The sequence below is a fragment of the Paenibacillus sp. FSL R5-0636 genome, from assembly GCF_037974255.1.
GTDB classification, from domain to species: domain Bacteria; phylum Bacillota; class Bacilli; order Paenibacillales; family Paenibacillaceae; genus Paenibacillus_AQ; species Paenibacillus_AQ odorifer.
Genome location: NZ_CP150232.1, coordinates 807,400 through 865,070, shown reverse-complemented (window position 1 = coordinate 865,070; position 57,671 = coordinate 807,400). Strand labels below are relative to the sequence as shown.

The following is a 57,671-nucleotide window of genomic DNA, read 5'->3' as shown; positions in this document are numbered from 1 at the left end:
ATAACTTGGCCACTTGATGATCGGAGCGAACATCGTCGCATCCAGCTCGGCCGTCTTCAGGACGAAGCTATGCAGCACTATGCCGAGACCCGATCCAGCCACAATACCGAGTAGGCTAAGCAGCATATTCTCGCGGTAAATATACATGGTTACTTCCTTATCGTAGAAGCCCAGTACCTTAATGGTTGACAGCTCCCGGATCCGCTCGGACACATTGATATTGGTCAAATTGTAGAGGACGACAAAAGCCAACGCCGCCGCTGAAACAATGAGCACTAAGGTTACAACGTCCATACTCTTCATAGTCTCATCGAAGGCGGAGCCTACACTGCTGGAAAAGCTGATGGCAGCGACGCCCTCATTAGCCGTCAGCTTTTCACCAAATTTATCTTCCCATGTCTTATCATGTGCGGTGTAGTTCAGCAGTTCTGTGTTGAATAGCGGTTTTTCTCCGAACACAGAAGCATAATACGCCGGTGTCATATAAACATAGTGCATTACATAATTCTCTGTAATCGCTGCGACCTCAATTTCGAACGTCTCATTATCTTTGTCCACCACGGTCAATTTATCGCCAGACTCCAGCCCATACAGCTTAGCCAGTTTTTCTGAGATAATAGCCCCATCATCCGTAAGCATCCGCCCTTCTCCACTCTTTCGATCACGCAACTCCACGAAATCGGATAGAGAGTCAACGGAGGTAGGAACGAACAGATGAACCTCTTGATCATTTACACCACTAGCATGTGCGGTCATCCGTTCTTGCGCCACACTCAGCGTCCCAGTTACTGCAGATTCACCAGTGATTAGTTGGTCGTAGGCTTTTAGCACATCGGCAGACACATCTTCATGCAGTGCCACAAGTGCATCATATTTCATAATCGTGCCGAACTGCGACCCGGCGATGCTGCCAATTGAATCCTTGAGACCAAATCCCGTCAGGATCAGCGCTGTACAGCCAGCCACACCGAATACAGTCATGAACATCCGCTGCTTATAGCGGAATAGATTCCGTGCGGTAACCTTTTGGACAAAGCTCAATCGCTTCCATATAAAAGTGACCCGCTCCAGTAAAATACGCTGGCCACTCTTTGGTGCCTTCGGACGCATCAATACGGAAGCATTGCTGCGTAATTCTACCCGTGAAGCAATCCACGCCGTCAACGTAGTACATATTAACGCTACGATAACGGATATGATCGAATACGAAAGATAGAAATTCTTCGTGATATCCGGCAAGTTATAGATTGCACTATACGCATCGTAGATAATACCCGGAAACAGGGTAAAACCAACCGCAAGACCCGCAATTGAAGCCGCCAGACTGGCAAGCGTACCATAGACCAGGAATTTGGCCATGATGTCGCGGTTAGCATAACCAAGTGCTTTCAGGGTCCCGATCTGCAGGCGATGCTCCTCAACCATCCGTGTCATGGTCGTCAAGCTGACCAGCGCAGCAATCAGGAAAAAGAACACAGGAAACGCACTCGCAATCGCCGACAACCGATCAGCGTTATCTTTATATTCGGCATATCCCGGATTAGCGCTTCGGTCAGTAACGTAGACCTTAAGTTGCTCCAGCTCTGCAAGCTTTTGCTCCCCTGCCGCCAATTCCTCCTTGGCAGAAGCAAGTCCGGCAGCAATTGCCTTCATGCTTGCAGCCTGTTCCTGCTGCACTTCCTCCGGCTGGCGCTGCAAATCCGCAAGCTGCTGCTCGGCGGCGGCCACCTTTGCGCGGCCACCAGAAAGCTCTTTCTCGCCTTCCGCCCGCAGCTCAGCAAGCCGTGCTTCCGGCACGCCGGACATCGCCTGCTCTACAGCATGGGTATGCTGTTCGATCAGATCTTCATACTCCGGCGAATAAGCCTTCACCCCGGCTGTATCCTTAAAGGACAGATAGGCTTCCGTATACACCGGAAGCTTGAAATCCGACTCCGGGATCGCGGCGAACGCATCCGCCGTACCTTTGCCGATCCCACTGGTGCCCCGGGTACTTTGCTCAATAAACTGTGGACTTCTAACAAAGCCAACTACGGTATACTCCAGTGTCTCGAAGCTGTTCGACAGCTCCGTATCCGTACCGTTTCCACTGAAAGATACCTTGTCACCCAACGCATATTCTTCCGCTAGCTTATCGTCCAGCACGATTTCACCGGAATGCTCCGGTAGATGGCCTTCAATTATACGGTATTGATTAAGTGGTTTATCCGTGTTGTAAGAATTGACTTTAAGTATTAAGGCATTATCACCCATGAATACATCTGCGCTATAGCTCGGCTGAATCTCATCGATCCCCTGTACATTTATGAGTAACTCGATGTTGTCTTCAGTCAGGCCGTAGTTAGTCTGCACCTTCAGATCCATCAAGCGCTGCTCTTTGTAAAAGATTCCAGCTGTATTCAGCATATCTGGCCCTGTAGCCTTGATTCCGGCAAAAAAGCTGACGCCTAACATAATAATTGCAAAAATCGAAATAAACCGGGCTTTGGTATGCCCAATTTCACGAAAAATATCTTTCCACAATGCACGCTTTTTCATAGATGCCTTCTCCTTACCATTCAATATCGTCAACGGATACCGGCGAAGGATTGATCACCATCTTCCGTACCTTAGCGTTGTTAATCTCTATAACCCTGTCAGCCATCGGAGCGATCGCCAGATTATGTGTAATTACGATGACCGTTGTCCCGGTGTTACGACAAGTATCCTGCAGCAGCTTCAGCACCTGCTTGCCGGTGTTATAATCAAGCGCTCCTGTCGGCTCGTCGCAGAGCAGCAGCTTCGGCTGTTTAGCCAACGCTCTGGCGATAGCGACACGTTGTTGCTCACCACCGGACAACTGAGCCGGGAAATTATCTAACCGCGCGCCCAGACCCACATCCTCCAGCACCTTACGTGCATCTAGTGCACGCGGGGAAATCTGCGAAGCAAGCTCAACATTTTCCAGTGTGGTCAGATTAGGCACTAGATTATAGAACTGAAATACAAAACCTACGTCATTTCGGCGGTAGCCTGTCAGCTCCTTGGCACTAAACTTAGCGATATCAATGCCATCCACAATGACCTGACCTTCATCGGCGGAATCCATTCCACCCAGAATATTAAGCACTGTAGATTTACCCGCACCACTTGGGCCGACGATCACGGCAAATTCACCTTTTTTTATCTCAAAATCAATCCCGTCATTCGCGACAATTACATTCTCGCCCATCTTGTAACGCTTGTACTCCCCTTTTACAGCAACAAAACTCATTCCTCTTCCTCCTGTCCCTATCCGAACTAAGTCTAATTACTCTACATTGTCTCAGTTTATCATAATTAGAACGCTCAAGCCCGAATGGCAAACCCTCATTACACAAGGTGAAATTCACATCATTAATAAGTTCATTTTTTTGTAACAATAATGTAACAAGGAAATTTTACCGTAAACGATACTTAGTCATTTGATAATGTTATAATCACTTTGTTTTATTTACTCTTTTCAGGCAAGAGTGAAAGAACAAGAACAATCAGAAACAGGTGATCAGATGTTCGAACTGAAATGGCTATGGCAGAACCTAGAGGGAAACCGGACGCGATACATTCTGGCACTCTGCCTTTCGGTGGTGGGCTCAAGTCTTACAATCGTGAATCCGTACATCAGTCAGCGCATTGTCGATACGTTTATAGCCGGTGACAACGCCCTGCAGAATCTTACACAAGAACGGCAATTATTAATTATGCTCTGTCTGGGCATGATTGGATTTTCTCTACTGCGCACAGGTCTCGCATATTTCACGACCATGCAGTACGAGATATCCTCGCAAAATATGATGTACAATGTCCGCATTTATTTGTACAACAAAATTCAGGGACAGGACAGAAAATACTACGATCATAATCGTACCGGCGATCTCATGACCAAGATGACAGGCGATCTGGACATGGTCCGTCACTCTATGGCCTGGATTTTTAAGACGATCATTGAATCGCTAACGATCTTCCTTGCCGCCGTTATCTATTTTTTCACTATAGATGCGGAACTGACGCTGTGGATGCTTATCCTGTCACCGCCCATTTTTATCGTGGCTTACATATTCGCTAAACGCGTCCGTCCTATGTATATTGACCTGCGTGAACGGCTGTCCCAGCTTAACACGACTACACAGGAGAATATCTCAGGCAACCGTGTGGTCAAGGCTTTTGCCCGCGAGGAATTCGAGGTCGAAAAATTCACAGAGAAGAATGTCAACTATTCTACGGCGAACAAAAAGGCCGCCCTTGTATGGCTTGATTATTTTCCTTATCTGGAATCCTTCGCTCAGGGCTTCAACGTAATTCTTATGTTGGTTGGTGGTTTGTTCCTTATGAACGGCCGGATCACCTTCGGTGAGTTTATGGCCTTCTCTTCGCTTATTTGGGCTATATCGAACCCTATGCGCAACATCGGTATCATTATCAACGACATTCAGCGCTTTTTTGCGAGCTTGTCCAAAATCGTAGATATCTATTATGCCCGGCCAAATATTGTTAACGAGCATACTGTCACTGACAAACGCCGTTATGAAGGCCGTATTGAATTCGATCATGTCCGCTTTAAATATGATAGCGCTATCGTACTGGACGATATTAGCTTTACCGTTGAACCCGGTGAAACTGTAGCAATCATGGGCGCGACAGGATCAGGCAAAACAACAATCATCAACCTCATCCCTCGCTTCTACGATGTAGCTGAAGGGCGCGTACTAGTAGACGGTGTTGATGTTCGGCAGCTGGAGCTTGATGAACTTCGTGGAAATATCGGCATGGCGACCCAAGATGTACTTTTGTTCTCTGATACCATTGATGGAAACATCGCCTATGGCGATCCTGATCTTCCGGAAGAAGATGCAATGGGTTATGCAGAGCTCGCAGCCGCACACGACTTCATTACCAAAATGCCTGAAGGTTATGATACCGTTGTCGGGGAACGCGGAGTCGGACTGTCGGGAGGGCAAAAGCAGCGTATTGCCTTAGCGCGTGCTTTGGCGGTACACCGTCCTATCCTGATTCTCGATGATACGACCTCTGCGGTCGACCTTGAGACGGAGGAGCATATCCAAAAAAGTCTACGTGAACTGGACTATCCTTGTACGAAAATTATTATTGCGCAGCGTGTATCTACTACCTCGCAAGCGGACCGTATTCTCATTCTGGATGGCGGGAAGCTAGTTGAGGAAGGGACTCACACTGAACTGCTGGCGAAACGTGGTTACTATTACGAAGTGTTTAAACTGCAGAACGAGGGTATTGGAAGGCAGGTGACCGCAAGTGGCAAGGAATAAATTTGACGTCGATGAAAATCTTGAATCGCCGTTTAATATAAAACACTTCCGGCGTGCGATGGTATATATCAAACGAAAGAAAACGCCAATGATTGTTGCGTTCGTGCTCAGTGCACTTTCAGCAGCCATTTCACTGTCGGCTCCGCTGATCATGCAACATGTCATCGACGTGACCATTCCGGCAAAAGAGAAGCTTGCACTGCTGGGTTGGGCTGCACTGATGCTTGTGACCATCGTGGTCAGTGTTTATCTGGCTACGATACGCTCGCGCATCATGACGAGTGTTGGGCAGGATATTATTTTTGACATCCGAACGGATTTGTTTAAGCATCTGCAAGAATTGCCTTTCAAATATTATGACGACCGCCCACAGGGCAAGATCCTTATCCGGGTCGTAAACTACGTCAACGCCGTTTCAGATGTGCTGTCCAACGGGATTATCAACTTTATTCTAGAAATCGTGAATTTACTCTTTATCGCAGCCTTCATGTTCGCTGTCGACGTACGACTCTCATTTGTCATCCTTGCCGGACTGCCAGTCTTCCTTGGCATCATGCTGCTGATCAAAACCCGGCAACGCCGGGCATGGCAAGCAGTGTCCAACAAAAGCTCTAACCTGAACGCCTATCTGCAAGAGAGCATCAGCGGTATTGGTGTGACACAAATGTTCTCCCGGGAACAACGTAACGAAGGAATCTTCACACGTCTCGCAGGTAATTTCCGTAAAGAATGGATGAAGGCTCAACGTTACAACTTACTTATTCCGTTCTCTGTAGACAACTTGTCTACGATTGTTACATCATTGATTTTCCTTGTAGGCCTACTAACTCTGAGTCCTCAAGATATGACCCTCGGTGTCATTCTGGCGATGAGCAGCTACGCTGCCCGCTTCTGGCAGCCGATTCTGAGTCTTTCGAACCTGTACAATAACTTCATCAACGCCGTTGCCTATCTTGAGCGTATCTTCGAAACGCTGGATGAACCGGTTACCGTCAGTGATATTCCGGATGCAAAAATACTGCCATCTGTACAGGGCCATGTCACCTTCGACGATGTAACTTTCGCCTATGACCCGGGGCTTAATATTCTGGAAAATATCTCCTTCAAGGTCAAAGCGGGAGAAAGCATCGCGCTGGTAGGACCCACAGGTGCGGGCAAAACAACCGTCGTCAATCTGATCTCACGGTTTTATAACATTTCCAGTGGTCAGATTCTGATCGACGGCCAGGATATCTCGCAGGTGACGTTAAAATCTCTTCGCAGCCAGATGGGGATTATGTTACAGGATAGCTTCATCTTCTCCGGTACCATTCTGGACAATATTCGGTACGGCCGACTGGATGCGACCGAAGAAGAAGTAATCGCCGCTGCAAAGGCCGTTTGCGCCGACGAATTCATCCGTGAATTCGATCAAGGCTACATGACAGAGGTCAATGAACGTGGCTCCAAGCTGTCTCAAGGACAGCGGCAGCTCATTTCGTTCGCAAGAACACTTTTAGCAGATCCGCGCATTCTCATCTTGGATGAAGCCACTTCTTCCATTGATGCGAAGACTGAGCGCTTATTGCAAAAAGGGCTGAATGAACTGCTTAAGGGACGCACCTCGTTCATTATCGCGCATCGCCTCTCCACCGTAAAAAACTGCGATCGTATTATGTACGTATCTAACAAAGGCATCGCGGAAAGCGGCTCACATGATGAGCTTATCGCACAGCGGGGCCTTTATTACCGCCTCTACACAGCACAGAAGATGGAAGCTTAATTGAAGAAATACCAAAAGAGCTCAGGCCGATTTGCAGCCTGAGCTCTTTTGGTGTTTTATATTTTCAAAAAAATATCAAAAACTAATCTATCGCCGTCCAAATATTTAGCGCAAGTGAGCGAACCGCAAGGTTCGTGTGATTTCTGTACAACCGCAGACGCTCTGCAGGCTCTGGACTCCACAATAGAGCACTTCCGGCAACTTCAAGCAACGAAAGTCCAATATACTGAGATTCATAACGGCTCTCAGACCCTAGAACATCTACAATTTCCAATAAAGTTTCCGGACTCCAGTATCCCGTGCTCTCTTCTAAATTATACGCGACCTGCTTATAAACATCGCTTAATAGCTGGGGCTGATTTGAAATAGTGGTAACGATCCGATTCAGATAATTGGCGGATTCCTCCACGTTATTCCAGTCTATTGCTGCTATATACAATTTCATCACAGCTTGCTGTAAGGTCTCATCAGATGCCAGACAGTCAATCAGATCCGTATACAAAGGGATAAGGTGCATCCGGGTGATTTTTGGCAAAGCTATCAGCTGGTTGACTAATTTCAGTAGACGTTGCCGATGAGGCAAATCTCTTTTGGCAGTAGCGTTCCATTCATCACTTATCGCTGCACTAACCAGTCTCTGACATACACCAACTACTACCTCATTGATCTTACCATCGCGACAGGTTTCTACCAGCGTATTCATAGCAGTTTCCCATCTAGTGCTGTCTTCCAAATCCGTAATAGACTGAGCGGTGGCAGCTGCAACAATCCCTTCATTTCCATTTGTCCACCGCATCATAGAAATGAAAGCATATCTGCCAATATACGCATCCTGGTGCCTTGCAATTTCAAGGATTAATCCTAGATAACGTGGTCTAAAGTCTAGCGGAAGAGCATTAGGCTGTTGAGATAATAAACTTCCTGCGATGTCACTTTCTGATGAAGAAGCCATTGTACTTAACATGTCCCAAGCGCGTTCATCATCTAAAAGCTGTTTCGCAGCATGCCCTATGGCTATGATTACATCCTTGTGTGCATTGGGTTTCTCGAACTCGTTCATCAATAGCGGAAGACTGTCATCGCTTCTATAAGCGCCCAGTAAGCGGATGGCTTCTTTTCTGACAGTGATCTTCAGCTTATCCCGATTCAGCAGCTCTTTCAGCATGGTAACCAGTAACACCGGATTCACCCTGCGGATGCATCTGGGTATCGAGTACATGGCTACACGGGCCCGGTCCCCATCCAGATTCTCCAGCAGAACGGGAAGTGCCTTCTCCGGTTCTTCCATAAGTGAAAAGGCATGAAGTGCAGCTTCTACTACAGTTACTTCCTTATCCTGCATAAGCCCCAGTAACCTATCCGAACCGAGATCAGGCATGCTTGCCATGATCTTAATAACGCTTGCACGCTCCCAAAGATTACGTTTGGCATCGTATGCAACTTTTTCTAATAAGGCACTTAAAGCTTGTTGCTGACGTGGCAGCCATCTGTGGAATCCATCCGCGGCCGGCACAAGATAGATAGTTTTGCCTGATAGGAACTTGCCCTTAATGACAGCCCCTGAAATAAAAGGATCGAGCCATTCCTGTCGCTTCAGATGCATATGCTGGAACACTTCATGGATCGTAATATACGATTTATCTAAAGCTAATAATTCCTTAACTCTGGCATCACGCGTTGTATGAGGCGCAAGCCAGTATCTGGCCGCTTGTATGGCTGTAGAATCTGCCTTTGCCCTCGTTGCTTCCTTTAACAGATTCTGAAGTTTTATGATGCCGTAACCTCTTTTACCGAATGAGCTAGCTAGGCTTAACACCAGATTGTAATCTTCTCTTTTGTTGGCCTGTACAGCTAATGTATAAATTTCGTCGAAGATAATCTCTTCTACTCCCCGGGGTAAATTCTTCTCCAATGATGGAAGAGAAAGCTGCCCATTCTGCTTGGCCAATTTCTGAATCGTCTTTAAGGAAAACTTAAACAGCTCACCGTGAGGAAGTAATGCGTTATGCCGGAGAATAGCAAATGCCAGTTGTTGAACGGAAAATTTTGTACCATATGAAGTATCTCTGGCCTCTATAACACTATCAACAAGCAAAGTAAGCTCTTGTACATGGGTATCCGTGAACACAGACGCAGGACTTTCCGATAGCTCTTTAAACACAGCGCCCCGGACAGGATCCTGATCATTTTTAATCCGGCCCAGGTACACCAAAGTTTCATTCATGCCCTGTCTCGACAGAACGGTACTTCTGATCAGCTGCATAAGCGCCGTGGCACGTTCGTCTGCACTGGATACCTTTGCTGCTTGTTCAAGTCCTGCTCTTGAATGAAGAATAGAACGGCAAGCTGTAAATCTGACTGTTCTATCCCGGTCATCATTGATTTCACGAAGGGCAAGCATCCGGGTGGCTTCCTTGTCACGCAAGGCATGCGGTAATACATACAGTAATCTTTCCGGAAAAATACGTTCATTACGTTTATCTTCTTCATACACAGCATCGAAAATGACTTTGCGGTTAGAAGGTGCAATATTATGAAGCAGCTTTGCTATGTGCATAGGGTGATCTGCGAGTAGTTTCGCTATCTCAATCCATTGATCAATGGATAAATATTTTTTCCTTTTAAGAACAGCTTCAGGAACGCCATAAGAAATCAGATCGCTCCGCGACTCCGTTCGTGTTAACAGCTGATACACCTTATTAGGATTTTGGCGTACAAGCGTGCCAAGCTGCTCTTTTAACGCAGGATGTATGATGCCCATCGGTCCATGATTCAGCGCACACTCCAGCACCAAGTCTGCCTTCAGATTGCATAGGATCTCCAGAGCTGATGAGAATCTCCACCAGACATAGCCTTTTTCCCTGAGTGGTGTGCTTTCCAGTGTTGTTGCAAAGTATTCTGCTACTACGTTAAGATGCCGGCTGGATAATTTCTTCCAGTCTTTTATGGCATACCCGATATCAGCAAGCCATTTACTTACCGTTGCCGAATAACAGGCCTGCAATATAATCGCGGCTTCCTCCGCTCCCCATCGGGCATACACTAAAGGCAATAAGCGTTCCGCTAATTCCTGACGGTTAATCTGTGAAATACTATGCAGCAGCTTGCGGCGGCAATCATGGGATAAATGGGGGAGCTCACGTTCAATATCAGCATCCGAAGCCACCTTTGCCAAAAGACCCGCAGCCGTATTTCTGATACTTGCCTTGGGATGCCGCAGTGCTGATAGAATAATAGCAGCATCTTGTGTTGCAATGGCGCCGATTAAGGCAAGTCGCGCTTCATAAACGCCATCCTCCAGCAAAGAGGCTAGTAATTGGGAGTACTGGACAGATCCGAGATGATCACGGCCTAAGATTGCTACTTTTTTGATTCTGTCGGAATAGCCTAGCGAATCCAATTCTTTAAGTAAGCTCTGTTTATCCAATGGATCTCTTTTGAAAATCATAAGTCCTCCTCGTTAACCTGTTCTTATTCCACCCGAACTTTATTCTCTATACCCTAATCTATCCCCTTTAAAAAAACTGGAATTCAGCATCTGGTTTCGTTGACCAAAAAATAAAGGTAACCCTGAAGCCGGTTATTCAACCTCCTTCAGAATTACCTTCATGTACTGCTTGCTCTAGTCATTCTTTTTCTGAATAAACACATACGTACTCTCATCCGACAGCTCATCAGCAAAGCTGAAATCAAATCCGTCGAAGCCTTTGATATCCTCCACACAGCTGATTTGCCGCTCAGCCATGAAGCGTACCATTTCACCTCTGGCCATCTTGACCAGGGTCGCTCTCTCCACTACCTTACCACCGATCTCCTGCCCGAATATACAACTAACCATGCGAACGTTCCCGCCAATATAAGGGGAGATGCACTTGCTGTATTCCTTAGAGGCCAGATTCAGAATGATGTCAGTCTCCGAAAATAGCTGATCTGCCAGCTTCCTGTTCCAGAACTCGTAGATAGACTTGAAACCAGGTCCGCTAAGCTTAGCCTGCATCTCCAGCCTGTAGGGAACAACGCCGTCAAATGGCCGGACGATTCCATAGAATCCGGACAATATCCGTAAATGCTGCTGAAGATATTCCAGCTCCTCCATTTGAAGTACCCCGGGTGCCATGTACTGGTACTGGATTCCCTCATAAGAAAAGATAGCCGGTGTAAGATTCCGTGTTACATCCATATCCCGAATCCGTTCCACATTCAGCGTGGCGATGGCATCATTGCATTTCCATAACGATTTGGCTTCTTCATAATTCAACTTTTGTAATAAGGCCAGAAGAGTCTGCGACTCGCTTATGAATTGCGGCATCTGGCGGCAATCCAAGAAATCTGTATCCATCTTCATCTTCTTGGCAGGCGATATAATGATTCTCATGGTGCTCCCTTTTCTTACCCCCGCGGGGAATTTAAATGTAACCTTATCCTATCACACTTAATCTTCGTAGGCTTGGGGCAAGTTCATGAAATTTGTTCACTGCCGCCCACCTTGTGCGCCACCGCCATCTGTACCTGGGTTGCCGTTTCTCCTTGTCCCACCATTCATGCCGGGAGATCCGCCCCCATCTTTCCCCCGCCCGCCGGTGAAGCCCTGTCCCCCGTTCGCTCTTGACCCGGAGTCAGTACTCGTTATCTTCTGTGCAGTAATAGCATCGCAGGAGACGAGCACCATGGAACAACTTAGCACTGCTATGAGCAAAGCGAAATATCGCTTGATCCGCATCTTTGAATCCCCTCTTTCCGAGCGAACATAGTTAACGTGGAAAATATCTTTTTAACATATAATCGTATACATCCTTAAAACCCATGTAGGATAATACAATCAACAGCGGATACACCGGGTAAATATACCGGGACTTGATCTCCCATAATAGATAGAATCCGATAAAGCCCAGCACCACAAGAATCAAAGAGGTCTCTTCAAATCTTTTGGCTCTTATTCCACCGATTAAGCGAACGAGTATAAACACATACATCAGAAAATTCAGAACATACAGCAGCCACAACATTCCACTTCTATAATTGGAGTCTGCCTTAAACAAATCCGTAGCAGCATTAGTGTAGCTATAACGGTCCATGACAAAGCCCATTCTTCCCCCGTTACTGGATGACCCGTCATTTCCGAGCCCATATCGTTCCATCTGGTAGGTTCCTTCCGTCCAGGTCCAAACGATTTTTTTATAATACATCTTCACTAAGTCACTTAGGCCCGCCTCGGAGAGTTTATTACGGATTTCTTCTTTAAATAACTCCGTACTTTCTGCCTTATTATAATTTGCATCCTGCTGATAGATAGCGTAGCTCTCCCGGTTGTCCCAGAACCCAAACGTCTCCAGATTGATCCCCATATTCAGCCACATGTAGACAGGTGCGGAATTTTCGTTCATCGGTTCATCTACAACATTCGTCGCCTGCAGCACAGCATTTTGCGTCCAGCCGGGAACATTAAACAATATGGCCGTGATAAACAAAGCGCTAAAAACCTTTTTCACCCCGATAGAACGTATGTTAAATAAAAGACCCACCACCACGGTAATCAGAAAAATAACACCGATACTGCGGAAATAGTTGCCTATTGCCAGTAAGAGAGCTGCGAAGAGAATATCCTTAATGGACCTTCTTTTGATAAATCTTATGGCAAAATATAAAGCACTTGTCAGGAAAGCGGTAGCGATCACATCGTTATAGATAAAATTACTCATAAACAATGAAGGGATATAGGTTGCGGCAAACACGAGGATGCCATAATCCTTATCCTTGGACTTATAATTGAGCTCTTTATACAGCATGTAAATCATTAACGAGGTTAAGAGTGTAAACAGAATATTAAATATTTTGATTACCAGATAATTATCCGGAAAGATCAACAACAACGTCTTTAAATATAAAACGATCGAAAAATTAAACGGAAACATATGCAGATAGCCGTTCGTGTCAAACGACGAATAATCATTCCTGTACAGCATGTCGAGTGCCAATGAAAGCACTGTCTGCGAATCATCCGTCGGCAAGCGTGGAAACAGAAAGATAATCACCATCTGGATTGCAAAAGAAAACAGCAGTGTGGCTGGAATGACTATTTTCCAACTGTACTTATTAAGCTTCAGGCACATTTTATACAAAATAACGCTTAATGCCAGCACCCCTGCGATCACTAGAATAAAAAGACCCAGCTGTTGTCTCTCCAAAATTGGCGTGTCCCCATATACGAAATAATTATATTTCGCCCTAATAAAAAAGGAGGACGCGATAAAAAGACCGATAAAGAATGCAAGTATGAGATACAATGTTTTTTGAATTCCTCTTATCATGGAAAACCTCCTTTACGCAATCGAAAGCCCTTTACAATCCGCTGCCCCGATTCATAAAAAGCATTATAAACACCCAAACTGAAAATCCAATGAAAATTGGATGTTTGGGAATTCGCAAGGAAGAGATTTAGAAAGAGGGGTACGTCCTACAATTGGGAATCAAAAAATCGCAAATGTGATACGGAAGTTTCAAAATGGAGAGAGTTGCGGAGACAAAGAGAGAAAATGGAAAACTACTCCAATCCTAGGGAGTATTATGACAAGAGTCTTAATTCTCTTTCAAACGATTATGCTATACTGGTGGAGCAAATAGAATAGGCTTAAAGGGTCGGTCGGCTACCTCTCACCGAAGGGAGGGATGCCTTGTGACAGTGTTTGAAGCAATGATGCTTATGCTAACCTTTGGTTCGCTTATCGTAGCGCTGATGTCCAATAAACGCAAATAGACCGCCCACTCACAAAGGCATGCGGTCTATCTGTCGTGTCCTATTTGCTGAAGCCTACCGCCCTTAAAAGCGGCTATTGCCTTGGGAGTCGTGTTACAGCACGGCTCTCTTTGCATTTTACGTCTTTTCTGCCTTTAATATACCACAAATAATTTAATAACGTAATAATGTACGGTGTTACATTACATTTCCAATCTCCCAGAAAATCCATCCATCCTTGCGTACATCAGAAGAATTTACTATCCATCTTTTTTAAAAACCGATTATCAGCGATTAAACTTTTCACTCTCTTCGTTGTATTAGGCCCTTTCGGTGTGCTACCTCTTCTATTCAGCAAAACCCACCGTAGACATGCCCAAGCTTCAAAGATCTCAAGTTCTTCCTGATCCATATCATTTTCCAATAGATAAGCAGTTCGGAACACATCAGCATAACGCACGGAGATATATATTTTCAGCAGAATAAGTGACCAGGCAAAATCATATCTAGAGTCTCCCAACTGGCCGTTCGTCCAATCGATTATGGTATATCGCTCTTTATCCTCCACTATATTTCCGATATGAAAATCCCCATGAATGATACAATCTTGCTTCATTGGAGTTTGCTCAACAAGAGTAGTCAATACATTAAAAATATCAGATTGTTCTTTGGCTTCAGGGAAAAAGTAGCCGATGAAATTGTATTTTGGCAGTTGTATATTTCCAATCTCTTCAACGCGAATTTTATGTATTTTTGCTAATAGGCTTGCGAGTTCCTTCATTTTCCTGGTATTCATTTTATGAATAGGGGTTCCGTCAAAACCTGTTAACAACACCTTATATCCCTCCGGATTGATTCCCCAGCCCACTGGTTTAGAGACGGCTACTCCTCGTTCGGATAGAACATCCAATAAACGATATTGAAACTGGACATCCGGTCTGGATTCCTTATTCCATGTTTTGAGTACATAGCTCTCTTGATCAGAATTAATCCTTAAGACCTCAGCTTCAAATCCTTGATCCATTGTATGCGCAGTTAAGCTGTCTTCCTGATTTAATAAGTCGTTTATGATTTCGTTGTGCTCTAGCCAATTTATGATAGATATAGGAGTTTTCAAAAATGGGTCTTCCTTTCGGAGTCAGCTACAACAGATTTACGCAACCCAAAATTACAAATAACATAAAATAGATTGTTCTATCCAGTACATAAATACAGTATCCGGGCTTTCCTTTTCAAACTTTTTCATTTTTAAATACATATCCATTCCATCAGAAACATCATGCCATAAATCCGTAAATACAAAATCATATTTTTCCTTAGACATATGTTGTTCTGCATATTCGAAAGCATCTGCTTGGATAAGCCTGATCTTGTGAGCATTACTGAATTGTGGCAGTACATATTTATTAAATAGATCAATGACATCTTGATTTTTTTCAACAACTGTAATGCTTTCAACATTATCTTTTTCAGAAACCATATAAGCATAATAGCCAAGCCCAAGTCCAAACGTAAGAACATTCCCACACGCTTTATCAACAGCATCTTTCATTGTTTCTATTTCATTTGGCGTGATCGTCATCCAGATTCTATCATTCTCCAATACGGCCGGGAACATGAATTCAGTTTGAAAAAAGCCAACCTGAGGAATTTGTCTTCCCTCTTCTGTCCGGATGATATCATTGCAAACAAAACCTTCAAAAGGTTTATATTTTTCATATTTTAATTCACTATTATTAATCTTTATAGTTGGTATCTTGATATTTTTATAATATGGATTGTCATAATATTCATTTGCATCAAGCTTATGAAGCATATTGCTAAAATATTGGTTGAACAATTCCTTATCATCAACATTATCAACCGTATCCATCCCAAAAGCAGCAGCCAGCATTAAACCAAAAGCGTATTCATAAGATACACCACAGTTTACGATTTCTTCAATTTCTTCTTTGTTAATAAAGTCGGGGGTATTATTCAAATAGCGGCTTAGTAAAGCAAATACTTTATAGTTATCTTCTTTTACTTTTTCTTTTATTACATTATTAAATTCCATATTCTCACCTATTAATTAGAATTTGTTTCTATGTCTCATGTTAGTCTTTCCGGATTGACTAGTAGGCAATACTCTCATTTTACCATTTAAAAATCCAGAAGAACAAAAACCGCTTTACTAATCCGTGACAGTTACCACTTCTACAGTGAGAAAATCTTACGTCAGAATCTTCTAATTGCAAGGTTTATGATCCATTTTTCGCCTAATCTGCTCAATATTTCGTTACCCTATGTTAGAATAGACGACTTGTATAATTTGTGAAAACTTTCACTAATAGTCATGATTGATGGTATACTTAATAAGAAGATGAACTAAAGAGAATAACGATGGAAACTGTGGACGTAACCGTAGAAGATTTGAAGTTAGGAGAATAACAGCGACGCGCGCGCTTCTCCACTTCCAACTCCCTCTGATACTTCCTTTCTTTTTTGTCGGGTTCTTTTGGTACATCTTAATAGAGAAATATAAAAGTGGAGGGTTAACAATGAAAAAGAAAGCAGCTGGTGCTCTGAGTCTCGTCCTCTCTGTCATGCTCGTTACCGCAGGTTGCGGTAATGGAAACGACAAGGTGAACGAGAGCAAGAGTAATAACAACGAGAAAAAAGAAGTTGAAGCCGTCTCCGGGGCATCTGAAGCAAGCTACACACCATTCGATCAATTAAAAGATAAATATGATATCATCATTGTCGGTGCGGGTGGTGCGGGAATGTCCGCAGCGCTTGAGGCCAAAGAGAAAGGCATGAACCCTGTTATTTTGGAAAAAATGCCGGTTGCCGGCGGGAACACAACCAAATCCTCTTCAGGAATGAACGCTTCTGAAACGAAATTCCAAAAAGAACAAAACATTGAAGACAGCAATGATTTATTTTATGAAGAGTCATTAAAAGGTGGCCATGACACTAACGACAAAGAAATGCTTCGTTTCTTCGTTGATAATTCCGCGAGTGCGATCGATTGGCTGGATTCCATCGGAATCCACTTGAACAATATCACCATTACAGGCGGCATGAACGAAAAACGTACACACCGTCCTGAAGATGGCTCTGCTGTGGGTCAATACCTTGTCAAAGGTTTAGTGAAAAACGTACAAGAGAAAGAAATCCCACTTTTCGTGAATGCTGATGTCAAAGAAATCACTGAAAAAGATGGCAAAGTAAATGGCGTCAAAGTCCTCTTTAACCAAACAGAGGAAAAAACAATTACGGCAGATGCTGTCGTTGTAACCACTGGCGGGTTCGGTGCCAATATGGATTTGATCTCCGAAGTAAGACCTGACTTGGAAGGCTACGTTACTACTAACCAAATCGGCAGTACCGGAGACGGCATCAAGATGATTGAGAAACTCGGCGGCACAACCGTCGATATGGATCAAATCCAAGTTCACCCAACTGTGCAGCAAGAAAAATCCTACCTCATCGGCGAAGCTGTTCGTGGGGAAGGCGCTATCCTTGTTTCCAGTGAAGGCACACGGTTCACCAACGAATTGGATACCCGTGATAAAGTAACAGCTTCCATCAATACACTGCCTGAAAAAGCAGCTACGCTGGTCTTTGATTCCGGTGTTAAATCCCGTGTGAAGGCTATTGAACAATATGACAAAATGGGTTTCGTGATTCAGGCGGATTCCATCGAAGCTTTGGCCAAAGAAATCGGTGTTCCAGAGGATAAGCTGGCAACAACGCTTGATACTTGGAACAGCGCCGTTAAGAATAAAAAGGATGCCGAATTTGGCAGAACTACAGGAATGGACAATGACCTGTCCACTGGTCCTTTCTACGCTATTAAAATTGCTCCTGGGATTCACTACACCATGGGTGGCGTGAAGATCAATACGAACACAGAAGTTCTGAATAAAGATGGTGAAGCTATTCCTGGTCTGTTTGCGGCAGGTGAAGTTACAGGCGGCTTACACGGACAAAACCGGATTGGCGGCAACTCTGTTGCAGAAATCATTATTTTCGGCCGTCAAGCTGGGATCAAATCTGCTGAATTCATAAAAGCAAAATAAGTAGATAATAGATACTATAGGCCTCACAGCAAAAAGCTCAAGCATCGGCAAGTTAGCCGCTGGCTTGAGCTTTTTTAATGTAATTAATCGCCAATAGTTCGGATAATAGTATCAAACGGATCTAATTCCAACGTTTGTTGTCCATATTCCGTATCAATCGTAGTTTTTTGAAGCTGGTCGCTATTGTTAATCACCACGAGTATTTTGCTATCTGGATAATACGCACACTCTGTATATAAATTATCCGTAATATACTTTGTGTCCTTTAACTCATTCCCGGCATAACGAATCACATTTAACAGCAATCTTGTATTTTCAAAGCTTAAGGTGAAAGAAGGCAGGTAGATCCCCTTTCCTTTACCAAAGGCATGGGCAGACAATGTTATCATCCCACTCTTTTCACACAATACCGCTGCCGAGCCATCCGTAAGATAAATGTTATTTTTAGGTGTTATGCTGGCTCCTTCAGGCACTAAATCTTGCTCATCTCTAGCCTCAAATGTCCATCTTCCATGAGCTACCTTGGAGCCTGTATCCTCATCCAGACCAAGCACATGGGCCATTCTGAAAAAGCTGTCATAACCTTCAAGCGCCGAAGGCTGATTGACACCTATAAAAGTACCGCCCTCATAAACCCACGCGGTCAGTAAGTCCACGCACTTATGATCACTCCAGTATTCTCCGCCACTCCATGCTGAACCTGCCGAGCCGGCATTAATCACTACATCACACTCTTGTAATACTCCCTGACGGATATCTTCAAAATCAATGAACTGCACCTCAACCGGCAATCCGGACAAAGCCTCATTGATATGAATCAAATCATGCATATACGTTTCATGGAAATGCCCGGACAAGGTCCACGATCTCAATTTGCCCCAAGCGTGCAAAATGGCTACCTTTGTCTTAATGTGATACGGTTTGCCTTTATGATGCAGCTCTTTAATTTCTCTGAATTCACCCGCGATCTTTTCGATATAATCACAAAAATCCGGATAAGGCTCTACAAGATGCAAATATCCGCCCAGTCCAATCCGATCTATAGGCTCTCTGAGCAAGGCGCGCCGGATATTAATCCAATACTTTTTGGCATCGAGCGTAGGGTTACCTCCCTCCATAAACGTAGGGAGCCCTCCCAATCCAACCGGAAATAAATAGGGATGCAGCCGAATCTCATGGGTATCTACTTTTACACCAGAACAAAGCCTTGCCTCATACCCTGAGAACACACATTTAATCATCCCGTCAAAACCAAACTCCTCAAAACGGTCATTGTAAGGCTCCATGCCAACCCAACTATCATCATAGAAGACATACGCCAGCTTATCGTGCTTATGCACAATATCAATTAATTGCTTACCAAATTCGATGACAAAATCATTGATAAATGCCATATAGTCCAGCTTCCGCTGCTGCGCCGGGATATGACTGACCCGATATTTCCCACCATTCACAAAATCCTCGGCCGTGAGCGAATACCCATATTTTTTGGCAAACAGATCAAGCGCTCTTGAGCTTACCGTAAAATCATATGAACCCCAGTCCGAGAACAAATGGCGATTGCGCTCATCACTGCCCCAGATCCAGGCGAAATTATAAAAGAGGGAGGTAAATCGAACCACTGTTGTTTCCTTATGCTTATGACACCAATCTTCTATCCAATGGAGTAAATATTTTTGCGTTTCTACATAGATGGGATCAATCTGCATCAGATGCTCTTTTTCCCAGTGATTCGTGGTGTGATTGTACATGGAGATCTCTTCCCAAATCCGATAGACCATGAAGCTGACTGTGTATTTATGCCAAGGTGCAATTCCAGTAATGACTACATTTCCCGATTCCCGCTCATAATTCCACTGTTCTCTTGGAACCTCTTCGCCCGTCGTTCGGTCAAAAACCTGCCAGTACTTAAACGCCTCTTTGGAATCATTCACTCGGAATTGTTCAGCAAAAAAATCCTCCATCAGATAGATGGATAAATAATCTTGTACCGCTACCTTCGGATTTGTTATTAAAAAGCTCTGCTGCAGCTTGTCTGAATTCTGGGACGCCCATTCGTTATGATCTCTGATGATGCAGATTGTAGAATAAATGCCGTATCCTGCGTTGATAATCTCATCGGACAACTGTGTGCCGTCACTGTCACGGATGACATCGGCACCCCAACGTTCAGCTAATTTCAGGGTCAATGCCTCATAACCGGATTCTCCCGGCAGTGTAAAGGCCCCCGTTGTTTTTTGGGACAACTTGGATCCCTCCTATTTAAGCATATCGGATAGAAAAGCTAATGCTAAGCCTTGACCCCAGCCTTGAATCCAGTCTTTTGGAATATTGCGGTATCCTTCCCGATCCTTCATAACCGCTGTTCCGCCAGAAACACCTAGTACCCGTCCATCATCACTGATATTGTTCAAAATACCTTTCAGGGCCTTTTGCACATATTTGGTATGCAGCGGATTGCCGTTATCGATCATAGCAGCCGCAATGCCGCAAGACGCGGATACTTCTTCATAAGACTCCTCGTCATCTAGTACAGTCCGCCACAGGCCGTTCTCCGTTTGCACCAGCTTGAGTGCAGCCAGCTGATCGCGCAGCGAACACTCCACGTCCATACACTGCGGATACAAATACCATTCTTTCAAAAGCTTTTTAACTTGCGACATAGTGTATGCGCCCCAAGCATTCGCTCTGCCCCAGAAAAGTCCAGACATGTGATCCTGCTTCACATTATTGTAGCCGTGGTACCAAAACCCGCTGCTAGGATCTTGCAGGTATTTGATATGCCAATAATATTGATTCAAGGCATCTTGGATCATTTCCTGATCCTTTAACTTGCTTCCTACACGGAGCAGGAAAAATGCCGCCATAAACAAGGTATCCGCCCATGCCTGTTCTGGAAAATCATTAGAAATAGAGACGGTATGCTGCAACACATGATCTCCGAATCTAAGCGCATTGTTCTGCAGATAATCCACCTTGCTCATCACAATATCCCAATATTTCTGGTTGCCTGTTTCTTCATACAAGGTGATCAGCATATGGCCCATGGCACAGGTGTTAACTGTCCAATCCGGCAGACCCAGCTCGATATATTCATCTGCCCACTGGACAAGCATATCCAAATACTCTTTATTTCCTGTAGTTTCATAAGCTCTGGTTACCCCATAATAAGCCACACCACAAGGCCAGTCCCATGTTAAATCCATCGCCATTGTTTTTCTGACCACTTTGTCGATGACCCTTAAAATCTCTTCTCTGTCATAATTTAATTGAAGCATCTTGTTTCTCCTCTCTTTCGCACACGCCCCCAAAGGCGCTTGAGAGCTGTCCGTCCACATTGTAAACGCTTTACTAACTCTATTGTAAGTAGTAAAATGGTCTGATTCTAAGCATATTCATAACTAAACTGTGCAATTTCAACCATTAACTAGTAGTTCTTATATTTCGGGATTGGCCGTGACTACAGAGAATGTTTGGACTTCCGGCCGCTGTTGTCTGCAGATTTCTTGATTTTATACCGCTCTTCGCGGTGGAAATCTGCTGACAAAGGCGGACGCTAACGCTCCTACAGTTCCAAACTTCTCCTCCGCCACTTTTTTCCAAAATTGTATAATATCAAGTTCTCTTTATATAGTTGAATTTGATATAACGTTAACCTATAATCTACTCAACCTACGTAATAAGAATGGGAGTATTGAGAATATGCCCAGAAAAAAGAAGCCCGTCATTGAATACCGCCACTACAGCTTACCGATAAACTTTCCTATCTTGCTGTTAAGCGGTGAACGTTGGAAGATTTCTGATATTAAAAGTGAACATCTGCATTTCCATAATCATTTGGAGATTGGCATTTGCCATTCGGATAGCGGCATCATGGAGATCAAAGGAGAATCTGTGCCTTTTAAAGCCGGAGATGTGACCTTCATCCCTAGGTATCTCCCTCATACAACTTATAGTTCGCCGAATGAAGCCAGTCTGTGGTCTTATATCTTTTTTTCGCCTGAGGATCTTTTTCAGCAATCCTTCAAGAGCGCTTACAGCAACTTTGAGCCGAATCTGTGGGCAATTAAGGGAACAAACTGTATTTTGAACAAAGAGGAACATCCCAAGGTTTATACCCTTGCGACATCGGTCTTAGAGGAATTGAAGCAAAAAAATCCTTACTATCAAGAAAGTGCCTACGGCTTATTGTTATCGCTTTATATAGAGCTTCTTAGAATTCATTCCCGGAATGAACCCTTGATTAATCAAGACACAGAGCATAGCCTGAAGGGCGATTTTGTCATCTCACCCGTTCTGGAATACATCACTAAAAACTACATGATGCCGATTACCATCGATTTTTTAGCTGATCTGTGCCACCTAAGTACCACTCATTTCCGCAGGAAATTCCATGAGATTATGGGGTCCGCACCTCTCGACTTCCTAAACAGTACCCGTATTGAAGAGGCCTGCAAGCAGTTAAAAAGTACGGACGATTCCATTCTCTCCATCTCTGAGCAAGTCGGTTTTCAGTCCATATCCAGCTTCAACCGATGTTTCTCCAAGCTTATGGGTGAGTCACCTAAACAATGGCGTAAAGGCGCACAATCCGAAGCACAATCCGCTAAAGCGTCTATATTGGAGTTTACGGGGTGGGTTTGATCCATTGATCCATTGGTCTATTCTAGATCATCTTTCTCCCGATCGTTTTATATAACATGGTTCTTATCTTCTTTAACTGCGCAAAGTTTTCTTCAAATGAAATGCTGTGGGTCAGTGCCAGCCCTTTTGAGAAATCTTTTTTATATAGAAAAATTGATTCCAAATACAAACCTATGACATGAATCTGATTCCAAGTAGGATAACTTGAATTATGATAGAAGACAGTCAGCGTTTCTAATGCATAAAAATTATGACACCATCTCGCTTCCTCCATTATGTACTTCATTGCCGGTCCGTTATTGTTAATCATTATGTCCCGGAATTCATCTAAATGATTAGGCTGAACATCGACATATTCAATTGCATAAAATGGCTTTACATGCCGTTTTCTCGCGCCTTCCCCTGGTGTAGGGTACGTACTGTTTGGTGTAGTTACAAGTAACTCCATACGGATTGTTTCGAGCACGAAAGGTATATTCACATTTTTTAAGTTAGGTAAAATGATTTCGGCATCTTCTTTTTCCTTGATCTGCATTAGGATAAGATAATCCCATATAATGAATTCTCCATGTTTTTCGGCTGTTTTGTTATGACTGTAAACTGAAATATCCTCCACAGCATTATTTTGAGTCATGGATCCTAGAACGTCTGTGAGTTGGCTCTTTATTTCTTTTTTCATATGCTTTTTATACTTCTTATCGACTCCGATACTCCAAGCAATATAATAAGTATCATTTTGTGGTGTCAGTTTTAGATTCTCTACGCTTATTTTCTTATCCATTTCTGTTTCCCTTTCTGTACATGTCCCCAGCCATCGATGTATAATTCGTCTAAGATTTCTAATAGCTCAGGAGGGGTTTGAAGCAAGGCTGCTTATGATTAATCGTAACGCTGCTTCCCAATAAACGCAAATAAGCCACCCCCTATGAACTGCCCCATCAGGCACAACAAAAAGGCATGCGTCCGGTACACTACCGAATTCATACCTAACAATTCACCTAATAAAATAAGCTGTTATGTGATAAGGCTAGCCTTTACTTTACCTCACAAAATCTATTTAACAAGGGAATGATTTGTTCCTTGCTCATAGGGGCGTCGTGCCCCGGGATATACGTAGTAAATGAAAGAGTCGATAAAAACTCAATATATTTTTTCATTTTAATCGGATCAATTTTACCTTCTCCATGATAATAATCCCCGCTATGTGCATCACCTGCGAATAAAACTCCCGCTTCTTTTATATATACAACACAAGAATCCGCTTCATGTGGCCCTCCTACCTTTATAATCTGGCAAGTGGTGCCCCCTAAATCCAGCGTTAAAGCATCCTCGAAAATAATATTTCCTGTGCTAACCTTAATCTTATCAAACGTATCATATTCTTTTTTCATACAGTTATAGGCGAATGCTATTTCTTCTTTGGTCTCTAAACGTTTTACCACAGCTTCTTCATCCCATTCCCATTCTTTCAGGCGCTTTAGTGCCTCATTCGTTGCTGAAGAGACTATAGTTTCCCCGTCAAAAGCATGCATACCAAAGGTATGATCCCAATGCCAGTGCGTGATCAAAGCATATTTGGGACGTGGCAGATTGTTATCATCTAAACACTTTATAAAGGCATCTAAATGCGATTTTGAATTGCCACAATCAATCACAATTGAAAAGCTGTCACCTAAAACATATCCCAAAACAGGTCTGTCTGTTTCTCGGACACTTTCCAAATAATAAATAGAGTCATTTATTTTTTTGAGTTCCATCCTATTTTCTCTCCTTTATGGATACAGGTAAAGATACGCTCTATGGGGGAGATGATTACCTATTTATAATGGATGAAGCAGGTGCCATTGAGCAAGGGAGAGTTTAGTTATATTCACAATGTACTACGCCGTAGTTCATAAAAATATTGCACAATCGGATGCTTCAACTGCATCTTCTCGCTCATGTTTAAAATCCGCTTTTTCCCAACCCTTCTGTCCACTAAAGCCAGAATATTCAATAAGATATCATCACTCTCTATGCTTTCCTCTATAGAAGTAGATAAAAACTTATTAGCTACAACGATAAAATTCGATTTACTTAATGAGGTCTGTGCTGACAAAAGCTCCTTTGCAACTTCTGATATCTTTCTGCTTCTTGCAATGACTATTAGACGATCCTCCGGGATGTTCCCTTTACTATCTTTTCTAACCGCTTCAATATCTTCAGGGTGGACAGGAATTTGGAGTTCCGAATCATTCTTAATCTCCTGCTCCGTCTGATACCATCTGATTGAGCTAGTTCTATCATTCATATTGAGTACGTTCTTTTTATCTACCGAAATATAACAGCTCCCTGATTTATCAGGTAAATAACGGTAACTGCTTGCACGATATTCAACCTTGCCGGATAACGCAGGACAGAGAAAACTCTCCAGTTGTTGCTTTAATTTGCTCCAGGACATGTATCCTCCAACAAGACGATCTCTTCTCCTCGTCTTTGTCTTATTTTTATATTTTCTTTTCCCCAAGAACACATAACATCCACGATCTTATTGGCTGTAACGCCATATTCCGTGAGGCTGTATTCAACTTTTGGCGGCATCTGCTGATACACGAATCTTTTGACAAGCCCATCCCTCTCAAGTTCACGAAGCTGCTGGATCAGAACCTTTTGTGAGATGCCCTGAATATTACGCTGTAATTCAAATGATCAAATTAAGCTTACTTAAAACTTCATTGTTGCATATATTTTTTTCTGAGTCCAGTACACACCTCGAAGTAACCATCTTACTTTATTGTGTGTATTTTCTTTTTTTACAACCTGCAAGATAATAATAATATTCATAAATAATATAGGCCTGAGAATGGAGATTCATCATGAAAACACTAGTGATTTTGGCGCATCCGGGCCTTGAGAATTCGAGGGTCAACCAGCGCTGGAAAGAAGAACTGCTATTATATCCCAACGACATTACCCTTCATGAGATTTATAAGGAGTACCCTGACTGGAATATTAATGTTCCTAGAGAGCAAAATCTAATGGAAGCTTATGACCATGTGATCTTTCAATTCCCGTTGTATTGGTACAGTTATCCGCCGCTATTAAAAAAATGGTTTGACGATGTGTTGGCTTACGGATGGGCTTATGGATCAAACGGTGACAAGCTTAACGGGAAAAAGCTAGGGCTGGCCCTGTCCATCGGTGATAAAAAAGAAAATTATCAGCCAGAGGGCTCTGTATCTTTTACCGTAGACGAAGTGATCGCACCCTTTAAAGCCAGTGCCAAACATGTAGGTGCAGAAGCCCTACCGTACTTTGCTGTTTTTGGAGCTTCATTTCAAGCCAGCGATGAAGAAATTAATACTAGCGCAAAAGAATATATCGAATATATCTTTAATCACCGTATTTGACACAAAACAAATTGGGCTATCCTTAGTCTTGTTCAAAGACTTTAAGGATAGCCCATAACATTGTTGTAGCGGTCTAAAGATTCTCTGTAGTAAGTGTGAAGCCTTCGATCACGGCATCTTCGTCAACCTCAATCAAAATGCAGCGTCTCCCATGATAATTCACTTGCTTCACATATTTTAAATCCTGCGGGCTGACCGAAATCGTAGCTACCTTTGTATCGATCTTAATCGATTTGGTAGTGAATTTCGGCATTACGCTGCTCGCCTTCATCTCATAATGCTTATCGTCAACGATCGTTTCAAACGCCCGTTCCACTTTTTCCATTGTCACGTTCTCTACGCCACTTACCGTCAGTACACGTTCCAGATCTCTATAATCGAGCATTGGAGGTTCTTCCTTATCGTCGTTGGTTTCGATGACCTGATGGATCTCCTCGTACACCTGTGCGAGAGTGGTTGCATCAAGCTGTTCGCCCGCCACTTCCTTCACGATGTCTTCGAATATAGCTCTCTCTTCCAGAGCCGTATTGGATCTTTCGGCATTCAAGACCTCTCCGACAAAATGCGGATCCGGGAAGTTCGATTTCCCCGTACAATACAGAATGCGGTTCACATCGGAATAATTGTCCGTCACGCTTGGGTAAAAGAAACCTTGCTCCGGCGTACTTAACTTGACGATCGGATCTACAATGACATTGTACTTGAACTCCCGCTCCACGTAATCAAACAAGAGAGCTTTCCGTTGTTTCTCCGTGGAATTCACGCTGCATAGGATAAAAGGATGCGCGAATAGTTCGTTTTTCTCACTTTCCTCGGCTTCATCGTTTCTATCTTTAGTCGGGCGGAAATACTGTCCGCGAACGAAAGTGATCACCGTATCCCGTTCATAATGAGTATCCGCCATCATTCTGTCCACCAACAGCAGCATCAGGTCCTGCCATTCATCCGGATCCCCTGTCACCAAAGCTTGATGAAGCATCACCTGCGCTGGCTCCTCCGCTTCCGCTTGAAACTTCAACTCGAACAATTTCTGATCCAGTTCACCGGTCAGGAGTTTTTTGAAATTACCCATATACAGCTCCTGCTTCTCTCTGTCCACCATTCCAAATGGCTGGCGCTCCCAATGATAGATCTCGTTGCTTTCCTTCATAATATACACGTTGAGAATATCGTAAATACTCATTAAATCGTGATCCAGCTTAAATTGCTTGCGTATATGCGCGACTTCTTTCTTTATCATGATTCGTTAGACAACTCCTAGGAAGATTAATTGGTCTTTTCAGTATAAAGGATAAAAAAAACCTTCGCTATATTAGTTGAACTTAAGATTTTTCTATTAAGGTAAGTACGTGACTGCGGTGAATGTTTGGACTTCCCCACCATTCGTGCTCGTACTCATCAATTTATCGCATGCTCAAATGCATAGTCTTCAAGCTGAATATCTACCTGTTGATTCATGGCCAGCTTGGCTAGCTGCTCACCAAGAAAGGGTCCCATCGTTAATCCGGATGACCCTAGTCCATTAGCAACAATTAGTTTATTCCAGCCTTGAACCCTGCCCAACACGGGAAGAAAATCTGCTGTAAATGGACGGAACCCTACTCTTATCTCATTTAGGCTACAATCCGCAAGACCGGAAGCCGTTTGCAGACCTTTATTTAATATTTCTTGCATTCCTCCTGCGGTTACAGCAGTATCATAACCTACGACATCATTTTCGTGAGTAGCACCTACAACGATATTTTGATCCGCAAACGCAAGTATATATTGATCTGTAGGCGGCATTACCACAGGCCATTGCTCTGTACTCGCTTGTTGAGCAAGCTTCAAGTGCATAATTTGAGCTTTTTGATAACGCACCTGGAGCATGATCCCAAGCGGATGAAGCAAAGCGTTAGACCAAGCCCCTGCGCACACAATCACTTCATCCGCTGTGAATGTCTGTTCTCCTACGCTAACCCCTTTAATTTCATGATCAGCATACTTTAAAATAGCATCTCCCTCAATCATTTGCGCACCATTACGCTGAGCAGCTCTTAGCAAAGCATCACGTAATTCACGTCCGTTCACTCTTGCTGCACCCGATACATGCAGCGCATGATAACCTTCCGACAATAAGGGAAACTTCTCTTGCGCTTCAAGATCCGTCAGCATCGTAAGTTCCCCTATTTCAGGGGCGTCCTCTCTGCGCAGCTCCGCTCTTTCTTTCATCGCGAGTAACTTTTTCAAATCCTCATGAATACATATCGCTCCTACTTTTGCGTATCCAGTCTCGGTTTCTCCAGCCTCTTCCAACTCTTGAATAAGTGCCGGATAAAAGCTTGCTCCCGCTTTAGCAAGACGATACCATGCTTTGTTTCTGCGTTGAGACAACCATGGACAAATAATCCCTGCTGCTGCATCCGTTGCTTGTCCAACATCCTTACGATCTATAATGATGACCTCAGCACCTAACTTACTTAGCTGATAAGCTGCTGAAGCCCCTAATATCCCTGCACCAATTACAATAACCTTGTTCATATTCGAAGTCCCTTCAGTTATTCATTTTTTAATCATTCACTACTTACCCATTGTATCTTAAATTTGACATTTCTAATGAATTATCGTACTATAAATCTCACTCAGTTAAAAGTACTTTAATTGGAGTACTAAAATAAAAGTGTTATTCAGAAGAAAGAAGGTATACAGTTGAAGTTTTCACAGTTTTTGAAGTCCAAAGGGGCCATTGGTTCTATTTTTATGGGTGTGTTCTATGCCATTGCGATGCTTGGTATTTTCTTACCAGGGTATACAGCCCTTCCAGGGAACATGGATGATTTAAAAATTGCTATCGTCAATGATGATGCCGGTCAATATGGGGCTCAGATTTCGAGTCAGTTCTCGGAGAGCTTACCATTCAAAACGATAAAAACCGATGTATCGAATAAAAAGGCGATGGATGAATTAGAACATAATAAGTTAGCTCTAGTTGTCCATATTCCAGAAGAATTTTCCGCCAACGTTCAAAGCGGTAAGGTATCCGCAAGTATTGATTTCACAGTCAACGAAGCTTCTGCCACCATGGTATCTTCAGCCATGTCTTCCGTTGTAGGGGAAATTAACAAACAATTAAGCGCGAACTTCTCAGAGCAAACCGCAAAAGGTGTGTTAATGAACTTTAACGTACCAGAAGAACAAGCCACCGCAATGGCTACACAAATTGAAAATAGTTATGTCGGGAATTATGTTGTCATCAATGATGTTCCGGACGGCATGCACAACAACATGCTACCTATGTTCTTAACTATGGCTGGTTATGTTGGGGCAATGATTGCCTCCATGCAATTAGTTGCTTCTTTTAAAGCGAACCGCGGGAAAGCAAGCAAGACAAAACTGTTTATGTTCGTTCAACTCACAGCTTTATTAATCGCTGTATTATCAACTGTCGTTGCTTTAACCATTGCCTTCTCTGTTGCAGATGTAGACCTATCCTTACTGTTACCAGTTGCTGCTCAGCAAATTCTAATGTATATGGCTGCATTTAACGTGTGTGCGATTATGGTCTTCCTAGTTGGCGAAGGCGGTATGGTCTTAAATATTCCAATCCTGCTCATGCAAACCATCGCCAATGGTGCTACCATGCCTCGTGATATGATGTATACACCATACGATTGGTTCGGCCGCATCACACCGATGTATTATTCTGTGCAAGCTTATTTGGCACAAATGTTTGGTTCTATTAGTCCAGCACCCTTCTTATGGGGATTAGCAGGCGTATTTGCCGGGGCTATGATGATTAACATTGTTATCGTCCGGTTTGTTCATAAACCTGTACCTGTGACTAAAGAAACTATACTGCCCGTTGAAGTTAAAAATACAGCTGAAATAACCGCCTAGGTTTGGTAAGATAGAGTTTAGCCAACAATTAGGAGTGGGTTCTGTGATGTCAATTCAAATTTATATCTTAAGTAAGTTAATGGATGAAAATAATTATCCTTATAAATTAAAAAAAGAACTATCCACCCCTATTCCATTTGATACATTGCTAAATCTATCTGAAAGCAAACTATATTATCATTTTGAATCCCTTACGAAACAGGGCTTAGTTGAACAGGTAGAGATTATCAAAGAAGAACATCGCCCAGACAAACAGGTGTTTTCCATTACCGATAAAGGGCGCAAGCAACTCCCGCTCAAAATTTATAAGGTAATAGAAGATGCAGAATCTATTTCAGATATGATTGTTGCTCTTGTGAATCTTCGTTTTGTAGAGACTGATAAAGTGATCCCGATTATCGAGAAGAAAATTGAACAGTCACGTATAAAAAAAGATCAATTAAATCAAATTTACCAGCAAATAGATGTAGATAGCTCCACCCGTGACGTCGTAGATTTCATGGAATGCTACTACGCTTCTCAACTAGAGCAATCTATTTACTGGTGGAAAGATCTTTTAGAAAAGCTGAAAACGAAAACTATATAAAAAAGAATGCCTTGGATTATAGCATAATCAAGGCATTCTTTTTTATATCCAGCACCAATCGCAAAGTTTTTTTCAATTATTCACTTTTAATCAATAAATATAAAAAGTATGGAGCACCGATTAAAGCCACGATCACTCCTGCTGGTATTTCAGTATTGGCTACCACCATTTTACCAAGCGCATCTGCAATAACAACTAATCCGCCACCGATTAATAAACATGCGGGAATCATTATTTTATGGCCACGAAAGAGTCGTCTAACTAAATGTGGAACTACTAGTCCTACAAATCCAATACTCCCACTAACAGCAACCGCTGGTGCCGCCAATAAGACACTACACACTAAAAACCAAACACGATATTTATTTAGAGATACCCCTAAACTAATGACTACAGGATCGTTAAGCCTTAGTACATCCAATATAAGATGATTCCGAATTAATAAAGGCACAATAAGAAGTAACCAAGGCAGCATAGCATACACGTGACTCCAATTACTATTCCCTATGTTCCCTGCCAGCCACACCTTAATCATCTGATATTGCGAAGGATCTAGTACGAAGGTTAACACAATCATAAATGCACTAATCGCAGCCGCAACAGCAATACCCGTATAAATTAATCGAATGGGAATAATGCCTTGATTGCGATCATAGGAAAGCATAAATAATAGAGCGACAACGATAAATCCACCCAATAAAGCGTACAGTGGCTGAACATAAGTATGTAAGCCGGTAGAGCTATTTTGTAACAGTAAAAATAACATCATGGATAATCCAGCACCAGCATTTATCCCCAGTATGCCCGGGTCTGCTAAAGCATTTCGGCTTATAGCTTGCAGCAGCATTCCTGCTATTGCCAACGCGCCACCTACTAGAAAACCCAAGATCATACGTGGAATACGGAACTGAAAAAGTACAAGCTCCTGCCTCGGTGTTCCCTTTCCTAATACGGTTTGCCATAACTCTTGTAAGCTTAAGCTGCTTTGACCAGTAGATACACTATATATAAAGCCTAGCAGTAAAATGATTGCTATAATTATAAACTTCCATCTTAGCTTCACTATAGTTCCCGCCTTTCTTTACGTGCCAAATACAGAAAGAACGGAACACCGATAACCGCAATTACAGCACCTACAGGGATTTCATAAGGGGCATTTACGATTCGTGCCACTAAATCAGCAAGCACAACAAGGATGGCCCCCAGAACTGCGGATAATGGAATAATATAACGATAATCTACACCCACTATGTAACGTACCAAATGAGGAGCAATTAAGCCCACAAAGCTTACAGATCCAGCTAAAGCACATGAAATCCCAGCTAACATGAATGCGGCTAAAAGCGAAAGATTTTTGATAAGCTTAATATTAACGCCTAACCCTTCCGCTGTCTCATCCCCTACAGAAAGTATAGTAATCGACTTTGAAATTACGATGGCAAGTAATAGCGCAAGAAGCATCCACGGCAACATTTGCTGCAAATGAGCCATACTAATGCCACTTAAACCACCTCCATACCAAAAAGCCACCTGCTGTGCCACTGAAAAAAAGATACTTATTCCTTCACTTAGGGCAGTTAGCATAGCAGAGATGGCAGCACCCGCCAGTACAAGTCGAATAGGCGTCATGCCTCGTTTACTTAATAGGCCAACACTAAAAACTAAACCCGCTCCCAATCCCGCACCTAGAATACAGAGCCAAAGTGTACCTGTAAATGTAAGCGTCGGCAGGAAAACCATAGCAATGACTAACGTGACCCCGGCCCCAGCATTTAACCCAAGAATCCCCGAATCGGCTAAAGGATTGCGACTAATCCCTTGAATAATTGCTCCACTTACTGCAAATCCAGCGCCTGTTGCCATAGCGGCAAGTACCCGGGGCAAACGAATGGATTGGATCACCTGGTGAGTAGAAGCCTTATCATCAAAAGCGATGATCGACATGAATACATCTGCGAAGGGTATTTTTTTCGCGCCAAGGGCCATAGCAAGCACTAATACGCCTATTAATAGGAGGAGCATGAAGATTAGCAATATTAAAAAGGAGAACTTTTTTTCTCCTGCTAGTGATGATTTCTGAACATTTGCGGCCAATGTTTCCAACCCTTTCCCTTCACTTTACAAAAAGAGCCAGCCAAGGGCCAGCTCAGATGCAAACGATATGATTTCTAACTTAAGTCAGAGGATGTGGTAAGCAAAAATTTGACGGCCCGACTAATCGCACCCGAGATTACACTTACATGCTCCTCTTGCTCAAGCAATGCCCAGCTTACTTCAAAGCTTGGAAGGTGTAAGGCCATCATACTGTTACATAAATCCAAGCTATCCTTGACCATATAATCCAGCTCTTCTCCACCGGCAATCATAAGCGTTTTAGGTAACTGACTTAGCGTATTGCTGTGTAAATCAGCTTTAAAACTCTCATACTCCTTTAAAAGTGCGTAATCATTCCACCAGATGGAAGCACTGCTTGCAATATAATGTGAGAACAAGGTGGGTTGTGTAAACAAAGCATGCAGCACAAATAATCCGCCAAAGGAATGACCAAACAATGCTTGCTTCTGCTTATTGATAACGAACCGCTGGGCAATGGCTGGCATTAACTCTTTTTCAAAAAAGGCTAGCAGCTCATCTGCCCCGCCAAATTCAGGCCAAAGCTCCCCGTTGGGACGTTTCGGTAAATTCGCAAGCTCGGCTGGCATGGTTAAATCATAGGTTCGACGCACGGTATCAAACGCCTCACCCCCAGGATAACCAATGCCAACAACAATCGCGGGTGGATAGCCTTTAGGCTTACGCGTCAGCAATCGGGTGATTTCTGCTGCGGTTTCAAAAAGTCCATTACCGTCAAGAACATAAATGACACCGTAGCCATCTTTTGCAGGCTCATCCAAAGGCTTGGCAATAAAAATTTCATAGTCCTTATTGTTAGCTTTACTCGTGATCAGCATCGTTTCATAGTTTGGTTTTACATACGGTTTGATAATCATGGCAGCAGGAACGCTACAATATCGTCCATCGTTTTTTGATAAGCAATTAATCCGCTGGATCTCCAGTGATCGCCATCCACCTCGAACACTTTACCTGCTTGAACTGCCGGCAGCGCCTTCCATAAAGGACTAGCTTTAATGTCTGCCAGGAAGGCATCTCCCAGACCATCATTATCGTTAATAAAGATATAATCCGCGTCTAAATCAGACAGCATCTCCAGCGAAATATCAGCGGACATTTCACCTTCTACAAGAGCACTTTGAGCAAAGCCTAGCTCACTCAGCACATAACCCCCGTAATGGAAGTTGCCCACTAAAAAGATCGCACGGGCATTCGCATTAATATAAATTGCTTTTTTACCGGCAGATACGCTGGCTAACTGTGCTTTAGTTGCTTCCAGCTTTGTATTGTAAGCAGCAATAGCTTCTGTTGCTTTATCCTCTAAACCTAGCAATTTCGCAATCGTTTCTGTGGCCTCCACTACATTGCCGAGTGCATTCTTAAACACGTAAGTTGGAGCAATTTGCGAGTAGTTTTCATAAACACCATTTTGTGCATAAAAAGCAGTGGGGAATATAATTAATTCCGGCTCCAAATCTACTACAGATTCTGGAGAGGGAACACCATTAGCGAAGCTGATTTCTTTTACACCACTTAACGTATCCTGTAGATACTGCTGCGGTCTTTCACCCGTGGACCATTGGGCTACTGGGGTTACACCAAGGGTAACTAAGTAATCCTCTAGACCAGGGGCATACACCTTTTGTACCGTCCCGGGAATGTTTACTGTATTGCCTACTTGATCAGTTACTACAAACGCTTCTCTAGCCGCTACTTCCGTTTCTTGCACAGCTGATTCATCCGTTGCAGTTGCACTCGTTTCACTGGTTGTTACTGGAGTATCTGTTGCTTGCTGATTAGCTGTATTATTGCCGCCGCAAGCTGTCAGTAGAATGGATAATAAACCAACCATTACAACATAACTTATTGTTTTTGTATTAAACCCCTTCATGATAGACCTTCCCTCTTTCCTATTTTCTCAATAATAATCATTCTCAGTATTGAGTGTATAAGAGATAGGAAGCATTGACCATGTAACATCTTATGATTAGACATGTACATTTTCAAGGTATCATCATTACTGCAACTTCCTCTAGCATTCGTTTTAAGGCCACAGGAGAGTATTCAAACCAAGGATCGGAGTGAATAACATAGATTTGTCCCTGTTCGATAGCCTCTAACTGTCTAAACCCAACATCTCTCTGCAAATGATGCCAAGTTGCTCGTGACTCATCATCGGGGCATATAATCGTAAACAGCTTATCTACCTTCAATCTACTTAACTCTTCAAAAGTAATCTCTGCATTATATAGACCGGGCTGCTCATAACTAGATTCCGCTCCCAAATCCTGAAATAAAAGATGCTGAATGCCTGTATTACAATAAGCAAAGATTTGCTGCTGATAGATACGTATAACTAGAACTTTAGGTGGTGTAGTGGTCCAGTCTAATTCCCGACGAACGCCTTCCAATCTTGCCCTATACTGCGTGATCCATTGTTTCGCTTCTTCTTGTTTATTTAGTCGGGCAGCAAGTTCAGTTAACGCTATTAAGCAATCTTGTTTATCATCCAGCCAATAGATTGGAAAATGATCCTCTATCCGTTTTACCAGCTCTGACGACAAATCTTTGGGAGAAATAAGCAGATCAATTGACAAATGCAATAGCTCATTGGGGCTGCAATAATTTTTGTTTTGCGTCAAGGTTACCTTATGCTTGATTTCTTGCGACCACAAATTATAGTAGTACGGTGTCCATTTTGCACTTAAGGGTGCAGCAAACGGGACCACTCCTGCCGCATGTAGATACCCCATCATATTCCCAGTTACAACACCGATATTAGATTTTTGCTGGCTGGAATACATCGTTGGGGATATCCCTTCGACCTTTTTGAACACTCGGCTAAAATAAAACTCATCACTATATCCAACAGCCTCTGCTATAAATTTTAAGCGAACATCTTCCTTTTGCAATAATTGTTTAGCCTTTTGAATCCGCAGCTGGGTAACATACTCCATTGGACTTTGTATATATTCCTGTTTAAACGCCGAGGAAAAATAACTGGAGCTAAGACCAGAAAGATTAGCTAAATGTGCTAAAGACAGGTGCTTCGTGAAATTCTCTTCTATATATTTTCTAACCTCAGTTAAATCCGTCTTTTGCGATTGTTTTTGCATGCTGTCACCTCTTTACTGCTTATATAAATGCACTTAACTCTTTATTCATTCATTAATTGATAATCATTATCAATTATACTTTTGTTTTTGGGGGGTGGCAATGGTTGGGGAACGTTCTATAAAAGTGTGCTCAAAAAAGAAGACGCTCAGGGGACTAATCCCCTCGCGTCTTCTGTGTGTAACTATAGGCTGCTGCTGCCCGGAGTAAGTCTTTTATTTTGAATCTACAGCCGGAGCCGGAGCTGCAACCGCTGCTCCATTCTTTTGCAAGTTCTCCTTCACTTGACCTTGCTCTAAAGGCTGAACAGGCGCACCAATGTTAAAGCTATCAATGATTTTCCCTAGTGTAGCTTGGTCAAAATCTACTTGGGAATACAACTCTACTGTATAGCCATCCTCTTCCCAAATCACAATTCCATTTGCAAAATAAACTTTAGTCCCGTTGATTACTTCTGTCTTCACTTCTTCCGTAGTGCTGATCCCATTGTCCCCGCCCTTGGAGATTAGAAAATTCACAGCATTCTCTCCGGAATTATACTGCACTTCAACCATGCTGGTCCCCTGAAGAACACAATTCACAAACTCATAGTCTCCCATCCAGTCGGGTGCCGGGAAGTTCATACCAAGTGCTGCACGGGCTTCATCCAGATTTAACTTAGCTGCAACCGGCAATTCAATGACCGCATTCTCCCCGCCTTGGGCATCTTCAGATGGAGTCATTGACTGTGCAGCCGAAGGAATTTCCTTATCGTATTGCGTGATTTCGAGATTTCCCACTTCAAACTTTGCCATGATCGATTGGAACATATCCTGTGCATAGGAGGTTGCAGAGAATGCTCCACCCAGACAAATTACTGCACTGCCAATCACTATTGCATTTCTCCAGCTGCTTTTTTTCATCGTTATCCCGTCCTTTATCTCTGATTGGGGGCTAAGAGCCCCATGGTCCAATTTGTATATCAAGCGGTTATAGATTCTTTCTTTGGCGGTAGTGCTGCCCTGTTCGGCATTCTCAAGCCGTTCTATGGTCTTGCTGAATTTGGTGAGATCATCTTTCTTATTCATTTTTGAACCCTCCTGCCTTTAAGGAAATATGCAGTTTTTTCAAGCTTCTATATACTACGACACCGATATTGGACTCACTGACTCCCATGACCTGTGCAATTTCGGAATTTTTCAGCCCAGCCCCATATTTCATTGCAATGATATTGCGTTCCTTCTCACGCAGCTTGGAGAGCGCCTTGAACAGTGCCTGATTATTATCCTCACGGATCGCCAGCTCTTCAGGAGACGGCTTGGGAAATATAAGCTCCAGCAACGAATCCAGTGAGGTATAGCTTCTTTTCTTCTGCGCCCGAAAGTAGTCCGTCACAGCATTTCTTACAATGGCAAACAGCCACACCTCAAAATTCGATTTTTCTTGTGAAAAACTATAATACTTACACATCACAGTCTCAAACACCTGACTGCATATGTCCTCTGCCGCGTGGTGGTTGTTAATTCGATAACAGATATATTTGTAAACACGTTGGTAGTACGTATCATACATCCGGGTAAATTCCTCTTTGGACATGATAGCTTCACGTGATCTTTCGGTATTCATGTAACGCTCCACTTTACCCTGGATAACCTCCATCTCCACCCTCCTTCCACCTCACCTTCATCGAAAAGCTAAACAAATTGCGCAATTTGTTGTGAAGAAACTTACATATGTTAATACGGAAAAACGGGCGGAGCATTAACAAAATGTTTTGATAATTGTGGGAGGGTGAGAATGCGTGGTGAATGTGGGAAATTAAATCTATTAAAAGAAAAATCTTTATCTCATAACCATTTGCAGAATGGTATTTGCTATGTAGATGCCGTCGTAAAGGAATTGAACTTTATTTTGAACATAGATCAACTCTAAGCTTTATAGATAATGACGTCGGCTGAAACAACAGACTTTCTATCTATTAAGAAATTACGTATTATTTGAACGAAGTGATTCTAACAGTACTAGATTGAGAAAATATTTAAAGTATAGAGCAACCTAATCACCTGCTTTGTATTTACCACTGACAAAAAAAACCGAGCAAACTCAGGTTCTCGTCTAGAGTCACTCGGGTATCAAAGTTATAAGGTTCCTGCTATTTCCTATACTTACTAATCTTCATTTTATAATGATACAGCTAAATCCCATTTTTCATTACATAACTTCAAGTGTTGATTACATCAGAAACCAACTCCACAACAGATGCAACATACATCGTATGCTGAATTCTGATTCAGTTGGTGAAAGCCTTATTTTGAAATAATTTCAAGAGTTATTACTAACTGAATCTGATTCATTGTTGACGATCTTAGTCAAAAATGAATACTTTTTATTCTCTTAGAAATTTTTCTATCTCCTTACTCTTCAAATCCTTACATATCTCAATTATTTTTTCCTTTAGTTTACTAGCACCTTCAAACTTTTCTAGTATATTGACAAGACTCTTAACTACTTCAATATTGCCGATCTCTTCAACTAAACGTTTGGCAATTATATAAGATAAACCCTCCATAAATTCAAACCAGTGTTCATCATATATAATGTTATTACGTGAAGCTGTCAAATTCAACTCCAATTGGTCTGAAACTTCTATATCATAATGAATTGCAAAAGGCCAATTTATTTGTGTATTCTGCTCGAAATCATTAGAAAATGAATGATCTACATGAAATAGATTAGTTCCTACGGTTATACCACCCATAGTTAAAAATCCATTGCTTTTGACTATATTTTTTTTTGTTGTCTGTATACTTTCATATGACTCAAAGATTTGACCACTATCAATTTTCAATTTGTGTAAATATGGGTATTCTTGGTTCTCATAGTTTACCTTACTTTCTTTTAGAATAACTTGTTCAAGAAAAGATTCTCCTTCGATTAAGAAGAAACATTTAACAGATCCTTTTATTCCTTTTATCTCATTATCTAAATTAAAATTAAAAGCTCTTACCGGATACTCATTTGTAAGCACATCTCCGAATTCCGAAATATATTCAGATTCCCCTACTTTTTCCACAATATTAGTTGCTTCTATTTCCACTGGAAATTCAATATGTCTTAGAGTTTCTTTAACGTACTTATAGAGTGCAGAGTCATCTTTGGTTGCATCTGCGCTACCAAATGGATGATCATCCTTTAAAAACAACTTAATTGATGTTCCCGATCTTTCTTTAATACCATTTCTTACATAAAACACTCCTGTTTCACCCAGAATTGTAATATTGAGCTTCTCACCAAAATCGGACAGGCTCTTTATACGTAGGGTATTAATTTCAACAAATTCAGCAATCATAAAAGCAGAAAGAAATCCAATACCGAACCTAGATATAGGAGTGAATCTATCTTGGACATCTATCATTTCCTCATTAAATTCTGAAGAACGATAATATGAACTTCCTACCTTAGAAAAATAATTTTTTAAAATGTGCTCATCCATCCCCATTCCATTATCATCAATTTCAATGACTTGTCTGACTCCATCATTATAAAAAAGCACTTTAATTTGAGGGGAATAGCTAGTATCTCCCCATAATTCAGCTTTTACTTTACGTAATCTACAGGTGTCAACTGCATTTTGTAATAATTCTCTTAGTGCATATACAGGATGACCATAAAGATTAGTTCCCATTAACAATTCAATAATTCGAGTTTGATTTAATTGGAAAAGAACGTCCATATATTTATACTTATCATTGCCTTCTCCATCTTTTTCAGCACTAACATTTAAATCCACAGTGGCTTTAGTATTCAAGACATATTGTTCCTTATATACATTTCTTTCTGAGGAATATGTCAACTTTTCTAATAATGATTCACAACTTCTTAATTCTTGCTTAATATCTTCTACAAAGTCTCTTATAGCCTTTTCAATTACAGGATGACCACATTCTGCTCTAAATAGAATGTTTTGTGGGGTTATGTCCCAGGCGCGAATTGATCTATGTTTGTTCCATTCCTTTAAACTTATTGGGTCCCTTACCCCTAAATGTTCAAATAATACTTTAGGTGTTCTTTTCCCATCAAAATCCAATAAATCTGAAAGTCTCAGGATAACACCTAAATATGGGATGTTGACATATTCACCCGAAATCAGCATTTCTCCTGTCGAATAAGACATTAATTTTGAGCAAGGATCATTGTGACTTAAACATACATCAATTAGACAATTCGAAAAATTAACACCTTTATATTCAAAATGGATTCTTTTTTCATTAATTATCTCTCTCGCCCTCTTAGCATGAGTACGCCTAATCCACTCGCTTAGTCGGTAATCGATCAGTGCATCGGCTTCTGCTACGTTTTCATTCTTGACATGATATTCAATTTTTTTTTGTAGATCTATGTTTCCAGCACAATATATATCAAATTTTCGCTTGCTTTGAATTTCACTTTCATTTTCAGGCGACCGTTGACCTTTCCATATAGATATCTCCGATTGTTTGGGGGCCATGCCCACATCGTGATAAAATGCACTAAGGATCAGAATTGCGATCTCTATAGAACTAAGTGTTTCTTCTCTAAGTTTTTTTGGTACTAATCTGTCCATTATATGCAAAACCCTAAATAGATGGTCAGCATCATGAAGCGTGTACTCTTTCATATGTATTAAAATTGTTTTAGTTATTTGTACAGCATCACTACAGGCTTTATTTATTACCGAAATGAGATTACCCACTGATGGGTCTTTAAATTCTTTTAATCTTTGATATAAAACAGATTCATTCAATTGATTGATTATTTCAGGTTCCCATTTTAGTTGTGATTCATTCATCTAGATTATCTCCTTAAAGATAGCGTTTTCTTTCCTTTGCATTTTACCATATAATATATTTTAAGAATACTCTATGATTGGGGCATAAAAATGAAGGATATTGTACTAAACGGAACTAATGTTAGTTATTTCAATGAGATTCTTGAATACGAAATTGGTGAGAAATCAGCGATAAACGTTTTAGATAAGGCTCAAGAGATATTAATAAAAGCACCCGACCCAAATGGTGTTTTCGAGAATAACTTAGGGCTACTCTATGGGTTAGTGCAAAGTGGAAAGACAAATATTATAAACATGACAATTGCCCTAGCCGCGGACAATGGTTATAAGTTATTTATCGTTTTAACTGATAATAATAATGCCTTACAAGAGCAGACTTTCGAAAGAGTACGGGATTCTTTAGAAGAGGTTTATCCATACACGATTGCAACTCTAAAGACAGAAGATACAGATCTCCTCAAATCTGTACTGAATAACGAAGGTTTAGCAATTGTTTGTAAAAAACATACTGCAGACATAACATCATTACAAAAATTCATCGAAAAATTAGAAGCTTTTAATTTACCCGCAATTATAATAGATGATGAAGCCGATGCTGTTGGTTTAAACACAAAGCAAAGACTAGAAGACACCTCTCCAAGTGTCGTAAATCAACATTTGTTGAGTTTGAAAAATAGCCTTAATTTGCACCTATATCTGCAGGTGACAGCAACACCACAAGCGATTATACTTCAAGACGATTTTATGCAACCAAAATTCACGCTAGTTAGTGAAGCTGGTGATGGTTATGTTGGAATCGATACTATTTTCACAAAAGCAAAAGAAAAAATCCTTAGTTATGTAGATCCCGAGGAAATATCAACTCTATTAAAGGATAACAGTAATGTAAGAATACCAACTGGCTTGCTTAATGCAATATGTTCATTTTTAGTAGGTGCAACATTGAAAATATTGCTTGAAGAAAAAGAAAATAGGAGAAAAAAAATAAATCCTCAATTTTCATTCATGATTCATGTTAGTCAAACAGTTGAAATACACAACAAACTAAAAACTCTAATTCTCTCTCTAAAAAAGGATCTTTATGATACATTAACCGATAATTTAGACAATGAGATATTACTATCTCTTAAGGCGTCCTACGCATCTCTTTATACAGAATTTATAAACGACATATTTAATAATGAAGAGAAAAAAAAATACACAGCAAATAATGTTTTTGAAGTAATTCGCAAAAATTTAAAAGAATTCGAGGTTATGGTTTTAAATTCATCTTCTGACTCAAAATTAAATAACAGTAAATCAAAATATCTATTAATAATTGGTGGTAATAAACTTAGTAGAGGACTCACCATTCCTAGATTAATTACTACTTATTATGGTAGATATACTTCCGATCCTAAGGTTGATACTCTGTCACAGCATGCGAGAATGTGTGGTTATCGAGAAAAAGACTTGAATATCACCAAAGTCTTTATAACCGAAGATATTGCAAGCCTATTTGAAATAATTGCCGATCACGATAAAACTCAACGCGAAATCATAAAGAAAAATGGGATAAGTAATACACTTTATCTGGACTATAATAAGATTGATCCTACGAGGCCTTATGTAATTCCTAATGCAGTAGGCGCATACGAGGCAGGCTCTATGTACATGCCTAAGTTACCCGAATACAGAAAAAATAAAGGCTTGGAGATTATAACTGAAAATATTGATAACATTATGTGTCTATATAAACAGCGTTCTCTCCATACTGTCGAAACTGAATTAATTATTAAATTAATCAATATGATCCCTATTCATTTAAGTGGAAGTTGGAAGTCTGAGGTTATAACCCAGTACTTAGACTGGTATAAAGCTAAATATAAAAAATCATCTTCTTATTTATATTATATACCGAATAGTAATATATCAAGAAATATACATCGCGGAATTCCTGCCGTTCTATCCGAACAGATTTACGATGAGATGAAAAATGTAGACAAAAACTTTCCATTATTTGTTCTATACAAAATAGTTGGCTCAGAAGATCGAAATTGGGATGGGATTGACTTTTGGATGCCAATAATTAGATTTCCTCAAGACGGATACAATCTGATCTTCAACTTAAATAACGTATATAAAAAGTAAACTCAGATGCAGAATTATTCTAAACCAGATATTATAATAAACACCTAAGGTTAGGGGAATTAAAGATACTAGATCAACTAGAGCATCATCAATAACACATTGATCAAGTGATCAAGATTCATTAAAGATCTCTGTGAGCTCTTCAGCGTCTTTAGATTTGGATACTACACCTCCTTTTTGAAACGTAAAGGATTCATTTGAGATCAGGAGGCAAAGTTACATCAAAAAGTGAACAACCAATGCAACGGAGTGTATAGATACAGACAAATCCAGCTGTTGTTACTATAACTCAAACATATGGGTTGAATAATCATAAGAAGATGCTCAGACCTATACAATTCTTTTTCATCGTCCGCAGATGCGGCTGAGACGCCGGTGTAATTATGCTTCTTTCAGAAGTTGCACGAGTCGTCCAAAACCTTTTCTAAGAGACACTATGTCAGACTCACATAACCAAAAGTGAGCCAAGGGTAGCCTGTAGCATCGTGTGCAGGCATTCCATTGTAACTTTCTCCACATCTTATTGGTTTGACAATGGAATAATTCCATAATAGATGAGTACAATAAACTGGCAGTAAAAAGACGTGTACTAAAACTCCTGAAGGTTCACAACATCCGGGATTCAGTACACGTCTGTTGCATACAATGACATGCTACCAAAAATCGGCGCCCGGGTCAGCATATCTCGCAGAATAATCGTTATGACATTACTCCATAAAGGGATCTTCTTGCATCTAAAAAAAAGACCTATTGAAATGAGGTATAAAGGAAAAATCAACCACAACAAAGGCAAATTAAGTTCCCCCCTAGCAAAGTACCAAAAGCAGTTTCAGTTTAGGTTTTCAGTGTCTGGAAAAATAGGGATTTGACCAAATGGTAGTTAAGTTTTCCCTTATTTATAGTCACAGAAATATAAATATAATCAGATGATATTACTTAGCTGCTTCGCATATTCATCCTTAAACTGTACCCAACAAGCTTCCTGTTTGGCCCATTGAGTTACGTTTCTATCTCCCGCAGAATCACGCAGGAAAAACAATGCCTTATCAGCAATAATTCTTATAACTTCATCCCATTTATCAGATAATGTTTGACGATTCCATACATCAACTAGATCTATTTTGGTTCCATATATATGATGGAGCATAGATACAGTATAGTAAATTACATTTGCTCTATATCCCTGCAACCTCATAGACTCCACAATATTAGTTACATGACGATTAATAATAGTTCTTGCTATTAATTTTTGATAGACTTCTAGGGTAACTTCATTCAGCGGAATAATCTCATCATTATCATCCTTATCGTATTTCCAGAACTGTTTATTTTGCTCCATAAACCGCTTAAAGGCCTCTTCTCCACCTTTACTTGAAATGTGTGGGAACCCTTCACACGACATATAATGTTTAGCCAAATCAACTTTGGTAAGCGCCTTTTCACTTGGATATTGCTTTTTAAATTCGTTTTGCTCCTTACCACGTTTACGTCTATTTAAATCAACTGCATATTGACCTCTCGCGCGTTCGAAGTACCATTTTCTCTCTGACTTTCTGCCATCGTAGGTCGGGATCCATATATTTCTAGATAACTTTTCTAATTCCGACATAAATCTAGAATTTGCTAACAGATCAGATTTATTGATTTTATTCTGTGTGTTAGCATACTCTGAAATACTTGAAACCATCTCATCTTCAAGAAGTTGATGATCTTTCTCCTGATTGGCTTCAACATGAAGAATTGTCAATTTCGCCTGAACATACACTTCGGATAAATCCACCTCACTCTTATAAGCCTGATGTATTGATGCAGTCGTCTGTCCGCCATTTACAATTTGCCAGCCAGTCAGCCCTTTGACACGGTAAAGATTAATACTATCATTTATTTTTTCGATGTCACCTGAACGTGCTACACTAGAAATACCATTGTTATAACTTACAAACATTCGTCTTTCATTAGGATCTTTAAGAGTTTTTAGGATCCCTTTGTTGGTACCGCCCTTAGCCTGCAAGTAAGATCGTACATTTCGTTCAACCAGCTTTGAACCCCATTGGTCATATGCTTTAGCAAGTAATTGTGCAGGTATGAATCCTACATAACATGTAAAATAATTCTTTACTCCTTCATGCTGAACATTAGGCACATACATCATCTCAAATGAATGTCCCAAATCCTTCTCGAAGTCAATATGAATCGTTTGGACTCCTTGTTCGGCCAAAATGATCTGGAGTATACGATCTATATCCCACACTTGAACATTAACTGTTTCTATTCCAGGAATCGAAAGCTCTATTGGTTTATTAGAATTATAGATCATATTGGTCAATATAAATATATTCACTTCATCTATAACACTTATATTTTCTGAAATAAGTACAGCTAATTCTCGCGCTTGAAGAGAATGATCGATTGTATGAGATAAGATTTTAGCATTCGTAATAAAACGCTTAGCCTGATTGGCTAGTTCTGTCATCATCGTCATATTTATCGTGAGTAACTGTTGCTCGTTTTGATCAAAATTATAATCAGCTATATATAAGTCAAGAACGTTCTGACTTTCGTCATAAAAGTAAGCATTCACAGCAATTTTTTTTTGAGTATCTATATATGGAGGAATTAATATATCAGGATCATCATTCCTTTCCATATACTGAAGCATTTTTTCAAGAAAAGGAACTCGATATACCCCTGTTTGTGCCGCTTTTTCTTCTACTTCTTCAAGGAATCCTTTCAGGAATTCACTTCGCTGTCTATTCTCTAACATCTAAATAATCCCCCATTACAAATCAAATACCTCATCAACTTCTCTTTCGAATTCAATGCAATGTGTAAGATCTATGCTGTAACTAACATGAGAAATACCTTTTGGCAAATCCTCTTGTAAAATTCTTGGGAAGTTCGTTTCGGCTTCGTATACCTCTACTTTATCTAAAAAAAAGAAATCATCCGTATAATTTTCTTCTTTAAATCTTAAATCCTCTAACAAATCATTAAACTTTAATAGCATTCGGTCGGAACGATTTGCAATTTGGTTTCGAACCTCATTTACAAGTGCTTGTAATGAAATACCATGAGTCTTACTTGGTTCTATAAAGCATACATAGAGATAAATACTCGATACTGCATTTGTAAGCCTTAACTGGTTTTCATTCGAAATTTTAATTGTTTTGGTTAATTTATTTATTGCCGTCTTAATCTCTACGCCGCGATTTGAATGCTTAAAATCAATTCGTCCACTGGTTGGTCCTTCCCACTGTTCTATTATTTGTGGGGGGGCGGTTGGAAAGCGACTTAACCAGTCTCGAATATACCACAATTCTCCAAAAAGCCCTCGTTGCTGTTCCTCAGTTAGTTTGCGGTAACCACCTTTTTGAAAAAACATTCGCCATCTGTCAAGGACTTTATATACTACTGTAAACACCGATTCATTCTGCTCTCTGGTAATCAAATGATCCACAACATTCTGCAGTACAACTTCAAAAATATCTGTACCATGTTCTGACTCTTGTCGTAAAACCAGATAATAATGTCCTTTAAGTAATGCCAGCTTTTCATAATACTCAATTTTGATAGATAATCCTCGCCATTTTGGAAGTGCCTTTAGCTGGTCCGGTTCCCAAGGATCAAATCCCAAATCAATATAAAGTTGCCTATTCATATTCACAGTATCTATTCCTGCAAAAAGAATGGGACTTTCCGCCGTAAGAACCCTCAATTTATAAACTTCTTGCTGAGACTGGCTATTTAATTCTTTAATCATTTGCTCGAATTCTAATTTAAGATTCAACATATATTCCTCGCCCTATTAGAATATTTATTTTATTGTTTTGTTCACTTCATAGATTTTAGAATCATCTAACTCTGAGTTAGGAAATGAGATAGCAATACCAATTGGAACCATTTTCTCGCTAAAATTAAAACTAAGGGATTCGAAAACTTTTACTTTAGGATGAAGTGGGTAGATTAGAAGCATTCCTTTTTCTTTTGGCCTCAAATTTCTAATATCTTGTTTGTCCTTCATATTCTTTATTGTAGCTTGATCGAGATCTATAAATTCCTGACGCGAAGCAACTATAGCACGTATATCAATTTTAGTCTGTCCTTGATTGTTATTATCCTCTGCCTTAACCCCACGTACCACTGCAGAATCAATTTTAAATTTCCCGAATTGTACTGGGAATTTCTCAAGACCACTTTTATCCCTTGGTTCACCTTCAACCACTGCTACTGTCCAATGTAAAAGCTCTCCATTTTCATTAACTCGACGGATATAATTTACAATTTTTCCGCTATCAACCTTATCAGCGCCTTGACTCGTCTTGTATTCTGATAGAAAATTCAACACAGTATTTACTTCCACTTCCGGAACCATATAATAACCAGTTTTACCTGTTCCAATATGCGTTTTCGTAAATCTTGAAGAGAGTTCACTAATAAAGTTCTCAGTCACTTTCATGTTGTGAGAAAAAAAAGTTTCCTTATTTTCATAGATACGAGTTTGCTGCAGGGTTAGCCGATAAATTATATTTGTTATCGCAGCATTTTTCATTTTTAATGGACTCGTTAAGGTCATAGTTGGATGACTTAACATTTTTACTGCGTATTCCAATGGAGTCTTATTTGCTAGTGCCAGCCTGTCAAATTCTTTTCGTAGTTCAATCATTGCGATAGCTAGGTGTTCAAAATTCGAAGCAATTTCTGCGGTTGTATATATTCTGCACAAGTCCATATAACCTTTCCGATATCCAAACCAGCGCCCCATCTGCATTAAAGTGTCATACATCAACGTATTTCTAAAATAGTAAGTTATACTAAGTCCCTCAAGTGTAAGTCCTCGCGACAGCTTATCTCCACCTACTGCAATTACGTTTAAACCATCCTCTTTGTATTGATGATAGTCTAACGCATCTTTGCTATTTCCATTAATTTCAAAAACACGAACCTTTTTTGAGCTCTCTCTCAGCTCCTGATAAACCTCTTCCCAGCTAAATTCCTGAATATAACCAGGCCATTCCCTGCTTGTCGGAATAACATCTTCCTCATAAATCACTTTAATTACTTCTACAATTTCACCGTTTTTGTTATATTGTATCTGTTTGGTGATTTCCTTGAATACTTTATCCACACCGTCTTTTACACTTGACTGAACATCTTTAAAACGAGAGGTATGAATAAGCATCGAATTATGCTTGTTCCTCTGGCCTCGAAGATTTCTTACAGCAATAGTTAAAAGAAATCTCAAGATGGACTCTTCCATTTGCGGAGGAACCTCTTCAAATTTACCGGCATCCCCTTTTGTTTTAATTCCAGTAAAGACTTCTATATCTGGATCCCTCAAAGGACGAATCAAACTTGGACGTGGATCGTCCGACTCTTCTTCAACATTAAAGAATTCTTCTGGACCACAATACTCTTTAGGCTTGAGGAGACCGACAAGAAAATCTTTAGGATATAAATCCTTACCTTCCTCTTCTGTTTTAGCTTCAGCACTTATTAATAGATTAGCAAACGGGGTTGCTGTGTAGCCTACATAACACCTTCTATTAAAAACTTCTAAAATTTGACGGATTAACTTATTAATCGTCTTTGGATCTTCATCCTGTTTAGAGGTGTCAACAGATGCCTGATCTGCTTCATCATCAACTATTAAAACAGGAATATCTAATTTAAATAAGCTCTTTTGATACTCAAGTTGATTTTTAAGTGATTCTAGGACAATACTATTTTTTTTCACAACCATAAGAGTTCTTTGATTTAAGTTAAAAATACCACTCGGTTCAGATGAAATGTCACGTTCAACTGTAGTCCATGTTGAAATAATATGATTAGGTGTATTGGCATAGATTTGGGCTACTCCAACCGGTTTGCCCTCTCTATCGACCCTGCTACCTATCACTTCTTCATCCAACCTAAGCTGAGTCTGTGCTCTTAGATCATTATGGACACCTGAAAGTACAATCACTAATTTATATCCAACATCGAAAGCTTTATTAATAAGTCCTGTAAAATTAGCAGTCTTTCCGGACTGAACGTACCCTAATACAAGACCCCGTTTGTCAAAAGAATGGTTTTCATTTGGGTTACCCAAAGACCGCATGATTTCATTTGTTGAATCATCGATAGAGTCAACAGCCTCTTGGTCCCAATGCTTAATTCTTAATAGATAATCTCTGTAACGTGTCCAAAAAAAAGCTCCCAAAAGTAATTTGGAACTGTACCAGCCACTCACTCCTTCTAGACGTAATACAGGAGTCTTTATAATATCAAAGTTAACATTATATTTCATATACATTTCTAAAGACCACTGTTCGATCAGACTCGCCTCTACTTTTAGCCCCTGTATTACGAGCTTTGCTAGATCCACTGCTTGTTCAGCTGCTTTTTCTTGGCTAGGAAAGACTGATCTTAAGTACATATAATTAGTTGCAAATGTTTGCTCAAATAGGCCTCTTGCCTCATTCATAACTGATACTCGCCTCTTCCACAATTGATTTCAACGTTATGCGATTTAGACCATCAAATGCTGGTTGAGTAATAAGTGCATCTAATAGCTGTTGTTGATTTTGAACAACATGGAGCTTAATTAATGTAGAAGAGAATTGGATAACTAAATCTTTCATAGCGTCGGTGACCATTTGAATGATTTCCTCCGCCACTTTTGGCGAGTCAATAATATTACTAGGAGATCCCAACTGGACGAATTTCAAATACATATTAAGCAGTTTTGAGGTTTCGTCATCTATTCTGTTCTGAATTTCTGTTAACATAGGATGATTTCTGTTTAAAATAAATCGAAGCCCTTCGTCACTACCCGATAACTCCCATGTATTGAGACTCCCTTTAAAGGTTTGGTTAGAATAGGCTCCTTGAGTCCTAAAATAAAAGATATCACGGGATATTTTACGAACAAATTTTGCTATTGATTCAAGTCTTATTTTTGCGTTGTCCGGTGGAATCACAGCTGACTTTTTTATATCTACCTGCCAATCATCATCTGCCGTATTTGGTAAGTCTATACGAATTCTTGCCAGCTGGGATGAAGTATCCTTTTGCAACATTCCCAACCAATCTCCGTAATGCAGCAGTCTGTTTTCACGATAAACATAAAAACCTTGATGATCTCGCCATCCTCTATTGCCCCCAGCTCTTTTATATTCTTGTTCATTTAAAAATGAGGCATGAGGTAGTACATAGTATTTAGCAATTATTCTGTTTCCATTGATGTTGAAAACCTGAGTTTCACCTTCTAAAGTAGAAGGATGTTTAGTCATAAAAGGATCCCAAGGATCAAGAACATTTTCGTTTAAGATAATCTGGACATTGTTATGTTCAATGATTGAGTGAAATACAAACTCTAAGTGATTATGTATCCGCCGAACTTTGGTAAAAAAACTTTGTGTATGTATTGCATTCTCAGTCCCCGCTCCCATGAACCGATCCAGCTTATCTATACAAATAACGGTGCCACTATCTCCTTCAATATCAATCATTAACTCCCTAATTTCATCTGGGATCTTCGTGAATAGCTGCCATTCATTACATTGGGACACATGATCAAGATCCCAACACCGTTGTGCATAATCCCCGTTGTATTTGGTAAGTACACTTAACCGTTTACCCAGAGAAAATGAGGCGGTCTTGAGTCCCATACCAAATCTTCCAAGTTCATTGGGTTGTCTATTTTCTCGTGGATCTTTCGAGCCTATATTCATAGCCATTTGGAGCATTTCTTCATCCATGCCAGAACCGTTATCTGAAATAATTATTGCCCCATCGTTTCTTAAATACTTAAATTCTAATACAATCTTACTTGCCTTTGCGTCAATGCTATTATCAACCAAATCTGCTATTGCAGTTCCAGCATTATATCCTAATGAACGGAGCGCTTGGATAACAGGTGTAGCAGATGGCTGAGTTAGAATTATATTCATATGGTTACCCCCATTATCAGGAAATTTATTATCAAGTGCAATAAGCAATTGCCTAAAAGAACTACTTTGTTAGATTGAGAAAATTGTTGAAACTTGTAGATAACACTCCCATCTATTATATACTGCATTATTCGACACAAGGGATCTATAACCTTCAAAAGAATAATTATCCATTTCCAACAACAAAAAAGTCTCCAACTCAAAATGAGCAGAGACTAATAACTTAAATTATTGTAACTGATTCATGTGACATTATTACATCTTCCAATTTTTCTCTCACAGGTTTCCCTAGATAATTCACTACTTGCTCAGCCACTGCCCTACCTAAAATTGGAGGTACAGCATTACCAATCTGCTGATACTGTGAATCTTTAGTACCTTCAAATACAAAGTCATCAGGGAATGTTTGAAGCCGCGCAGCCTCTCTAATACTTATTGCTCTATTTTTAAGGGGATGAATCCACATAGACTTTCTAACATTTAATACAGTTCCTGATGGAGTATCATAATTAAGCCTTAAATAAACAGTATTTTGAGTTCTCCTGGGATCTGAATAAGTTTGTTTATATGACTCATCAAGATGATGAAAGTTTTGACCTGGCTCTAAAACTTTAAATCTCTCTAATGCAGTTGATCTTGTTTCTGTCATAACATGATTCTCAATTTCTTCAATATTTCCACAAAGATATTGAGCTAGTAAATTTTTATATTTAGATGATGACTTTACAATAGGCCGATCATCAATCATTGTTTTAAAGGGGGCAATGTTTTCAAGATCCTCAATAGCATGTTTTACAGTATAAAACTGACCAGGGTCATTAAAAATAGGTTTTGGTAATTCTACAGGTTTGTCCTCCATAAATTCTTTCTTTACCCCAATAATAATGAGACGTTCTCGAAGCTGAGGGGCCCCAAAATGTGCAGCGTTTAATATATGCTCCTCATTAATGGCATATCCTAGGCTATTAAATTTTGAAGTTAGGTAATCTAAAACTCCGTAAGTCTTCACTTGTATATATACATTCTTTTGATCATGTACAATGTCACTTATTTCAATATTATTTGCTGTGATTTCATTCATTCTCATTAAAATTTTTTGAACCTCTATAACTTCATTCAAGTTTTTAAAAAGAAAATCTTTTGATGTATCACTATGATCTTTTATTTGTAAAAGGTCTCCAAGTATCATCCACTGTTTTTGATAACTCTCACTCCAATAGACCTCATGTTGTTCCATCCAAGTAGGATAGTAATTCTTTAATTTCCCCTCAGCTTTTGCAAGGTATAAATGAGCCTCTTTCTCTTTTCTACCAATATGACTTATTTTGGAAAATAAGTTTTTATCATTTATTGTATATGAGGAAAGTCTTTCATAATGGAATGAATTCTTAAGAAAACGAATCAAGTCCTCCGTTAGTTTAGTTGTTTTTCCCAACAATATTTTTTCTGGCAAAAGTTTTATCTCTAGCTCTTCTACAACTTCTTGGTGATCTTTAGACGAATAAAAGAATTTATGTTTGGAAGATTTCATCGCTTTGACATTTTCCATTACAAAAGCACTTGGTTCTAATTCTTGAATTGCTCTTACATATTCTTTGACCAGCTGATTATTCGTGGAGATAAGCTCAGTCTTTTGCCTGTTAGCATTAGAAAACCCCTGACACGGTGGTCCCCCAAAGACAAGATCTATTTTCTGATACTCATTTATAATCTGTTCCTTAAAGTCCAATCTTCTAATATCATCATAATATTTAATATTATGACAAGAATTTTTTTTCTCATGGTTCCTTTTATAAGTTTTTTGAGCAAATTTATTATTTTCTACAGCAGCTGCAATTTCTACCTGACCAGTTTGCAGAAATCCTAAACTTAATCCCCCAGCACCGGAAAATAAATCGACCGCTAAAAGCTTTTTATTACACATTATTTAATCGCCCCTTGCTCACGAACATTCGTTCCTTATATTAGCAGCTTAACACCTCTTGATAATATTTACAAGTACTAAGACACAAATTATTAGATTACAACATCTCAATAGAACATGCTATAGAAAAATAATTACCAGAACTTTTTTTGGTATAAATTTAATTATTATCAGAATCGTTTTTTTATATAATCATTGGTTGCATTACTTAATTTCAGTAGTACGTTCTAATATTATTAACCAATATATTAATTTACACTTGGATCAATTATATTAATATATCATTATTTATCACAAGAATACATTCATATATTTTAGATTGCCCGCTACCTTACAGGTCTACTACGTTACTTCTTTACTCTTTCAGATTTGCTCTGATATAGAGGTATTTTATGATAATGGCTCAGTAGCATACAAAAAGAAAGGCACCTATATTAAGTCTCAAGTATTCTTATACAGACCTATTAATCTTATCCAAAATAGTTAGCTCTCTTGAATGTCACTATTTGTTTCTATCTTCAACATATCCACCGACTCCACATGTGTCGGAATACTCAGTGTGAACAAATCTTATAAGATGTCCCCTTCTAATGTAAAGAAGGGCTTAGAATAATTGCAGTCTAGCTTTTTTCCCCTCCTTAATTACAGAGTTTTATGTATTCTCTATCTGATAATCTTCTCCTACCTAAATCCCCTATAATCTCGCTACTCTCAGTCAGATCAATAAAATTATCTTTACTTTTCCAAGATCCGGTCCCAAACCGCATACGATAATTGCCGCGAACTCTTTTAGAGTAATATCTGCTTTCAGTTAATAAAAAAACCGAGAAAAAGCACTTCTTTTATAAGTGTCTATCTCTCGGTTACCGTTTATCAATTCGTTATATTAATTAGCTAGATTGCTCTTCCATCGCTCTAATGGATTCATCCACCTTCACCATCATGGAACATTCGACTCTTTTGCGGAAGACGTCACAGCTGAAGTCATAGGTTCCGACCAGGGAACCTGTCGCGTGCAGCGCATTGGCAGGACAACCGCCGCTGCAGTAGAGTTTAGCCCAGCAGTCCTTGCATTCCGGCTTCGAGTAGCAGTTGCTCTCTTGGAATTGACATTGCAGCTCTGGCTTTGTGATGCCATCCCAGAGGTTTCCCATGCTGTACTCTTCATCCCCTACGAACTGGTGGCAAGGAAAAAGCTCTCCCCAAGGGGTGACAGCAAGATATTCGGTTCCTGAACCACAGCCCGTGATTCTTTTCTGGATGCAAGGTCCTTCCGAGAGGTCAAGCATGTAATGATAAAAGGTAAATCCCTTGCCTTGCTCACCACGCCCGATCATTTCCTTCGCGAGAATTTCGTACTGGTTATATATCTCCGGGAGGTCCTCCTCGGTAAGTGCATAGGGTTCCCTTGGATCACAGATGACCGGTTCCATCGAGATTTTGTCAAAACCAAGGTCTGCGATATGAAATATATCATTGGTGAAATCAACATTGTTACGGGTATAGGTTCCTCGTACATAGTACTCTTGGTCCCCGCGCTTACGAACGAATTCCTTGAACTTCGGAAGAATATGATCGTAGCTGCCTTTTCCGTTAACCGTTTGGCGAAGCCGGTCATGAACCTCTTTTCTTCCATCCAAGCTTAATACGACATTGTACATTTCCTGATTTAAAAACTCAGTGACCTCATCGTTCAGCAGCATCCCGTTCGTCGTGAAGGTGAAGCGGAACTTCTTTTTGTATTCTTGTTCTTTGCTTCTTGCATAAGCTACGATCTGTTTAACTACTTTCCAGGCCAAAAGCGGCTCCCCGCCGAAAAAGTCGATGTCCAGGTTACGATGATGACCCGAATTTTCAAGCAGGTAATCGATAGCTTTTTGTCCAACCTCATAGCTCATGATCGCTCGATCTCCGTTGTATTTCCCTTGGCTGGCGAAGCAATAGTCGCATGACAAATTACAGGTATGCGCAACATTGAGGCAGAGTGCCTTAACATAAGTTTTCCGTTTTTTTAAATCAAGCGAGAGGTTCTCATACTCATCTTTTGTAAAGAGCTGGCCATCATTTTTAAGCTCCTCGATATCCACGATGGTTTCTCGAATGTCACTCTCAGAAATGCTGGAATCATGCTTATATTTTTCTAACATCATTGTCACGATTTGGTCGACAGAAGTTTTCTCATAATCCGCTATAATTTCATATGCTAGGTCATCAACAACATGTACCGAGCCACTGTAGGTGTCGAGCACGATATTGTATCCGTTTAGTTTATATTGATGAATCATACTTGCTAATCAAGCTCCTTTTGCACACAAGTAGAAACGGCTTTGCCATCCTTTAGAGGAAGCGTCCATTTCTTAAAAATAGCCGCCCATCATCAGAGCAATGGGCGGTAAAATTCCGAATCCTATCTGTTCATTGCATTTTCACACTTCTGGTTTGCAACGCCGCAGGAAGTTTTACAAGCGGACTGGCAAGATGTCTGGCATGCGCCGCATCCGCCGTGTTTTGCGGTATCCATCAGTTTGCGGGTGCTTAGGGTTACGATTCTTTTCACGATAAATGACTCCTTCTGTAATTTCTTGTGATCACTTTCACTTAATTTCCATGGAACATCGTAGCAACATCACGCAAGTACGTCTATGATGCCTGTCACCTAGCAGAGTAGAGAGGCATTAAACATATAAACAAAGTAGCATCAATGCTAATTCCCGTTCAGTCTTTCATGCTTGTGATCGTAGGATGCCGTAGCGGGAACCAGAGTCAGAGCAATACTAAAAAAGTGAAACAAAAAAGAGACGGCAATGATGCCATCTCCTTTAACAACATTTTTTCTCATACTTGTCCTTAAAGTCCAATAAATATAAGGATCTCATTGCACTGTATCCCTCCTTACCGGTAGAGCGACACTCTCCACATGCGTGGGTGGACAGTGTGAACAAACTTATATTAGGAGCCCTAAGACACTTCCGGACATTTTATCTGCTCTTGAATATTCAATGAATTTATTTATTTTTATAATGTACTACGCCTTAGTTCATAAAAATATTGCACAATCGGATGCTTTAACTTCATCTTCTCGCTCATGTTTAAAATCCAACCGTTTTGATAGAAGGCGGCTCTGAGCATAGCATCTATGGCGTGCTGCAGAGGGACGAGAATGGCCCTCCTATCCATAACCGAACGGATGCTTTTTGTACTCTATCGGGCTTGAGCCGACTCTATTTTTAAACACACGACTAAAATAGTACTGGCTCTTATACCCTACCTTCACGGCCAGATCCCCGATTTTGATATTCGGCATTACGTCATCCAGAATCTCCTTCGCCTTCGATATCCGAAGCTCGGTGACATAGTCAAGGAAAGAAGCACCGATTTCTTGCTTCATCCGCTTGCTAAGATAGGTTTGGTTGATATGAAATAGCGCTGCTACTCGAGTAATAGACAGCTCCGGATCCTGATAATGACTGTCAATATACTCGGTCACTTTTTGGATAAGCACTGTTCCATCCCCTGTATACCCGGGAAGCTCCCGCTCCTTATCCACCCTGCTTTCATGTGAATGCAAAGGATATTTTGCCTGAAGATGCTCATCGATCCGATGAAGCAGCTTGTTCAGATCACTCTTCGGCACAGGTTTCAATACATAATCGAATGCTTGCAGTTGCACGGCTTGACGCGCATATTCAAAGTTATCGTAGCCGCTGATGATGACAACCAGAACCGACGGGCAGCGTTCGCGCAATATATTTATCAGATCGAGCCCATTCATATTCGGCATGTTGATGTCCACAAGACATACATGTGGTGGGGCTTCCTCCACCATATTCAATGCTTCGTTTGCACTTTTCGCTTCTCCTGCAACTTCAAAAAGATACGGACTCTCCTCAATGTATTGTCGCAAGCCTTTGCGAATGATCGTTTCATCATCGACGATGATAATCTTCCACATCTTCATTCCACTCCCCGTCCAAAGGTATTCGAATGACCATAACGGTAATGCCATCTTCGCTCTTCACTGCAAGGCCATATGGCACCCCGTAAGCTAGTCGAATGCGATGGTTTACACTGTATAGCCCAAAGCCTGTGGCAGAACGATCATATGTATCATCAAGAAGGGCTTGATTCATCTGTTCAAGCTTCTCTTCCGGAATCATAACCCCATTATTCTCAACCTTAATGACCAAATAATCGGCCTGTTTATATGCTGTAATCGAAATTTTACACTTTTGATCCCCAAGTGGCTTAATCCCGTGATAAATCGCATTTTCCACCAAAGGCTGCAGCATGAAGCGAACGACTTGGCACTGAGCAAGCTTTTCATCATATCGAAGCTCGTAGTCCAGAATCTCCTCATATCGCACACCTTGAATATGAAGATAACTCTCGACATGGTACAACTCCTGATCAAGCAGAATGTAGGGACTGCCTGTGCCAAGCCCTAATCGGAAATACGCGCTAAGCGCTTCCACCATCTCCACCACATTGTCTGCTCCATGTTCCGTTGCCATCCACTGGATCGTATCCAATGTGTTGTATAAAAAGTGCGGCTTGATCTGCTCATGAATCAGTCTGAGTTCCATCTCCTTTCGGTCCTGCTCCACAGCGTATAATTGAACAAGCATGTCATTGAAGCTTCGTCCAAGATCGCCGATCTCATCCGAGCGCGTAACATCTGCACGTATGGTTTGGTTACCGTTCTGCACATTTTCCATTACCTGACGAAGCGACTGAATTGGACGAATAATGGAAGAAGCAAGCAGCAGCAGAAAGACGATAAACGCACTACCGATAAGAACACCTACCAGCAATGCAGTCCGCTGGGTTTTGATCACCGCTAATGATAGACTTGAATTCGGTACTTTGAGTACTAACTTCCAGCCTTCTACATTTTGAATTGGAGCCTCAAATACACTCATGTTCTTCTTATCTGCTGCATCCTCCGCTCCTTCTCCTTCACCCAGCTCTCTGCAATCGACGATAAGCTGGCCTGACTGGTCATATAGCATTACATCTTGAGCAATCTCCTTCATCTTCTTGACGGAGACGGCTGCGGCAATATAAGCTACCTCATCATTCACCGATGGATTCACGCGATAAAGAATGACGACGATTTCGGCTGCATTCGCTTTGGATACGATCGGATTGCTCACCACATAATTGGTATCTGAATTCAGCAGTTTTAGATAGTAGGGTCGGTTTAGTATCGAAAAAGGCTTGTCCTTTGCTGACCAGGAATTTCCGTGAATATCCACCACGCGTATGGATTCGTACTCTACTTGCTTCTTCGCCTCGA

Annotated in this window: 40 protein-coding genes and 1 pseudogene (2 of these 41 only partly in view); 8 read left to right on the top strand and 33 right to left on the bottom strand. The window is 40.8% G+C overall.

Annotation, left to right across the window (positions count from 1 at the left end; genetic code table 11):
* Together MKX34_RS03760 and MKX34_RS03755 are read right to left on the bottom strand one after the other, a co-directional pair.
* A protein-coding gene (locus MKX34_RS03760) for an ABC transporter permease (RefSeq protein WP_076296200.1) crosses the window boundary here: on the bottom strand, positions 1–2,538 show its 5' portion. It extends 108 nt beyond the left edge of the window; the window shows 2,538 of its 2,646 coding nt (coding positions 1–2,538); the start codon lies at positions 2,536–2,538; the stop codon falls past the left edge of the window.
* A 13-nt stretch (positions 2,539–2,551) separates the two neighbouring features.
* The gene (locus MKX34_RS03755; protein WP_036684849.1) at positions 2,552–3,253 is read right to left on the bottom strand and encodes an ABC transporter ATP-binding protein; all 702 of its coding nucleotides are present in this window, start codon (positions 3,251–3,253) and stop codon (positions 2,552–2,554) included.
* A 238-nt stretch (positions 3,254–3,491) separates the two neighbouring features.
* Between MKX34_RS03755 and MKX34_RS03750 the strand changes: the two genes are divergently transcribed.
* Together MKX34_RS03750 and MKX34_RS03745 are read left to right on the top strand one after the other, a co-directional pair.
* Positions 3,492–5,303 carry an ABC transporter ATP-binding protein gene (locus tag MKX34_RS03750; RefSeq protein WP_256717556.1) on the top strand — a complete coding sequence of 604 codons (1,812 nt, stop codon included), beginning with the start codon at positions 3,492–3,494 and terminating at the stop codon, positions 5,301–5,303.
* On the top strand, positions 5,290–7,065 hold the full coding sequence (locus MKX34_RS03745; RefSeq protein ID WP_076142576.1) for an ABC transporter ATP-binding protein: 1,776 nt from the start codon (positions 5,290–5,292) through the stop codon (positions 7,063–7,065). The genes MKX34_RS03750 and MKX34_RS03745 overlap by 14 nt, the downstream gene beginning before the upstream one ends.
* Before the next feature lie 82 nt (positions 7,066–7,147).
* Here the strand turns inward: MKX34_RS03745 and MKX34_RS03740 are convergent, their stop codons facing one another.
* From MKX34_RS03740 to MKX34_RS03715, 6 genes are all read right to left on the bottom strand, one after another.
* Positions 7,148–10,513 (bottom strand): hypothetical protein, encoded by a 3,366-nt coding sequence (locus MKX34_RS03740; RefSeq protein ID WP_076296199.1) that lies wholly within the window; start codon positions 10,511–10,513, stop codon positions 7,148–7,150.
* 174 nt (positions 10,514–10,687) lie between these two features.
* Positions 10,688–11,440: a peroxide stress protein YaaA gene (gene yaaA / locus MKX34_RS03735; RefSeq protein WP_036684841.1), complete on the bottom strand. Its 753-nt coding sequence runs from the start codon at positions 11,438–11,440 to the stop codon at positions 10,688–10,690.
* A gap of 96 nt (positions 11,441–11,536) precedes the next feature.
* Complete coding sequence (locus tag MKX34_RS03730) at positions 11,537–11,785, bottom strand: hypothetical protein (RefSeq protein WP_036684840.1); 249 nt, start codon at positions 11,783–11,785, stop codon at positions 11,537–11,539.
* A gap of 31 nt (positions 11,786–11,816) precedes the next feature.
* A complete protein-coding gene (locus MKX34_RS03725) occupies positions 11,817–13,373 on the bottom strand; it encodes a glycosyltransferase family 39 protein (RefSeq protein ID WP_076296198.1) in 1,557 nt (518 codons plus the stop codon).
* Between the two features lie 672 nt (positions 13,374–14,045).
* On the bottom strand, positions 14,046–14,915 hold the full coding sequence (locus MKX34_RS03720) for an aminoglycoside phosphotransferase family protein (protein ID WP_076296197.1): 870 nt from the start codon (positions 14,913–14,915) through the stop codon (positions 14,046–14,048).
* A 51-nt stretch (positions 14,916–14,966) separates the two neighbouring features.
* On the bottom strand, positions 14,967–15,854 hold the full coding sequence (locus tag MKX34_RS03715) for a hypothetical protein (protein ID WP_256717595.1): 888 nt from the start codon (positions 15,852–15,854) through the stop codon (positions 14,967–14,969).
* A 484-nt stretch (positions 15,855–16,338) separates the two neighbouring features.
* Here MKX34_RS03715 and MKX34_RS03710 point away from each other — a divergent pair, with 484 nt between their 5' ends.
* On the top strand, positions 16,339–17,862 hold the full coding sequence (locus MKX34_RS03710) for a flavocytochrome c (RefSeq protein WP_076296196.1): 1,524 nt from the start codon (positions 16,339–16,341) through the stop codon (positions 17,860–17,862).
* 83 nt (positions 17,863–17,945) lie between these two features.
* On the opposite strand, the gene gnpA is transcribed toward MKX34_RS03710, so the two are convergent.
* Positions 17,946–20,108, bottom strand: coding sequence for a 1,3-beta-galactosyl-N-acetylhexosamine phosphorylase (gene gnpA / locus MKX34_RS03705; RefSeq protein WP_076296195.1), 2,163 nt, complete (start codon positions 20,106–20,108; stop codon positions 17,946–17,948).
* 12 nt (positions 20,109–20,120) lie between these two features.
* Positions 20,121–21,140: a glycoside hydrolase family 88 protein gene (locus MKX34_RS03700; RefSeq protein WP_076296194.1), complete on the bottom strand. Its 1,020-nt coding sequence runs from the start codon at positions 21,138–21,140 to the stop codon at positions 20,121–20,123.
* 424 nt (positions 21,141–21,564) lie between these two features.
* Between MKX34_RS03700 and MKX34_RS03695 the strand changes: the two genes are divergently transcribed.
* On the top strand, positions 21,565–22,506 hold the full coding sequence (locus tag MKX34_RS03695; RefSeq protein WP_038568730.1) for an AraC family transcriptional regulator: 942 nt from the start codon (positions 21,565–21,567) through the stop codon (positions 22,504–22,506).
* A gap of 22 nt (positions 22,507–22,528) precedes the next feature.
* Here MKX34_RS03695 and MKX34_RS03690 read toward each other — a convergent pair whose 3' ends face one another.
* The 4 genes and pseudogenes from MKX34_RS03690 to MKX34_RS03675 form a co-directional block, all read right to left on the bottom strand.
* Complete coding sequence (locus MKX34_RS03690) at positions 22,529–23,287, bottom strand: hypothetical protein (protein ID WP_076104110.1); 759 nt, start codon at positions 23,285–23,287, stop codon at positions 22,529–22,531.
* A 253-nt stretch (positions 23,288–23,540) separates the two neighbouring features.
* Positions 23,541–24,263, bottom strand: a complete 723-nt coding sequence (locus tag MKX34_RS03685; RefSeq protein ID WP_076296193.1) for an MBL fold metallo-hydrolase — start codon at positions 24,261–24,263, stop codon at positions 23,541–23,543.
* Positions 24,264–24,376: 113 nt separating this feature from the next.
* The gene (locus tag MKX34_RS03680; protein WP_076296192.1) at positions 24,377–24,946 is read right to left on the bottom strand and encodes a hypothetical protein; all 570 of its coding nucleotides are present in this window, start codon (positions 24,944–24,946) and stop codon (positions 24,377–24,379) included.
* Positions 24,928–25,176, bottom strand: a pseudogene (locus MKX34_RS03675) (winged helix-turn-helix transcriptional regulator); the annotation flags it as partial. The gene MKX34_RS03680 and the pseudogene MKX34_RS03675, both read right to left, overlap by 19 nt.
* Before the next feature lie 185 nt (positions 25,177–25,361).
* Here MKX34_RS03675 and MKX34_RS03670 point away from each other — a divergent pair.
* Positions 25,362–25,895 (top strand): NAD(P)H-dependent oxidoreductase, encoded by a 534-nt coding sequence (locus MKX34_RS03670; RefSeq protein ID WP_076098717.1) that lies wholly within the window; start codon positions 25,362–25,364, stop codon positions 25,893–25,895.
* Positions 25,896–25,968: 73 nt separating this feature from the next.
* Here the strand turns inward: MKX34_RS03670 and MKX34_RS03665 are convergent, their stop codons facing one another.
* The gene (locus tag MKX34_RS03665) at positions 25,969–27,135 is read right to left on the bottom strand and encodes a DUF4317 domain-containing protein (protein ID WP_036684821.1); all 1,167 of its coding nucleotides are present in this window, start codon (positions 27,133–27,135) and stop codon (positions 25,969–25,971) included.
* Between the two features lie 158 nt (positions 27,136–27,293).
* The gene (locus MKX34_RS03660; protein ID WP_076296191.1) at positions 27,294–28,415 is read right to left on the bottom strand and encodes an FAD-dependent oxidoreductase; all 1,122 of its coding nucleotides are present in this window, start codon (positions 28,413–28,415) and stop codon (positions 27,294–27,296) included.
* 168 nt (positions 28,416–28,583) lie between these two features.
* Between MKX34_RS03660 and MKX34_RS03655 the strand changes: the two genes are divergently transcribed.
* A complete protein-coding gene (locus MKX34_RS03655) occupies positions 28,584–29,771 on the top strand; it encodes an ABC transporter permease (protein WP_076276961.1) in 1,188 nt (395 codons plus the stop codon).
* 46 nt (positions 29,772–29,817) lie between these two features.
* On the top strand, positions 29,818–30,357 hold the full coding sequence (locus MKX34_RS03650) for a helix-turn-helix transcriptional regulator (RefSeq protein ID WP_076296190.1): 540 nt from the start codon (positions 29,818–29,820) through the stop codon (positions 30,355–30,357).
* 76 nt (positions 30,358–30,433) lie between these two features.
* Here the strand turns inward: MKX34_RS03650 and MKX34_RS03645 are convergent, their stop codons facing one another.
* The 8 genes from MKX34_RS03645 to MKX34_RS03610 all read right to left on the bottom strand — a co-directional run bounded on the left by MKX34_RS03645 (position 30,434) and on the right by MKX34_RS03610 (position 40,390).
* Entirely contained in the window at positions 30,434–31,420 is a 987-nt protein-coding gene (locus tag MKX34_RS03645) for an iron ABC transporter permease (protein ID WP_170914305.1), read from the bottom strand.
* Positions 31,420–32,460 (bottom strand): iron ABC transporter permease, encoded by a 1,041-nt coding sequence (locus MKX34_RS03640; RefSeq protein WP_076296189.1) that lies wholly within the window; start codon positions 32,458–32,460, stop codon positions 31,420–31,422. Before MKX34_RS03640 ends, MKX34_RS03645 begins: the two co-directional genes overlap by 1 nt.
* A 65-nt stretch (positions 32,461–32,525) precedes the next feature.
* Positions 32,526–33,347, bottom strand: coding sequence for an alpha/beta hydrolase-fold protein (locus MKX34_RS03635; RefSeq protein ID WP_076098724.1), 822 nt, complete (start codon positions 33,345–33,347; stop codon positions 32,526–32,528).
* Positions 33,344–34,360, bottom strand: coding sequence for an ABC transporter substrate-binding protein (locus tag MKX34_RS03630; protein ID WP_076296188.1), 1,017 nt, complete (start codon positions 34,358–34,360; stop codon positions 33,344–33,346). Before MKX34_RS03630 ends, MKX34_RS03635 begins: the two co-directional genes overlap by 4 nt.
* 112 nt (positions 34,361–34,472) lie before the next feature.
* Entirely contained in the window at positions 34,473–35,585 is a 1,113-nt protein-coding gene (locus MKX34_RS03625) for a helix-turn-helix domain-containing protein (RefSeq protein WP_076296187.1), read from the bottom strand.
* A 213-nt stretch (positions 35,586–35,798) separates the two neighbouring features.
* Positions 35,799–36,650: a hypothetical protein gene (locus MKX34_RS03620; RefSeq protein WP_036684806.1), complete on the bottom strand. Its 852-nt coding sequence runs from the start codon at positions 36,648–36,650 to the stop codon at positions 35,799–35,801.
* Positions 36,643–37,221 carry a sigma-70 family RNA polymerase sigma factor gene (locus MKX34_RS03615; RefSeq protein ID WP_081383833.1) on the bottom strand — a complete coding sequence of 193 codons (579 nt, stop codon included), beginning with the start codon at positions 37,219–37,221 and terminating at the stop codon, positions 36,643–36,645. Before MKX34_RS03615 ends, MKX34_RS03620 begins: the two co-directional genes overlap by 8 nt.
* Before the next feature lie 727 nt (positions 37,222–37,948).
* Positions 37,949–40,390 (bottom strand): ATP-binding protein, encoded by a 2,442-nt coding sequence (locus MKX34_RS03610; protein WP_076296186.1) that lies wholly within the window; start codon positions 40,388–40,390, stop codon positions 37,949–37,951.
* A 90-nt stretch (positions 40,391–40,480) separates the two neighbouring features.
* Between MKX34_RS03610 and MKX34_RS03605 the strand changes: the two genes are divergently transcribed.
* Entirely contained in the window at positions 40,481–42,520 is a 2,040-nt protein-coding gene (locus MKX34_RS03605) for a Z1 domain-containing protein (RefSeq protein WP_076296185.1), read from the top strand.
* A 922-nt stretch (positions 42,521–43,442) separates the two neighbouring features.
* Here the strand turns inward: MKX34_RS03605 and MKX34_RS03600 are convergent.
* The 9 genes from MKX34_RS03600 to MKX34_RS03560 form a co-directional block, all read right to left on the bottom strand.
* Complete coding sequence (locus MKX34_RS03600) at positions 43,443–45,284, bottom strand: AIPR family protein (RefSeq protein WP_076296184.1); 1,842 nt, start codon at positions 45,282–45,284, stop codon at positions 43,443–43,445.
* A gap of 15 nt (positions 45,285–45,299) precedes the next feature.
* Complete coding sequence (locus tag MKX34_RS03595) at positions 45,300–46,310, bottom strand: PD-(D/E)XK motif protein (protein WP_076296183.1); 1,011 nt, start codon at positions 46,308–46,310, stop codon at positions 45,300–45,302.
* Positions 46,311–46,334: 24 nt separating this feature from the next.
* The gene (locus MKX34_RS03590; RefSeq protein WP_076296182.1) at positions 46,335–48,983 is read right to left on the bottom strand and encodes a Z1 domain-containing protein; all 2,649 of its coding nucleotides are present in this window, start codon (positions 48,981–48,983) and stop codon (positions 46,335–46,337) included.
* Positions 48,976–50,451, bottom strand: coding sequence for an ATP-binding protein (locus tag MKX34_RS03585; RefSeq protein WP_076296181.1), 1,476 nt, complete (start codon positions 50,449–50,451; stop codon positions 48,976–48,978). Before MKX34_RS03585 ends, MKX34_RS03590 begins: the two co-directional genes overlap by 8 nt.
* Before the next feature lie 223 nt (positions 50,452–50,674).
* The gene (locus MKX34_RS03580) at positions 50,675–52,375 is read right to left on the bottom strand and encodes a DNA cytosine methyltransferase (RefSeq protein WP_076296180.1); all 1,701 of its coding nucleotides are present in this window, start codon (positions 52,373–52,375) and stop codon (positions 50,675–50,677) included.
* An 890-nt stretch (positions 52,376–53,265) separates the two neighbouring features.
* Positions 53,266–54,660 carry a thioether cross-link-forming SCIFF peptide maturase gene (gene scfB / locus MKX34_RS03575; protein ID WP_076296179.1) on the bottom strand — a complete coding sequence of 465 codons (1,395 nt, stop codon included), beginning with the start codon at positions 54,658–54,660 and terminating at the stop codon, positions 53,266–53,268.
* 122 nt (positions 54,661–54,782) lie between these two features.
* Entirely contained in the window at positions 54,783–54,932 is a 150-nt protein-coding gene (gene scfA / locus MKX34_RS03570; RefSeq protein WP_076098734.1) for a six-cysteine ranthipeptide SCIFF, read from the bottom strand.
* Between the two features lie 612 nt (positions 54,933–55,544).
* A complete protein-coding gene (locus MKX34_RS03565) occupies positions 55,545–56,327 on the bottom strand; it encodes a response regulator (protein WP_076104133.1) in 783 nt (260 codons plus the stop codon).
* Positions 56,302–57,671 carry the 3' portion of a histidine kinase gene (locus MKX34_RS03560; protein ID WP_179089276.1) on the bottom strand. Its footprint extends 265 nt past the window's final position, so only the last 1,370 of its 1,635 coding nucleotides appear in the window; its start codon lies beyond the right edge, outside the window; its stop codon occupies positions 56,302–56,304. Before MKX34_RS03560 ends, MKX34_RS03565 begins: the two co-directional genes overlap by 26 nt.

Coding starts and splice junctions, on each gene's coding strand:
- MKX34_RS03755 (WP_036684849.1), bottom strand. CDS start 3,253: ATGAGTTTTGTTGCTGTAAAAGGGGAGTACAAGCGTTACAAGATGGGC.
- MKX34_RS03740 (WP_076296199.1), bottom strand. CDS start 10,513: ATGATTTTCAAAAGAGATCCATTGGATAAACAGAGCTTACTTAAAGAA.
- yaaA (WP_036684841.1), bottom strand. CDS start 11,440: ATGAGAATCATTATATCGCCTGCCAAGAAGATGAAGATGGATACAGAT.
- MKX34_RS03730 (WP_036684840.1), bottom strand. CDS start 11,785: ATGCGGATCAAGCGATATTTCGCTTTGCTCATAGCAGTGCTAAGTTGT.
- MKX34_RS03725 (WP_076296198.1), bottom strand. CDS start 13,373: ATGATAAGAGGAATTCAAAAAACATTGTATCTCATACTTGCATTCTTT.
- MKX34_RS03715 (WP_256717595.1), bottom strand. CDS start 15,854: ATGGAATTTAATAATGTAATAAAAGAAAAAGTAAAAGAAGATAACTAT.
- MKX34_RS03710 (WP_076296196.1), top strand. CDS start 16,339: ATGAAAAAGAAAGCAGCTGGTGCTCTGAGTCTCGTCCTCTCTGTCATG.
- MKX34_RS03700 (WP_076296194.1), bottom strand. CDS start 21,140: ATGCTTCAATTAAATTATGACAGAGAAGAGATTTTAAGGGTCATCGAC.
- MKX34_RS03695 (WP_038568730.1), top strand. CDS start 21,565: ATGCCCAGAAAAAAGAAGCCCGTCATTGAATACCGCCACTACAGCTTA.
- MKX34_RS03690 (WP_076104110.1), bottom strand. CDS start 23,287: ATGGATAAGAAAATAAGCGTAGAGAATCTAAAACTGACACCACAAAAT.
- MKX34_RS03685 (WP_076296193.1), bottom strand. CDS start 24,263: ATGGAACTCAAAAAAATAAATGACTCTATTTATTATTTGGAAAGTGTC.
- MKX34_RS03680 (WP_076296192.1), bottom strand. CDS start 24,946: ATGTCCTGGAGCAAATTAAAGCAACAACTGGAGAGTTTTCTCTGTCCT.
- MKX34_RS03670 (WP_076098717.1), top strand. CDS start 25,362: ATGAAAACACTAGTGATTTTGGCGCATCCGGGCCTTGAGAATTCGAGG.
- MKX34_RS03665 (WP_036684821.1), bottom strand. CDS start 27,135: ATGATAAAGAAAGAAGTCGCGCATATACGCAAGCAATTTAAGCTGGAT.
- MKX34_RS03660 (WP_076296191.1), bottom strand. CDS start 28,415: ATGAACAAGGTTATTGTAATTGGTGCAGGGATATTAGGGGCTTCAGCA.
- MKX34_RS03650 (WP_076296190.1), top strand. CDS start 29,818: ATGTCAATTCAAATTTATATCTTAAGTAAGTTAATGGATGAAAATAAT.
- MKX34_RS03635 (WP_076098724.1), bottom strand. CDS start 33,347: ATGATTATCAAACCGTATGTAAAACCAAACTATGAAACGATGCTGATC.
- MKX34_RS03630 (WP_076296188.1), bottom strand. CDS start 34,360: ATGAAGGGGTTTAATACAAAAACAATAAGTTATGTTGTAATGGTTGGT.
- MKX34_RS03625 (WP_076296187.1), bottom strand. CDS start 35,585: ATGCAAAAACAATCGCAAAAGACGGATTTAACTGAGGTTAGAAAATAT.
- MKX34_RS03620 (WP_036684806.1), bottom strand. CDS start 36,650: ATGAATAAGAAAGATGATCTCACCAAATTCAGCAAGACCATAGAACGG.
- MKX34_RS03615 (WP_081383833.1), bottom strand. CDS start 37,221: ATGGAGGTTATCCAGGGTAAAGTGGAGCGTTACATGAATACCGAAAGA.
- MKX34_RS03610 (WP_076296186.1), bottom strand. CDS start 40,390: ATGAATGAATCACAACTAAAATGGGAACCTGAAATAATCAATCAATTG.
- MKX34_RS03605 (WP_076296185.1), top strand. CDS start 40,481: ATGAAGGATATTGTACTAAACGGAACTAATGTTAGTTATTTCAATGAG.
- MKX34_RS03600 (WP_076296184.1), bottom strand. CDS start 45,284: ATGTTAGAGAATAGACAGCGAAGTGAATTCCTGAAAGGATTCCTTGAA.
- MKX34_RS03595 (WP_076296183.1), bottom strand. CDS start 46,310: ATGTTGAATCTTAAATTAGAATTCGAGCAAATGATTAAAGAATTAAAT.
- MKX34_RS03590 (WP_076296182.1), bottom strand. CDS start 48,983: ATGAATGAGGCAAGAGGCCTATTTGAGCAAACATTTGCAACTAATTAT.
- MKX34_RS03585 (WP_076296181.1), bottom strand. CDS start 50,451: ATGAATATAATTCTAACTCAGCCATCTGCTACACCTGTTATCCAAGCG.
- MKX34_RS03580 (WP_076296180.1), bottom strand. CDS start 52,375: ATGTGTAATAAAAAGCTTTTAGCGGTCGATTTATTTTCCGGTGCTGGG.
- scfB (WP_076296179.1), bottom strand. CDS start 54,660: ATGATTCATCAATATAAACTAAACGGATACAATATCGTGCTCGACACC.
- MKX34_RS03565 (WP_076104133.1), bottom strand. CDS start 56,327: ATGTGGAAGATTATCATCGTCGATGATGAAACGATCATTCGCAAAGGC.